Annotated in this window: 52 protein-coding genes and 2 tRNA genes (2 of these 54 cut by a window edge); 23 read left to right on the top strand and 31 right to left on the bottom strand. The window is 64.0% G+C overall.

What is annotated here, in order from left to right:
• On the top strand, positions 1 to 405 hold the end of the coding sequence (locus ACZ5KU_RS25435; protein ID WP_416770359.1) for a transporter substrate-binding domain-containing protein. 432 nt of this gene lie to the left of the window's left edge; the window shows 405 of its 837 coding nt (coding positions 433-837); its start codon lies beyond the left edge, outside the window; it ends in the stop codon at positions 403 to 405.
• Positions 406 to 537: 132 nt separating this feature from the next.
• On the opposite strand, the gene ACZ5KU_RS25430 is transcribed toward ACZ5KU_RS25435, so the two are convergent.
• From ACZ5KU_RS25430 to ACZ5KU_RS25405, 6 genes are all read right to left on the bottom strand, one after another.
• Entirely contained in the window at positions 538 to 1,302 is a 765-nt protein-coding gene (locus ACZ5KU_RS25430) for an ABC transporter ATP-binding protein (protein WP_054061655.1), read from the bottom strand.
• 7 nt (positions 1,303 to 1,309) lie between these two features.
• Complete coding sequence (locus ACZ5KU_RS25425; protein ID WP_464736431.1) at positions 1,310 to 2,428, bottom strand: succinylglutamate desuccinylase/aspartoacylase family protein; 1,119 nt, start codon at positions 2,426 to 2,428, stop codon at positions 1,310 to 1,312.
• 9 nt (positions 2,429 to 2,437) lie between these two features.
• Entirely contained in the window at positions 2,438 to 3,148 is a 711-nt protein-coding gene (locus ACZ5KU_RS25420) for an ABC transporter permease (RefSeq protein ID WP_054056617.1), read from the bottom strand.
• Positions 3,145 to 3,873: an ABC transporter permease gene (locus ACZ5KU_RS25415; protein WP_054056618.1), complete on the bottom strand. Its 729-nt coding sequence runs from the start codon at positions 3,871 to 3,873 to the stop codon at positions 3,145 to 3,147. Before ACZ5KU_RS25415 ends, ACZ5KU_RS25420 begins: the two co-directional genes overlap by 4 nt.
• Before the next feature lie 58 nt (positions 3,874 to 3,931).
• Positions 3,932 to 4,711, bottom strand: a complete 780-nt coding sequence (locus ACZ5KU_RS25410; protein WP_054056619.1) for a transporter substrate-binding domain-containing protein — start codon at positions 4,709 to 4,711, stop codon at positions 3,932 to 3,934.
• Positions 4,712 to 5,053: 342 nt separating this feature from the next.
• Positions 5,054 to 7,507, bottom strand: a complete 2,454-nt coding sequence (locus tag ACZ5KU_RS25405; RefSeq protein WP_464736430.1) for a penicillin acylase family protein — start codon at positions 7,505 to 7,507, stop codon at positions 5,054 to 5,056.
• Positions 7,508 to 7,647: 140 nt separating this feature from the next.
• Here ACZ5KU_RS25405 and ACZ5KU_RS25400 point away from each other — a divergent pair, with 140 nt between their 5' ends.
• Positions 7,648 to 8,193, top strand: coding sequence for a cysteine hydrolase family protein (locus ACZ5KU_RS25400; RefSeq protein WP_054056621.1), 546 nt, complete (start codon positions 7,648 to 7,650; stop codon positions 8,191 to 8,193).
• Between the two features lie 16 nt (positions 8,194 to 8,209).
• On the opposite strand, the gene ACZ5KU_RS25395 is transcribed toward ACZ5KU_RS25400, so the two are convergent.
• The 5 genes from ACZ5KU_RS25395 to ACZ5KU_RS25375 all read right to left on the bottom strand — a co-directional run bounded on the left by ACZ5KU_RS25395 (position 8,210) and on the right by ACZ5KU_RS25375 (position 13,899).
• The gene (locus ACZ5KU_RS25395; protein ID WP_416770352.1) at positions 8,210 to 8,992 is read right to left on the bottom strand and encodes an ABC transporter ATP-binding protein; all 783 of its coding nucleotides are present in this window, start codon (positions 8,990 to 8,992) and stop codon (positions 8,210 to 8,212) included.
• The gene (locus ACZ5KU_RS25390) at positions 8,989 to 10,059 is read right to left on the bottom strand and encodes a FecCD family ABC transporter permease (RefSeq protein WP_464736429.1); all 1,071 of its coding nucleotides are present in this window, start codon (positions 10,057 to 10,059) and stop codon (positions 8,989 to 8,991) included. The genes ACZ5KU_RS25395 and ACZ5KU_RS25390 overlap by 4 nt, the downstream gene beginning before the upstream one ends.
• 154 nt (positions 10,060 to 10,213) lie before the next feature.
• Positions 10,214 to 11,329, bottom strand: coding sequence for an ABC transporter substrate-binding protein (locus ACZ5KU_RS25385; protein WP_273820212.1), 1,116 nt, complete (start codon positions 11,327 to 11,329; stop codon positions 10,214 to 10,216).
• A 28-nt stretch (positions 11,330 to 11,357) separates the two neighbouring features.
• Positions 11,358 to 11,525 (bottom strand): hypothetical protein, encoded by a 168-nt coding sequence (locus ACZ5KU_RS25380; RefSeq protein ID WP_160319816.1) that lies wholly within the window; start codon positions 11,523 to 11,525, stop codon positions 11,358 to 11,360.
• Positions 11,515 to 13,899, bottom strand: a complete 2,385-nt coding sequence (locus ACZ5KU_RS25375) for a TonB-dependent receptor (protein WP_464736428.1) — start codon at positions 13,897 to 13,899, stop codon at positions 11,515 to 11,517. The genes ACZ5KU_RS25380 and ACZ5KU_RS25375 overlap by 11 nt, the downstream gene beginning before the upstream one ends.
• Before the next feature lie 194 nt (positions 13,900 to 14,093).
• On the opposite strand from ACZ5KU_RS25375, the gene ACZ5KU_RS25370 reads away from it, so the two are divergent.
• The gene (locus ACZ5KU_RS25370; protein ID WP_054056626.1) at positions 14,094 to 14,804 is read left to right on the top strand and encodes a response regulator; all 711 of its coding nucleotides are present in this window, start codon (positions 14,094 to 14,096) and stop codon (positions 14,802 to 14,804) included.
• Positions 14,801 to 16,189 (top strand): ATP-binding protein, encoded by a 1,389-nt coding sequence (locus ACZ5KU_RS25365; RefSeq protein ID WP_416770345.1) that lies wholly within the window; start codon positions 14,801 to 14,803, stop codon positions 16,187 to 16,189. The genes ACZ5KU_RS25370 and ACZ5KU_RS25365 overlap by 4 nt, the downstream gene beginning before the upstream one ends.
• A gap of 186 nt (positions 16,190 to 16,375) precedes the next feature.
• Here the strand turns inward: ACZ5KU_RS25365 and ACZ5KU_RS25360 are convergent, their stop codons facing one another.
• Together ACZ5KU_RS25360 and ACZ5KU_RS25355 are read right to left on the bottom strand one after the other, a co-directional pair.
• Entirely contained in the window at positions 16,376 to 16,576 is a 201-nt protein-coding gene (locus ACZ5KU_RS25360) for an SEC-C metal-binding domain-containing protein (protein ID WP_037006349.1), read from the bottom strand.
• Positions 16,577 to 16,583: 7 nt separating this feature from the next.
• Positions 16,584 to 17,063 (bottom strand): LEA/WHy family protein, encoded by a 480-nt coding sequence (locus ACZ5KU_RS25355; protein WP_054056629.1) that lies wholly within the window; start codon positions 17,061 to 17,063, stop codon positions 16,584 to 16,586.
• Positions 17,064 to 17,182: 119 nt separating this feature from the next.
• On the opposite strand from ACZ5KU_RS25355, the gene ACZ5KU_RS25350 reads away from it, so the two are divergent.
• Entirely contained in the window at positions 17,183 to 17,686 is a 504-nt protein-coding gene (locus tag ACZ5KU_RS25350; protein WP_416770342.1) for a hypothetical protein, read from the top strand.
• Positions 17,687 to 17,692: 6 nt separating this feature from the next.
• Here ACZ5KU_RS25350 and ACZ5KU_RS25345 read toward each other — a convergent pair whose 3' ends face one another.
• Positions 17,693 to 18,169 (bottom strand): YchJ family protein, encoded by a 477-nt coding sequence (locus ACZ5KU_RS25345; RefSeq protein WP_054056631.1) that lies wholly within the window; start codon positions 18,167 to 18,169, stop codon positions 17,693 to 17,695.
• Positions 18,170 to 18,174: 5 nt separating this feature from the next.
• A complete protein-coding gene (locus ACZ5KU_RS25340; RefSeq protein ID WP_054056632.1) occupies positions 18,175 to 18,672 on the bottom strand; it encodes a DUF6231 family protein in 498 nt (165 codons plus the stop codon).
• Positions 18,673 to 18,846: 174 nt separating this feature from the next.
• On the opposite strand from ACZ5KU_RS25340, the gene ACZ5KU_RS25335 reads away from it, so the two are divergent.
• Complete coding sequence (locus ACZ5KU_RS25335; protein ID WP_054056633.1) at positions 18,847 to 19,125, top strand: DUF1145 domain-containing protein; 279 nt, start codon at positions 18,847 to 18,849, stop codon at positions 19,123 to 19,125.
• Positions 19,118 to 19,876, top strand: coding sequence for a collagen-like protein (locus ACZ5KU_RS25330; protein WP_464736427.1), 759 nt, complete (start codon positions 19,118 to 19,120; stop codon positions 19,874 to 19,876). The genes ACZ5KU_RS25335 and ACZ5KU_RS25330 overlap by 8 nt, the downstream gene beginning before the upstream one ends.
• A gap of 41 nt (positions 19,877 to 19,917) precedes the next feature.
• Here the strand turns inward: ACZ5KU_RS25330 and ACZ5KU_RS25325 are convergent, their stop codons facing one another.
• Positions 19,918 to 20,382: a CopD family protein gene (locus ACZ5KU_RS25325; RefSeq protein WP_054056635.1), complete on the bottom strand. Its 465-nt coding sequence runs from the start codon at positions 20,380 to 20,382 to the stop codon at positions 19,918 to 19,920.
• A gap of 98 nt (positions 20,383 to 20,480) precedes the next feature.
• Between ACZ5KU_RS25325 and dinG the strand changes: the two genes are divergently transcribed.
• From dinG to pdxH, 5 genes are all read left to right on the top strand, one after another.
• The gene (gene dinG / locus ACZ5KU_RS25320) at positions 20,481 to 22,625 is read left to right on the top strand and encodes an ATP-dependent DNA helicase DinG (protein WP_416770335.1); all 2,145 of its coding nucleotides are present in this window, start codon (positions 20,481 to 20,483) and stop codon (positions 22,623 to 22,625) included.
• A 138-nt stretch (positions 22,626 to 22,763) separates the two neighbouring features.
• Positions 22,764 to 25,127 (top strand): beta-galactosidase, encoded by a 2,364-nt coding sequence (locus ACZ5KU_RS25315; protein WP_464736426.1) that lies wholly within the window; start codon positions 22,764 to 22,766, stop codon positions 25,125 to 25,127.
• Positions 25,128 to 25,273: 146 nt separating this feature from the next.
• Complete coding sequence (locus tag ACZ5KU_RS25310; protein WP_054061641.1) at positions 25,274 to 26,419, top strand: serine hydrolase domain-containing protein; 1,146 nt, start codon at positions 25,274 to 25,276, stop codon at positions 26,417 to 26,419.
• Between the two features lie 111 nt (positions 26,420 to 26,530).
• Positions 26,531 to 27,598, top strand: a complete 1,068-nt coding sequence (locus ACZ5KU_RS25305) for an OmpA family protein (RefSeq protein ID WP_054056639.1) — start codon at positions 26,531 to 26,533, stop codon at positions 27,596 to 27,598.
• A gap of 39 nt (positions 27,599 to 27,637) precedes the next feature.
• Entirely contained in the window at positions 27,638 to 28,285 is a 648-nt protein-coding gene (gene pdxH / locus ACZ5KU_RS25300; protein ID WP_054056640.1) for a pyridoxamine 5'-phosphate oxidase, read from the top strand.
• On the opposite strand, the gene ACZ5KU_RS25295 is transcribed toward pdxH, so the two are convergent.
• A complete protein-coding gene (locus ACZ5KU_RS25295) occupies positions 28,282 to 28,515 on the bottom strand; it encodes a hypothetical protein (protein WP_054056641.1) in 234 nt (77 codons plus the stop codon). The two genes, pdxH and ACZ5KU_RS25295, sit on opposite strands and share 4 nt — an antisense overlap.
• A 176-nt stretch (positions 28,516 to 28,691) precedes the next feature.
• Here ACZ5KU_RS25295 and ACZ5KU_RS25290 point away from each other — a divergent pair, with 176 nt between their 5' ends.
• Positions 28,692 to 29,156, top strand: a complete 465-nt coding sequence (locus ACZ5KU_RS25290; protein ID WP_010450521.1) for an outer membrane lipoprotein — start codon at positions 28,692 to 28,694, stop codon at positions 29,154 to 29,156.
• Between the two features lie 181 nt (positions 29,157 to 29,337).
• On the opposite strand, the gene nhaA is transcribed toward ACZ5KU_RS25290, so the two are convergent.
• Positions 29,338 to 30,519: a Na+/H+ antiporter NhaA gene (gene nhaA / locus ACZ5KU_RS25285; protein ID WP_273820229.1), complete on the bottom strand. Its 1,182-nt coding sequence runs from the start codon at positions 30,517 to 30,519 to the stop codon at positions 29,338 to 29,340.
• A 295-nt stretch (positions 30,520 to 30,814) separates the two neighbouring features.
• Between nhaA and ACZ5KU_RS25280 the strand changes: the two genes are divergently transcribed.
• Positions 30,815 to 31,912 (top strand): PLP-dependent cysteine synthase family protein, encoded by a 1,098-nt coding sequence (locus ACZ5KU_RS25280; protein ID WP_192842647.1) that lies wholly within the window; start codon positions 30,815 to 30,817, stop codon positions 31,910 to 31,912.
• A gap of 34 nt (positions 31,913 to 31,946) precedes the next feature.
• Here ACZ5KU_RS25280 and ACZ5KU_RS25275 read toward each other — a convergent pair whose 3' ends face one another.
• From ACZ5KU_RS25275 to rimO, 5 genes are all read right to left on the bottom strand, one after another.
• Positions 31,947 to 32,717: an SDR family oxidoreductase gene (locus tag ACZ5KU_RS25275; RefSeq protein WP_416770330.1), complete on the bottom strand. Its 771-nt coding sequence runs from the start codon at positions 32,715 to 32,717 to the stop codon at positions 31,947 to 31,949.
• 123 nt (positions 32,718 to 32,840) lie between these two features.
• Positions 32,841 to 33,302, bottom strand: a complete 462-nt coding sequence (locus ACZ5KU_RS25270; RefSeq protein ID WP_054056645.1) for a YehS family protein — start codon at positions 33,300 to 33,302, stop codon at positions 32,841 to 32,843.
• 48 nt (positions 33,303 to 33,350) lie between these two features.
• Positions 33,351 to 34,061, bottom strand: a complete 711-nt coding sequence (locus ACZ5KU_RS25265; protein ID WP_054056646.1) for an rRNA pseudouridine synthase — start codon at positions 34,059 to 34,061, stop codon at positions 33,351 to 33,353.
• 73 nt (positions 34,062 to 34,134) lie between these two features.
• On the bottom strand, positions 34,135 to 34,584 hold the full coding sequence (locus tag ACZ5KU_RS25260; protein WP_054056647.1) for a GNAT family N-acetyltransferase: 450 nt from the start codon (positions 34,582 to 34,584) through the stop codon (positions 34,135 to 34,137).
• 107 nt (positions 34,585 to 34,691) lie between these two features.
• Positions 34,692 to 36,029: a 30S ribosomal protein S12 methylthiotransferase RimO gene (rimO, locus tag ACZ5KU_RS25255; RefSeq protein WP_054056648.1), complete on the bottom strand. Its 1,338-nt coding sequence runs from the start codon at positions 36,027 to 36,029 to the stop codon at positions 34,692 to 34,694.
• A gap of 324 nt (positions 36,030 to 36,353) precedes the next feature.
• Between rimO and ACZ5KU_RS25250 the strand changes: the two genes are divergently transcribed.
• Complete coding sequence (locus tag ACZ5KU_RS25250) at positions 36,354 to 38,252, top strand: potassium transporter Kup (protein ID WP_273820236.1); 1,899 nt, start codon at positions 36,354 to 36,356, stop codon at positions 38,250 to 38,252.
• Between the two features lie 68 nt (positions 38,253 to 38,320).
• On the opposite strand, the gene ACZ5KU_RS25245 is transcribed toward ACZ5KU_RS25250, so the two are convergent.
• From ACZ5KU_RS25245 to ACZ5KU_RS25230, 4 genes are all read right to left on the bottom strand, one after another.
• Entirely contained in the window at positions 38,321 to 39,607 is a 1,287-nt protein-coding gene (locus ACZ5KU_RS25245; RefSeq protein ID WP_054056650.1) for a virulence factor family protein, read from the bottom strand.
• On the bottom strand, positions 39,607 to 42,249 hold the full coding sequence (gene mprF, locus ACZ5KU_RS25240; RefSeq protein WP_273820240.1) for a bifunctional lysylphosphatidylglycerol flippase/synthetase MprF: 2,643 nt from the start codon (positions 42,247 to 42,249) through the stop codon (positions 39,607 to 39,609). The genes ACZ5KU_RS25245 and mprF overlap by 1 nt, the downstream gene beginning before the upstream one ends.
• A gap of 270 nt (positions 42,250 to 42,519) precedes the next feature.
• A tRNA-Met gene (locus ACZ5KU_RS25235) sits at positions 42,520 to 42,596 on the bottom strand.
• A gap of 211 nt (positions 42,597 to 42,807) precedes the next feature.
• Positions 42,808 to 42,884: transfer RNA gene (locus ACZ5KU_RS25230), tRNA-Met, on the bottom strand.
• A 287-nt stretch (positions 42,885 to 43,171) separates the two neighbouring features.
• Between ACZ5KU_RS25230 and dinB the strand changes: the two genes are divergently transcribed.
• On the top strand, positions 43,172 to 44,233 hold the full coding sequence (dinB, locus tag ACZ5KU_RS25225) for a DNA polymerase IV (RefSeq protein WP_464736425.1): 1,062 nt from the start codon (positions 43,172 to 43,174) through the stop codon (positions 44,231 to 44,233).
• 36 nt (positions 44,234 to 44,269) lie between these two features.
• On the opposite strand, the gene ACZ5KU_RS25220 is transcribed toward dinB, so the two are convergent.
• From ACZ5KU_RS25220 to ACZ5KU_RS25205, 4 genes are all read right to left on the bottom strand, one after another.
• On the bottom strand, positions 44,270 to 45,223 hold the full coding sequence (locus tag ACZ5KU_RS25220) for a hypothetical protein (protein ID WP_054060935.1): 954 nt from the start codon (positions 45,221 to 45,223) through the stop codon (positions 44,270 to 44,272).
• Between the two features lie 17 nt (positions 45,224 to 45,240).
• Positions 45,241 to 46,956, bottom strand: a complete 1,716-nt coding sequence (locus tag ACZ5KU_RS25215) for a proline--tRNA ligase (RefSeq protein ID WP_054060934.1) — start codon at positions 46,954 to 46,956, stop codon at positions 45,241 to 45,243.
• 105 nt (positions 46,957 to 47,061) lie between these two features.
• Positions 47,062 to 48,612 carry an AmpG family muropeptide MFS transporter gene (locus ACZ5KU_RS25210; RefSeq protein ID WP_054060933.1) on the bottom strand — a complete coding sequence of 517 codons (1,551 nt, stop codon included), beginning with the start codon at positions 48,610 to 48,612 and terminating at the stop codon, positions 47,062 to 47,064.
• Positions 48,613 to 48,656: 44 nt separating this feature from the next.
• On the bottom strand, positions 48,657 to 48,971 hold the full coding sequence (locus ACZ5KU_RS25205) for an MGMT family protein (protein WP_054061767.1): 315 nt from the start codon (positions 48,969 to 48,971) through the stop codon (positions 48,657 to 48,659).
• 198 nt (positions 48,972 to 49,169) lie between these two features.
• On the opposite strand from ACZ5KU_RS25205, the gene ACZ5KU_RS25200 reads away from it, so the two are divergent.
• The 7 genes from ACZ5KU_RS25200 to ACZ5KU_RS25170 all read left to right on the top strand — a co-directional run.
• A complete protein-coding gene (locus ACZ5KU_RS25200; RefSeq protein ID WP_273820246.1) occupies positions 49,170 to 50,174 on the top strand; it encodes a DUF481 domain-containing protein in 1,005 nt (334 codons plus the stop codon).
• Between the two features lie 194 nt (positions 50,175 to 50,368).
• Positions 50,369 to 51,100: a HugZ family pyridoxamine 5'-phosphate oxidase gene (locus ACZ5KU_RS25195; protein ID WP_464736424.1), complete on the top strand. Its 732-nt coding sequence runs from the start codon at positions 50,369 to 50,371 to the stop codon at positions 51,098 to 51,100.
• Between the two features lie 65 nt (positions 51,101 to 51,165).
• Entirely contained in the window at positions 51,166 to 51,639 is a 474-nt protein-coding gene (locus tag ACZ5KU_RS25190) for an FxsA family protein (protein WP_054057580.1), read from the top strand.
• A gap of 258 nt (positions 51,640 to 51,897) precedes the next feature.
• Positions 51,898 to 52,191: a co-chaperone GroES gene (locus tag ACZ5KU_RS25185; protein WP_010448650.1), complete on the top strand. Its 294-nt coding sequence runs from the start codon at positions 51,898 to 51,900 to the stop codon at positions 52,189 to 52,191.
• A 50-nt stretch (positions 52,192 to 52,241) separates the two neighbouring features.
• Positions 52,242 to 53,888, top strand: coding sequence for a chaperonin GroEL (gene groL, locus ACZ5KU_RS25180; RefSeq protein WP_054057579.1), 1,647 nt, complete (start codon positions 52,242 to 52,244; stop codon positions 53,886 to 53,888).
• A 238-nt stretch (positions 53,889 to 54,126) separates the two neighbouring features.
• Positions 54,127 to 54,810, top strand: a complete 684-nt coding sequence (gene colR / locus ACZ5KU_RS25175; RefSeq protein WP_054057578.1) for a two-component system response regulator ColR — start codon at positions 54,127 to 54,129, stop codon at positions 54,808 to 54,810.
• Positions 54,800 to 55,698, top strand: partial view of a sensor histidine kinase gene (locus tag ACZ5KU_RS25170; RefSeq protein ID WP_054057577.1) — the 5' portion only. 382 nt of this gene lie beyond the right edge of the window; 899 of the gene's 1,281 nt are visible here — the first part of the coding sequence; the start codon lies at positions 54,800 to 54,802; the stop codon falls past the right edge of the window. Before colR ends, ACZ5KU_RS25170 begins: the two co-directional genes overlap by 11 nt.

The following is a 55,698-nucleotide window of genomic DNA, read 5'->3' as shown; positions in this document are numbered from 1 at the left end:
CAGCAGGCCTTCCAGACCCTGGAACAGATCGACCAGCCGCAGGTGACGGCCATCGTCAATCCGGGAGGCACCAACGAGAAATTCGCCCGGGCCAACCTGAAACAGGCGCGGATCGTCGTGCATGACGACAACGTCACCATCTTCCAGCAGATCGTCGACGGCAAGGCCGACCTGATGATGACCGACGCGGTGGAGACACGCCTGCAGGAGAAGCTGCACCCGCAGTTATGCGCGGTGCATCCGGACCAGCCGTTCGATTTTTCCGAGAAGGCGGTGCTGTTGCCGCGGGACATCGTGCTTAAACAGTACGTTGACCAGTGGCTGCACCAGGACATGGAAAGCGGGCGGTTCGCCAAGCGCATGCAGAAGTGGCTGGCCTACCCATGGCAGGCCGCCCATAACTGAGGCAGAGCGTGATGGCCTCTTCGCGGGCAAGCCACGCTCCTACAGTATTGCGCCGTACACGTATTCCGGGCATGGCAGCAACCCCTGTAGGAGCGTGGCTTGCCCGCGAACAGGCCCTCAGGCCTTGCGCAATTACTTGAGGTTACCGCTGAGGAACTGCCGCAGCCGCTCGCTCTGCGGGTTGCCCAGCACGTCCTCGGGGGCTCCCTGCTCCTCCACCAGCCCCTGGTGCAGGAACAGCACCTGGCTCGATACCTTGCGGGCAAAGCTCATTTCGTGGGTGACCATGATCATCGTCCGGCCTTCCTCGGCCAGCCCCTGGATCACCTTCAGCACTTCGCCCACCAGTTCCGGGTCGAGCGCCGAGGTCGGTTCGTCGAACAGCATCACTTCCGGTTCCATCGCCAGCGCCCGGGCGATTGCCACCCGCTGTTGCTGGCCTCCGGAGAGAAACGCCGGGTACTGCTCGGCGACCCGCGCCGGCAGGCCGACCTTGTCCAGGTAGCGGCGGGCCCGGTCCTCGGCCTCCTTGCGATCGACGCCCAGCACCCGGCGCGGCGCCATGGTGATGTTTTCCAGCACGCTCATGTGGCTCCACAGGTTGAAGTGCTGGAACACCATCGCCAGGCGGGTACGGATGCGTTGCAACTCGGCTTCGTCGGCGACGCGCATGCCGTTTCGGTCGCTGACCATGCGGATCGCCTGGCCGTCCAGGGTCATGGCACCGTCGTTGGGCGTTTCCAGGAAGTTGATGCAGCGCAGGAAGGTGCTCTTGCCCGAACCGCTGGCGCCGATCAGGCTGATCACATCGCCCGTCCTGGCCTTGAGCGAGACGCCCTTGAGCACCTCGTGGTTGCCATAGCTCTTGTGCAGGCCTTCAATGGTCAGTTTGTACATGGGTACCTCAAGGAGAAAGTAGATAGCCGCTGCGATAGGCTTCGTGGCCGGCGACATGGGCGATGACCATGCCGGCGGTCGCCATGCGGCGCAGCGAACGGGCATAGAGCAGGCCCGCGGTGGCGCTGTGAACAGGGGTGACCCGGTCGCTGATCGGGTCGATGACTTCGGCGATCAGTTGCCCGGCTGCCAGGTGCTGGCCCGGCAGGGCATGGAATACCAGCAGGCCGCCGAATGGCGTGGCTACCGGTTCGACCCCGGCCAGCGGCGTCGCCGGATAACGCAGTGCCGGCAGTGGCGCGATCTCGCCTTCGATCACCCCGAAGTGGCTCAGGTAGTCGAGGATCGCCTGGCAGTCCTGGCTCGCCAGCGGGTGGGTGACATCACCCTGGCCGCGCAATTCGACGGTCACCGAAAAGCTGCCCATGGGCATCGCGAAGCGCTCGCCGAAGCGTTGCTGCAGGTCCCACCAGAGCAGGGTGAAACACTCGTCGAAGGACTGGCCGCCGGAGTCGGTCGCCAGCAGGCTGGCCTCGGAACCGATATAGCGGGCCAGCGGCTCGACCTGCGGCCAGGCCTCGGGCGTGGTGTACAGGTGGGTGACGGCCTCGAAGTCGCAATGCAGGTCGAGCACCATGTCGGCATCGCAGGCGATCCGTTGCAGTGCCAGTCGCTGGGATTGCAGTTGGGTGGCCGGGACCTCCGCCGCCAGCGCCGTCTTCAGTTCGCGCCGGATCAGCCACAGGTTGTGTCGCGGATCATCGTTGAGCAGGGGCTCGACGCGGTTGCCGATCTCCTCGCTGAGGTCGACGAACCAGCGGTTGAAGTTCTGCCCGCTTTCCAGCTCGTAGCGTCCCAGGGGCACGTCCATCAGCACCTGTTCCAGGCCGATCGGGTTGGCCACCGGTACCAGCACGATCTCGCCCCGCAGGCGGCCGGCCTGCTCCAGCTCGGCCAGGCGCTGCTTGAGGTGCCAGGCGACCAGCATGCCGGGCAGTTCGTCGGCGTGCAGCGAAGACTGGATATAGACCTTGCGTTCGGCCTGTTCCGGGCCGAAGTGGAAACTGTGGATCTGACGTGCGGTGCCCGGTACGGGCGCCAGCAGGTCATGAGTGACATGACGCATGGGCAAGTCCTAGTGGGCCGGGCCGAGGAAGGCCAGCCAGCGGCGTTCGGCCAGCCGGAACAGGCCGACCAGGGTGAAGGTGATCGCCAGGTAGATCACCGCGGCGATGCCGAACGACTGGAAGGTCATGTAGGTCGCCGAGTTGGCGTCCCGGGCGATCTTCAGGATATCGGGAATGGTCGCGGTGAAGGCCACCGTGGTCGAGTGCAGCATCAGGATCACTTCGTTGCTGTAGTACGGCAGCGAGCGGCGCAGGGCCGACGGCATGATCACGTAGGCGTAGAGCTTCCAGCCGGTGAGGCCATAGGCCTTGGCCGCCTCGACCTCGCCATGGTTCATGCTGCGGATCGCCCCGGCGAAGATCTCCGTGGTATAGGCGCAGGTGTTCAGGGCGAAGGCGAGGATGGTGCAGTTCATCGCATCGCGGAAGAACGAGTTGAGCAACGGCTGGTTGCGTACGGCCTCCAGGCTGTAGATCCCGGTGTAGCAGATCAGCAACTGGATATACAGCGGCGTACCGCGGAACAGGTAGGTGTAGAACTCCACCGGCCAGCGGATGCGGCGCTTGGGCGAGACCCGGGCGATCGACAGCGGGATCGACAGCAGGAAACCGATGAAGATCGAGGCGCTGAGCAACCACAGGGTCATGGCCAGGCCGGTGATGTGCTGGCCGTCGCTGTAGAGGAACGGGCGCCAGTATTGTTCGAGCAGTTCGATCATCGCACGGCCTCCCGGGCACCGGCGGCATAACGCCGTTCAAGCCAGCGCAGGACATAGTTCGAGGCACTGGTGATCAGCAGGTAGATCAGGGCGGCGAGCACCAGGAAGTAGAACAGTTGATAGGTGCTCTTGCCCGCATCCTGGGCGGCCTTGACCAGATCGGCCAGGCCGATGATCGAAACCAGCGCGGTGGCCTTGAGGATCACCATCCAGTTATTGCCGATTCCCGGCAGGGCGAAGCGCATCATCTGCGGGAAGGTCACGAAGCGAAAGCGCTGGGCCCGGGTGAGACCGTAGGCGGTGGCGGCTTCGAGCTGTCCGCGCGGCACGGCGAGAATCGCGCCACGGAAGGTTTCGGTGAAATAGGCGCCGTAGATGAAACCCAGGGTAATGACCCCGGCGGCGAACGGGTCGATCTCGATGTATTCCCAGTCCATCGCATCGGTCAGGCTGGAGAGCCAGGTTTGCAGGCTGTAGAAGATCAGCAGCATCAGTACCAGGTCGGGTACCCCGCGGATCAGCGTGGTGTAGATCTGCGCCGGCAGGCGCAGCAGGCCGATGCTGGAAAGCTTGGCACTGGCGCCGAGCAGGCCGAGCAGCACGCTCACCAGCAGCGACAGTATCGATAATTTGATGGTCATCCAGGTGCCTTGCAGCAGGATCGGGCCGAAGCCCTTCAAGCTGAAGGCGGAGAGCCCCAGGGTGTGCAGGAGGTTGTCGAACATGAACGTGTGCCTTTGGCCGTCAAGAAAGCGCCCCCTTTTGCAGGGGGCGCCCAGGGGATCACTTCCCGCTATACAGATTCAGGTCGCCAAAGTGCTTCTTCTGGATTTCGGCGTATTTGCCGTCCTTGTGTAACGCTTCGATACCTTTGTCCAACAGAGCCTTGAGGTCCTTGTTACCTTTTTTGATACCGATCGCGGTTTTCGATGGCAGCAGCGGATCGTCGATCGCCTTGCTGACTTCGTAGCCGGCGCCGGCTGGCGACTTCAGGAAGCCCAGTTCGGCCTGGAGCATGTCCTGTACCGAGGCGTCGAGACGACCGGAGGTCAGGTCGGCGTAGACCTGGTCCTGGTTGGCGTAGGCCTTGGTGGTTACCCCGGCCTTGTCCAGCACGGCCTTGGCGTAGGCTTCCTGGATGGTGCCTTGCTCGTAGCCCACGGTCTTGCCCTTGAGGGATTCGGGGGTGGAGTAGTTCGCCCCTTTCTTGAACACCAGGGAGGTCGGGCCGGAGAACAGCTCGCTGGAGAAGTCGATGGCTTTCTGGCGGGTTTCGGTCACGGTCATCGACGAGATCACACCGTCGAACTTGTTGGCATTGAGGCCTGGAATCATGCCGTCGAAGTCGCTTTCGACCCATTTGCATTTGACTTTCAGCTCGGCGCAGATGGCGTTGCCCAGGTCGATGTCGAAGCCGACCAGGCTGCCGTCAGCGGCCTTGGATTCGAAGGGCGCGTAGGACGGGTCCACGCCGAAGCGCAGTTCCTTGTATTCCTTGGCCATGGCGACGCCTGCGCCCATGCAGAGAGCCAGTGCGGAAAGGGTCAGCAATGCTTTTTTCATTATTTAATCCCTGAAGACCAGAATGAGCGCTTGTGGCGCACTAAGTACTGTTACTGGAACGCGTATGACCGGATAAAAGTAGCAATTTCCGAACCATAGTCCCGAACAAGCGTTTCAAAAGGTAGGAATATGGCTACAAGCCAGCTCATCATGCCCGAAATCGGGCAGCAAAAAACTGGTGCACTCTATTGGTGCTAAAAATCCTGCAAGTGAGAACGTCCCCGGTCCTGGGGTGAGTGGCTTTGGGAGCCGGGTAGCCCGAGGGGGCCCTGCGGACGTACTCGTGGATGAGCCGGGGGGCCGGCGATCCGGCACCCCGATATCATCCGCGAAGGGCTGACGCTACTTGCCCGGTGTCAGGGTCAGGCGACTGCTGCCGTAGGCCTTGTCGAGGTTCTGCGGCTGCATCGGGAAACTGACGTACTGGGCCTTCAGCCAGGCATCGAGGCCATTGGCGTAGTACGGGCTGGCCGGGTTGCCGGACTGGCCCGGGCTCTGCTGGCCGGTCATCGGTTCGAGCTGGCCGAAGTCGACGATCATCCGCACGGCCGGCGCCAGGATGGTCTCGAAGTCGCTACCGCCCCACAGGTAGGCCGTGGTGTTCAGGGTGGTGTGATCGCCACCGACCTGAACCGGGCCACGCAGGCTCTGGCCGCTGGCGTTCTTCCATTCGAGACGGTGCAGCTTGCCCCATTGCCAGGCCTTGCGGTCGCCGCCCAACTGGCTGTCGCCGGCGCTGATCGCCGCCGCCAGGCTACGGGCGAGGATCGCCGGCTTGTCTTCCTTCTGCGGGGTGCGGCTGTCATCCCAGAACGGGCTGTCCTCGCGCCCCAGCAGGTGATCGGCCTGGGCCGAGTAGGACAGCCGGCCGTTGGCGATGAAGGCCTGCCATGCCGGGCCGTTCTCCGGGCCGAGCTTGTCGAGGAAGATCTGCTTCATGCTTTCCTGCAGGAACAGCTCGTACAGCGCGGCGTCGGCCGAAACCGGGCTGAGCCTGCCATCGAACGCCATCAGCCGGCTGAGGGCTTCCCGCGCCTTGGCGCGTTCGGCCTCGGGCAGGGCGTCGATGGCCTGCTTGAGGGGCTGGGCCATGCCCGGAGCCTCGAACATCCGCTTCAGCTTGTCGGCGAAGGTGGTGCTCTGGTCGTACTGCATGGCGATGGTGCTGCGGCTGTCCTGCTTGCCGGCGCTGGCCAGTTGCGCCAGGCGTTCGCCACGCTCCGGGTAGTACCAGGAGTTGGACAACTGCATGCCGTAGCCTTTGGCCGCCGTGCGCTGGTTGGCGGTGCCGAGCCAGCCTTGCGGCGGGGTCTGGTCGTAGGGGTGGAGCATCGCGTCGGCATAACCGTCCCAGTCGAAGCGGCTGTCCCAGCCCGGCGACGGCAACAGGCCTTCGCCTTCGCGGCGGTTCGGGTAGCGGCCGGTGACCTGCCAGCCGATGTTGCTGGCGTCGGCGAAGATCATGTTCAGGGCGATGGCGCGGATTTCCCGGCTGGCGTCGGAGGCTTTCTCGGCGTTCTGGGCGCGGGACAGGTCGAAGAACGCGTCGAGGCTCCTGTCGTCCTTGAGCGGCGCGGTCTGCAGGGCCAGGCCATAACCGCCGGCCAGCGGTGCATCGCCCAGGGCGCTGTTGAGCAGCGGGCCGTGGCGGGTTTCGTAGACGGTCTCGCGGATCGAGCGCTGGCCCTTGATGAAGTAGGTTTCGTTGCGCACGAGCGCCGGCAGCCATTTGCCGTCGGCTTCGTAGTACAGGGCGTTGCCCTGGCGCTTGAGCTTCTCGAGGAACAGGTCCTGGCTGTCGCCCGGTACCGCCGCGAGGCTCCAGGCGACCTTGCCGTTGAAACCGCTGAGGATGGCCGGCAGGCCGGCGACCGAGAGGCCGGCGGCCTGGTACTTGGGCGCGCGGATCTGCACGTAGTTCCAGGCGGCGCTGGCGTTGGTCGGTTGCTGCAGATCGGCGGCCAGCAGGCTCTTGCCGCTGCGGCTGCGCTGCGGGGCGATGGCCCAGTTGGTCGAGGTGCCGGCGCCGAAACCGTTCAGCGCGCTGACTTGCGCCGAAGCCTTGTCGACCGCAGCCAGCCCGGCGATCTGGCTCAGGGCCACGCCCTTGAGCTTGTCCGCCTCGGCCTGTGGCAGCGGTTCGTCGGGAGCGGTCGGGGTCAGCCAGGCGAGTTTGTCGATTCCGACTTTCTGGGCGATGACCAGCGAGGAGATCTCTTCCGGCAGGTTGGCCGACAGCTGGAAGCTCAGCAGGCAGAAAATCAGTGCGGAATCTTCCGGCTTCCAGTATTCGGGCAGGTAGCCGGCGCTGGCCAGATCCGGCGGCAGCTTGTCGCGGTAGCGGAACAGGTAGGCGTTGACGCCCCGCGCGTAGACCTCGAAGAAACGCTTGAGGCGTGGCGAGGCGGCGTTGTACAGCTCGCCGGCGCTTTTCTTCAGGTTGACCGCGCGCATGAACCGGTCGGTATCCAGGGCCTGGGCGCCGTTCATCTCGGCCAGGCGGCCCTGGGCCAGCAGGCGCAGGGTGACCATCTGGGTGATACGGTCGCTGGCGTGGACATAACCCAGGGTGAACAGGGCGTCATGGAAGCTGCTGCTTTCGATCAGCGGCATGCCCAGGCTGTTGCGGCGCACCGAAACGTTCTGTGCCAGGCCCTTGATCGGCTGCACGCCGGAGGTCGGCGGCAGGCTGTCCCGGGCGTTCCAGGATTGGCAGCCGGCCAGGCCGAGCAGGCCCGCCACGGCGGCGGCGACGCCACATTTTTTGAAGAAGAGAGGGTAGGCTGGCGAGGCCATGGCAAGGCTCCTGCGGGGGTAGCGTCAGTAAAGGCGCTACGTTAGTGAGCGGGACCAGGCCGCGCAAGACGGGGGCTGCGGTTATTTTGCAGTTTTGTGCGATCCTGGCGGTTCCTGGCGCAAGGGGAGTGAACAAGACGATGGACAGGGCGGCATTGATCGTGATTGACCAGCAGCAGGGTATCCTTGAGCCGCGGCTCGGGCCACGCAACAATCCCGCAGCCGAGGAGCGGATCGCCGAACTGCTGCAGCACTGGCGCGAGCGGGGCTGGCCGGTGGTGCATGTGCAGCATCTTTCCCGTTCGTCGGAATCGGTGTTCTGGCCCGGTCAGTCGGGCGTCGAGTTCCAGGAGCGGTTTCGGCCGTGGCCGGGGGAGTGGTTGATCCAGAAGGATGTACCGGATGCCTTTTGCGCCACCGGGCTGCAAGCCCGTTTGCAGGCTGCGGGAATCCGTGAGCTTGTGATCGTCGGCGTGGCGACCCACAACTCGGTGGAAGCGACGGCACGTACGGCGGGCAATCTTGGCTTCGCCACCCGGGTGGTCGAGGATGCGTGCTACACCTTCGACAAGGCGGATTTTTTCGGCCAGATGCGCACTGCCCAGGAGGTGCATGCCATGTCCCTGGGCAACCTGCATGGCGAGTACGCGACGGTGGTGTCGGCGGCCGAGGTGATGGAGCGCTAGGCCCCGGCAGGAGGGATCAGCCCATTGCCTCATCCACCAGTATCTGCAGGGTCTGTCGCGAGCAGCGCTCGATCCGTGCCTCGACGCCATAGACCTCGGCGAACAGGCGCGCATCGAGGATCGCCTGCGGCTCGCCGCTGGCGAACAGTTGCCCCTGGCGCAGGACCGCGAGGTTGTCGGCATACCGCGCGGCGAGGTTGATGTCGTGCAGCACCACCACGGCGATCAAGCGGTGTTCACGCACCAGCGACTGCACGCAGGCCATCACCTTCAACTGGTAGTTGAGGTCCAGGGCACTGGTGGGCTCGTCCAGCAGCATCACCTGCGGCCGGCGGGCGATCAGTTGCGCCAGGCTGACCAGTTGCCGCTGGCCCCCGGACAGGCTGCTCAGCCACTGGTCGGCCAGATGGGTGATACCGATGCGCCGCAAGGCGTCGAAGGCTTCATCCAGGCATTGCTGGTGCGACAGCCGGCCGACGCGCAAGGCCGCGACCACGCTTTCCATCACGCTCAGGCTCAGGCCCGGTGGCAGGTTCTGCGGCATGTAGGTGACCCGCCGGGCGCGTTCCGCCACCGACAGGCGTGCCAGGTCCTCGCCGTTCAGGCGCACCGCGCCGCTCATGCTTTCCAGGCCGGCGATGCCGCGCAGCAGGGTCGACTTGCCGGCCCCGTTGGGGCCGATCAGTGCGGTCAGCGTGCCCGGCTGCAAAGCCGGCAGGCTAAGGCCGCGGACCACCTGGCGGCGGCCGTAGCCGATCACCGCATGTTCGACCGTCAGGCCTTGTGTTTGCTCGCTCATGGTTGCCTCCCACGCTTGAATACCAGCACGACGAAGATCGGCACGCCGACCAGGGCGGTGACGATCCCCACCGGCACCACCACACCGGGCATGATCAGCTTGCTGGCGATCGACGACAGCGACAGCAGCAGGGCGCCGACCAGGGCGCTGGCCGGCAGCAGGAAACGCTGGTCCTCGCCGACCAGGATGCGGGCGATGTGCGGGCCGACCAGGCCGATGAAGCCGATGGTGCCGACAAAGGCCACCGCCGTCGCCGACAGCAGGCTGATGCGCAGCAGCGAGGCGAAGCGCAGGCGTTTCACATCGACACCGAAGCTCATCGCACGGTCCTCGCCCATGCGCAGCAGGGTCAGGCGCGGGGCGGCGGCGAAGGAGAAGGGCATGACCAGGGCGATCACCAGCGCCAGGATACCCAGCTTGTCCCAGTTGGCCCGGGTCACGCTGCCCAGGGTCCAGAAGATCAGCTGTTGCAATACGTCCTCGGTGGCGACCAGTTGCAGCAGCGCCACCACCGCGTTGCAACTGAAGACCAGGGCGATGCCGAACAGCACCAGGCTCTCCACCCCGGCGCCGCGCAGCCGCGACATGGCCTGCAGCAGGAACACCGAGGCGGCGGCGAAGACGAAGGCCGAGAGGGAGATCGCCGTGTTGTTCGACAGCCAGGCGGTGGTCACCGGAAACACGATCACCAGCGAGGCGCCCAGGGCTGCCGCCGACGACACGCCGAGGGTGAACGGACTGGCCAGCGGATTGTTGAGGATCGCCTGCATTTCCGCCCCGGCCAGCGACAGTGCGCAGCCGACCAGCACGGCCATCAGGGTGTAGGGCAGGCGCACGTTCCAGACGATCACCTGGTCGGTCAGGCTCAGGTGGTCGGGGTGCAGCAGGCCGTCGAGCAGCGCGGCCAGGCCCATGCCGGAAGGACCGCTGGCCAGGTCGACGAGCATCGTGCACAGCAGGGCGCCGCCCAGTAGCACCAATAACCACAGGCGGCGCAACAGCAGACGGCGATAACCCTGGCTGGCCGTGGCCAGGTCCAGGGGCGAAGCGTTCAGGGATGTGGTCATCACGATCAGTTGGGCCCAGGCATCGTCTCACCGCCTTGTAGGAGCGGGCTTGCTCGCGAAGCGGCCAGTGAGGCCTTCAAAAGCTTCGCGGGCAAACCCGCTCCTCCAGGGCGGTGTGGGGCCGGGAGGCCCTTTTCCTCAGGGGTCAAGGCGGTTACTTGGCTTGCGCGTCGATCCAGTACGCACCCTTGAGCGGGGTGTCGAGGAACTGTTTGTTCATCGCATCCAGGGTGTCCTGCGGGTTCAGCCGGGCGAACAGCTCCGGGTGAATCCACTTGGCCAGAGCTTCGATCGCCAGCAGGTTGTACGGCGAGTTGTAGAAGTCATGCCACAGGCCGTGGGCATTGCCAGTGCGGATCGCCCGCAGGTTCTTGAACTCGGGCCGCGCCAGCACCGTGTCGAAGGCCGCGCGGGCTTCGTTCTGGCCGACCTCGGCACCGAGGACCAGGCCCGGCTTGTGGTTGCCAGTGGCGACATACAGGTCCGGATCGGCCTTGAGCGCGTACTCGACGCTGATGTCGCCGAGCGCACCCGGCACCACGCCTTCGGCGATGTTCAGGCCGCCGACGGTACGGATTACTTCACCCATGCCGCTTTTGCCGGTGGTATGCCCCGGCGCCTGCCAGGCACCGGCCAGCAGTTCGAGGAAAACTTTAGGCCGCTGGCTGTCCGGCAGGTTGCCGACCTGGTCGGTGATGGCTTTCAGGTGCTGGTCGTAGAAGTCCAGGTAGGCCTTGGCTTGCGCCTGGCGACCGAGGGCCTGGCCGAGGGCGTCGAGGCTGGCGTGGGTGCCCTTGATCGGGTTGATCCGGAAGTCGACGAACAGCACTGCGACACCGGCCTTGGCCAGCACATCGGCGACCGGGCTGTGTTCGGTCGGGCCGTGGCCGGAGATGCTGAACACTGCCAGGTCGGGCTTGAGGCTGAGGATTTCCTCGGCGCTGACGCTCTGCTCCGAGGCCTGGCCGATCAACGGGATGTCCTTGACCTTCGGGAACCTGGCGGCATAGGCCGCATAGGTGTGCGGGTCGAGCAGGCGCAGGTCGTTCTGCCAGCCGACGATACGCTGGAACGGCGCCTCGCGGTCGAGCAGGGCGAAGGCGGAAATCAGCCGGCCCTCACCGAGCACCACGCGCTGGACGTGGTCCGGTACATCCACCTTGCGGCCCAGCACGTCGGTGACTTCATGGGCCGAGGCCGCCGTCGCGGGGCCAAGCAGCAGAACGGTGAACAGGGCACTCAGGCGCAACAGCGCACGGGGTTTGATCATCACGATTTCTCCAGGGGCAGGCGGCGCATCAGACGTCACTCCAGCGCCGCAACGGGGTGTGGTAAGCGCCGCTCGGTTGTCGCAGCGGCAGTTCATCGGCGTGTTGCGCACCCAGGCGCCGGATCGCCATATCCATGCCTGGCGGCAGGCTGTCTTCAGCGGTCGAACAACGGCGGGTAGAGACCTCAGAATTCATAGTCGACGCTCGCCGTCAACGTGCGGCCGGCACCGGGGATGCCGTACAGCTGGAAGCCGTCCAGCGAGGCACCGATCTGGCTGTAGTAGAACGTGTTGAACACGTTGTTGAGGTTCAGGTTGACCCGGGTTTGCGAGTTGATCCGGTATTGCGCCGCCAGGTTGTGCAGCCAGTAGCCCGGTGCCTTTTCGTCGTCCTTCACGTAGACCGCGTAGACCCCGGCCGGCCCGGTGGCATAGCTGCTGTTGTTGTTCAGGCCACCGACATACTTGTTGTCGCTGTAGCGCCGACGGCCGACGTAGTTGGCGCCGTAGCTCAGGCTCAGGTCCTCGGTGACCTGGTAGGTGGTCCACAGGTTGGCGGTCAGGTCCGGAACGTTCTTGGCCTCGGCGCCTTTGTTGGCACCCTTGGTCTGTACGCTCTTGAGGGCGGAGAAGCCGCTGTACACGGTCCATTGCGGGGTGATGTTGCCCTGCAGGCCGAGTTCGACGCCGTCGACGCGCTTGGCCGGCAGGGCCCGCACCGGTGCGGTTTCGCCGCTCTGGTATTCCCAGGAGTTTTCCAGCTCGGTGCGGAACAGCGCGGCCGTCAGGTTCACCTGGTCGTGGAGCAGGTCCCACTTGGTACCGATTTCGTAGGTCCTGGACTTGGCCGGCGAGTACTGGGTGGTGCTCGAGGCGCCGTAGATCTGGTTGTTGGTCGAGGCGCCGATTGCCGATGGTTCCGCCGCCTCGCTGTAGGAGGCATAGAGGCTGCCGTTGGGCAGTGGCTTGTAGACCACGCCGGCGCGTCCGCTCACGGCGCCGTCGCTGCTGTCGATATCGGCCTGGCCACGCTGTGTGGTCTGGGCGCGCCAGTGGTCGTAGCGCAGCGAGCCGAGCACCTGCCACTGATCGTTCAGGGTCACCGTGTCGCCGATGTAGAGGCCGGCGTTGTCGATGATCGAGCGTGGTTCGCCTTCGCCCTTGGTCACCCAGGTGCTGGCGAAGTCGTGCTGCGGATCGGCCATGTCGAAGAACATGTCGCCGGCGGGTACTTCGGCGTTGCGCTTCAGGCCACCGTAGGTCTCGTGGTACAGCTCAAGGCCGCTGACCACCGCGTGGGACACGCTGCCGGTGTTGAAGCCGAAGCTGAAGTCGGTCTGGTTGTCGAGAATAGTGTAGCGCTTGGACTGGCCGAAGTCGGAGCCGCGCAGGATGCCGTAGGCGGTATCGCCATTGGCGACATGGCCGGGGTAGGCATTGACCGTCGAGCCGGGTACCTGGCCGACCGTCCCGACGCCGGTGTAGCCCAGGGTCGCGCAGCGGGTACCGGTGCAGGTTTTCTGGCCGTTGGCGCTGGCGGCGAAGAAACGCGCCGGCGACAGTACCGCGAAGTTGTCGGTGCGTTCCCAGCGGATCTGGTTCTTCAGTTTGGCGTCGTTGTCGAAATCATGCTCCAGGCGCGCGGTCAGCGACAGGGTTTCGGTCTGCTGGGTATAGAGGCTGGAGTCGCCGTACCAGTTGGAGCGTTTCACTCCCGGCATGGTGTCGCCATGGGTGCCGCGCTGGATCGGCAGGCCGCCGTCCGGGGTGTTGTCGTCTTTCTGGTAGAACAGATCGACGAGCACCCGGGTCGGCGTGCCCAGGCCCATCCCCAGGGACGTGGCCAGGCCCCAGCGGTCGTAGTCGACATCGTCGCGCTCGGCCACCTGGTTGTAGTGGCGCATCAGGTTGATACGCACGGCGGTGGTGTCGTTCAACTCATGGTTGAGGTCTGCAGTGAGGCGGCGGTAGTTGTCGCTGCCGACGCCGACCGAGAGCTTGTTCCTGTCGCCCAGGTGGGCTTCCTTGCTGACCAGGTTGACGCTGCCGCCGACCGCCGCGATGCCCGACTCGATGGCGCCGGTGCCCTTGAACACTTCGGCCTGCTGCAGGTTGAAGGTGTCGGTACGGGTCGACATGCCGGCATCGCGTACACCGTCGACGGTCAAGCTCTGTTCCGAAGAGAAGCCGCGGATCGAGAACAGGTCGCCCCAGCCGAGGTTGCCTTCGCCGGACATGAAGGTGATGCCGGGTACGTTGCGCAGCACTTCCTGCAGGGTCTGGGCGTTCTGCTCCTTGAGCACCTGCTGCGGCACCACGGTGACGCTTTGCGGGGTGTCGAGCAGCGGCTGGCTGAGCTTGGCCGAGCTGGCGCGGTCAACCTTGAACGGCGAATTGTACTCGCCCTCGACCTTCAGGTCCGGCAGGGTCAGGACGCCAGGGGTTTCCGTCTCCCGGGCCATGGCGGGGTGCAGCGCGCCCATGGCCACCAGACCGAACACCGGTGCCAGGGTGCCGGGCAGGGACAGGGGTTGCAGACGGGAGGCGGAGGGTTGGGGCGACGATGGCATGCGGGACAACCTGTGCTAAATTAAAATCAATCTTATTTAGATTCGGTAGTCTAAAGAGCCCGCCTCGGCGGACGGGGCGCTCTTTGTATTGGAACCGCATACAAACGCTTCTCAACACATTCCATTACATTTCATTTCTACAGGCCGAGAACTTTCGGCTATCTCGTAGCTTTTTTCGGATACTACCTTTCCTCATGAGCAAGCCAGATCACCTGTTGATCGTCGATGACGATCCGGAAATCCGTCAGTTGCTGTCCGAGTACCTGACCAACGCCGGCTATCAGACCTCTACCGCCTGCGATGGCAAGGAGATGCGCCGGCGCCTGGAGTTGAATGTCATCGACCTGATCGTCCTCGACCTGATGCTGCCGGGGGAGGATGGGCTGAGCCTGTGCCGCGAACTGCGGGTGACCTCCAACATCCCGGTGATCATGCTGACCGCCCGTGGCACTCTGGTGGACCGGATCCTCGGCCTTGAACTGGGTGCCGACGATTACCTGCCCAAGCCGTTCGACCCCCGGGAGCTGCTGGTGCGGATAAAGGTGGTGTTGCGCAGGGCCCAGAGCTTTCCCGAGCGGGCGCGGATCGACGATGTGCCGACCATTCGCTTCGCCGGCTGGCAACTGGATACCCGGGCCCGCCAACTGCTGTCTCCGCAGGGACTGGTGATCAGCCTGGGCAATACCGATTTCCGTGTGCTGCGCCTGCTGTTGCAGCATCCCAACCGGCCGTTGAGCCGGGATTTTCTGCTCAACCACGTGTTTGAAAAAGACAGCACGCCGTTCGACCGTTCGATCGACGTGTGCATCAGCCGCCTGCGTCAGCAACTGGAGCCGAGCCTGATCAAGACGGTGCGCAACGAGGGTTACATGCTGACCGCCACCGATGTGGAACCCCAGTCGTGAGATGGTGGCCGGGTTCGCTGTTCGGTCGACTGGTGCTGATCCTGGTGACCGGCATGCTGGCGGCGCAGATCCTCACCAGCAGCATCTGGTACGACGTGCGCCACAGCCAGGTGCTGGAGATTCCCACCCGCCTGATCGCCACCCGGCTGGCCAATATCGTCCGTCTATCGCATCTTGATCCGCAGCGTGCGGACAGCCTGATCGAGCTGATCGACTCGCCGAACTTCCACCTGACCTTGAGCGAGCAGGCCAGTGGTATCCCCAGCCGCCTGAGCGAAAAGGACCTGGATACCGAGCGGCTGCTGAACAAGGTGCTGTCGGAGAAGACCGGTTACTCGCAGACCCTGCGTCTGCTGCAACTGTCGGTGGTGGATCAGCAGGGGCAGATCGCCGGCCTGTCCACGCTGTTCGGTGCCCGTCCGGCGATCGGCCGCTTCCTGATCGACCTGCGCCTGCCGGATGGCCGCTGGCTGCTGGTGGAAGCCAGGGAGGAACAGGGCTGGACCAGCACTTCGCCGCTGGACCTGCTGTTCGACTACGTGATGCGCATCTATCTGCTGCGGATCGTCGTGGTGGTGATCATTGCGCTGCTGGCGGTGCGCCTGGCGATCCGTCCGCTGAACGCCCTGGCCAAGGCCGCCGAGGCGCTGGGCCGGGACATCCGCCGACCGCCGCTGCCACTGGACGGGCCGACCGAGGTGCGACGCGCGGCCCAGGCCTTCAACGTCATGCAACAGCAACTGATCGCCAGCATCGCCGAGCGCACCCGCTTCCTCGCGGCGATTTCCCATGACCTGCGCTCGCCGATCACCCGGCTGCGCCTGCGCACCGAACTGCTTGAGGACAACCAGGTCAAGGAGCGCTTTCGCACGGACCTGGAGGACATGGAACACATGGTTTCCAGCACCCTGGACTTCGTCAGCAGCGGGGAAGTGAACGAGGAACGCCAGAACATCGATATCAATGCTCTGCTGCGCAGCCTGCAGGCCGACCTGGAAGATATCGGCGAGCCGATTCGTGTCGAGGGCTGGGCGCAACGGCCCTTGCCCGGCTATGCCCGCAGCCTCAAGCGCTGCGTGCAGAACCTGCTGGAGAATGCGGTGCGGTATGGTCGCGAGGTGGTGGTGCGGATCGAGGACGAGTCGCAACAACTGCGGATCGTCATCAGTGATCGCGGCCCGGGTGTTCCCGAGGCGCTGCTGGAGCAGGTGGTGGAGCCTTTCTATCGGGTCGAGGGCTCGCGCAATGCGAAAACTGGCGGCTATGGCCTGGGGCTGAGTATCGCCCATACCATCGCGGCGGCCCATGGTGGCCGGATGATCTTGCGCAATCGCGAGGGCGGCGGGCTGGAGGTCACGCTGGCGTTCGAGCGGCGCGATGACTAGGTGCAAACCGCTTGGCCGTGGCACTGATCCGTGCCTGAGGGGCGAGCTGCATCACCTGTGGGGCCGGCCTGCTGGCTATCCGCCAAAGGCGGCCATTGCGCGCCTTGATGCAGCGTTCGCGAGGATGCTATCGCCAGCCAGCGGTATGCCGCCCGGCCGCCACCCACAACAGCGATGCCCGGGGTCTCAGGCGCCGTGGCACTTCTTGAATTTCTTGCCGTTACCGCATGGGCACGGGTCATTGCGGCCCACGTCCTTCAGGGCGTTGCGGACCGGCTCCTGGTGCGCGTGGTTGCAGTGCGGGCCGTGAACGTGGCCGTGATCGTGGTGCGCGTGATCATGATCGTGGTTGCAATCAGGGCCATGGACGTGAGGTTGCTGGGTCATGCTGGAATTACTCCGAAATAAGATCGCCGGGAATTATCTCGCCTTTGTGCTCCAGGTGCACGTCATAGCCGATGAATAATCCGGTTTCCAGGGTGCCTTCCAATCGATAGGGGATTGGCGTGCCGAGTTTTTCCAGGCGCTTGGCCAGCGGTTTCATGTACTGCCAGAGGTTGGTTCGCACCGGCACCACGAAAAACGCCCGGCTGTTGGGCTCCACGGTCATCCAGCGGTCGTAGTCGCCTTCGGCCAGCAGCCACTGGTCCAGATAGATCCGATAATGCAGGGCACGCACGGTCAGGGTGTTGTCATTGGGGTTGTCGAGGCGAAAGTGCAGCTTGAACTTCTGTTGCAGCAGCGTGGCCTTGACCAGTTCCACCCGGACCACGCTCAGCTCGGGGTCCCGCGGCCCGGCATCGAGCCAGGAGGTGCAGCCGGACAGCGCCAGGGCGGCCAGCAGGGCGAACGCAGCGAGTGTCCTTGGGTGCATGGCTTCCTCCTCTCGAAGCCCAGTCTAGCCGGCTACCCGCCGGTTGTGGCGGTAAAACTTCCTGGTCCATACTCAAGACCGGCCGGCAACGGATCGAGCCGGTGGACAGGAGCAGGGTCATGAGCCTTTACGAGATTGTCTTCAGTGGCGAGCTGCTTCCCGGTGCCCCCGCCGAGCAGGTGCGCAGCAACCTGGCGCGCTTGTTCCAGGCCGATGCCCAGCGCATCGAACGGCTGTTCTCCGGGCGCCGGCTGGTATTGAAGAACAACCTCGATGCGGCGGCTGCCGAAAAGTACCGTTCGACCATCGAGCGGGCCGGGGCGCGGGTCGAGGTACAGGCGATGCAGGTGGATGCGGTCGAGCCGGGCGCTGTGCCCGAGCCGGCCGGCCGTGCCCGGGTGGTGCCACGTGATGCCTACATGGCTGCGTTCAGTGAGGTCGATGCACCGGACTATGCGCTGGCCGAGGTCGGCAGCGATATGCAGGACCCGAGGCCCGTGCCGGCTGCGCCGGTGTTCGACCTGTCGGCGTTCAGCGTGGCGCCGGTGGGCAGCGACATGGGCCAGATCCCGGCACCCGCCGCACCTGCGGTGCCGGACACCTCCCGCCTGAAACTGTGTTGAGCGGCCTCAGCCGGCCAGGTAGCTCGAACAGCACTTCTTGTATTTCTGCCCGCTGCCGCAGGGGCAGGCGTCGTTGCGCCCGGCCTTGAGCGCCACGGTCGGGTCGATGAAGTACCAGCGTCCGGCATTCTGTACGAAGGCGGAGCGCTCGCGATGGCTGTGTTCGCCGCCGTTGTCATGCCAGCGGGCGGTAAAGGTCACGAAGGCGTGCTCGGGCTGGCCGCCGAACACCTCCGAACCTTCCACCTCCAGGCCCAGCCAGGTGCTTTGCGCGCTCCACTCGGCGATGGACTGGCGGTCCAGGCCGCCCTGCTGGATCGGCAGGGTGGTCGCCACCAGGTAATCGACCAGTCCCAGCACGTAGGCGCTGTAGCGCGAGCGCATCAGCGCTTCGGCGCAGGGCGCCGGATGACCGGCGTGATAATGGCCGCAGCAGGTGTCCAGCAGGTTGCCGCTGCCGCAGGGGCAAATGGATACGCTCACGGGAGTCACCACCAGTATTTGCCGAAGTTTTCCGGGTTGGCCCAGAACTTGGCGTTGAGCCAGTCCGGGACCTGTTTGTATTCGCGCAGGTCGTAGGTGAACAGGGTCAGTACCTGCTGGTCGCGCTGGAAGCGCTCGCTGCTCTGCAGGGCCAGGGCGAAGAAGTCGCTGTCCTGCCAGTCGGCGGCCGGCATGTCCACCAGCACCGCCATGCGGCTGGCATTGAGGTTGCGGATACCGCCGAGCAGTTCCCGGCCGGCACGTTTGGGCAGGTGTTCGAGGCAGTCGAGCACCAGGGCCAGGTCGAAGCGTCGTGCCGCCAGTTCCGCCGGCAGGGCACCCGGCCCGGCGAAGGCGACCTGGGTCTGCGGGTGCGCCGCCTGGAAGGCCTCGAGCGCCGGAAAGCTGCTCGCGCCTACCAGCAGCAGGGTCTGCGGGGCATAGCGGTCCAGGAGTGCGGCCAGGGCTTGCTGGGGCGTGCGGGAAGAAATGCTCTCGGTCATCGAAAATCCTCAATCAGGACTGTAAAGACTAGTGGATAGGCCGCTCTGAATCGATGAATTTCGTCGAACCGGCGGGCAAAGCTACCGTTGGAGAATAATTTCTCCAGGCCACTGGCAAATTGCCTGTGCAAGCCGTTACTGTGCGCCCAAAGAATAAATTCACGAGAGGGGCGTATGAAGGTGCTTTGGGGGTTGGGGAAAGTCCTGACGCTGCTGTTCTGGCTGGTGGTGCTGGTCAACCTGGTGAACCCGCTGATCAGTCCGTTCCGCCTGTTGGTGAATCTGGCCGGGAGCCTGCTGTTGTTGACTCATTTGCTGGAAGTGGCGCTGTTCGACGGCAGCCTGCGCGAGCGTGCCCATCCCTGGCGTGATCGGGCGCAGATCCTGATATTCGGCATGTTCCACGTGCAGGTTCTGCCACTGCCATCCCGTGAGGAGGCAAGCCATGCGTAGTCTGTGTCTGCTGGCAGCGCTGTGCAGTCCCCTGGCGTTCGCCCAGGTCGTCAGCGTCGAGTCCCATTCCGTGTTGCGTCTGCCGGGCAATACCAGTTCCCTGCACTTGGAACGCCTGGAGGTGGCCGACAACGGCACCCTGCTGGTTCCTGCGGGCATCACCCGTCTGGAAGTGGGTGAGTTGCACCTCGGACGCGAGGCGCGTATCGCCATCGTGCCCAGTGAGCAGGCTTTCGAGCTCAAGGCCGTACGCGCCGAACTCGACAGTGGCAGCCAGATTACCGCTCGCGGTGCTCCGGGTACCTATCAGAAGGCGCCCTTGCCTGGGCGGAACCTGAATGTACGGATCGACGCGCTGAAAGGGCCGCTGTTGTCGGTGGATGCCCGTGGCGGGACCGGCGTTCCGGGTTATGTCGGGCTCGATGGGGCCAACGGCGCGGAGCCGGGCTGCACCTGGGGCAGTGCCGGACGCGGCTCGGACGGTGACAATGGCGGAGATGGCCGCCAGGGTGCGCCGGGGGCGCAGGTCCACCTGCAGTTGCCGCGAGACTACCCGGCCGAACAGATCAAGGTTCAGGTCGATGGCGGAGCCGGTGGCCCGGCGGGAGCGGCGGGACGCCCGGGGGTGGGTGGCAAGTCCAAGGGCTGCTTCATTTATGACACGGCGGCTGGCAAGCCTGGCCGACCTGGCCTGGCTGGGCAGCCAGGGCCCCAGGGCGAGGCGGGCAGTGTCACCATCCAGCGGCTTTAGGACGCCTGAGGGGCGCCGGTCGGGCGCCCCTGCAAGCCCGTCTAGAACATCGGCCGCGCCGCGACGATCGCCACCAGCGCCAGGCCGATCAGCAGATTGACGCCCACCAGCCGCCGAATCCTTCCCAGTACCGCCGCTCCCTCGGCCCATTGCCCGGCTTCGACCGCCTTGCGCAGTTCCGGCAACTGCAACGACTGGATACGAAGAAACAGTGCCAACATCACGATGTATAGCCCCATCATGATCTGCACGTAACGTGGCGCCGTCTCGAACCCGCTGAAGCGCAGTTGCAGCAGGCCCACCCCGCTGATCGGCAGAACCGCCACCGCGATCCAGACCCAGACGAAGAACCGCTGAAACACCTGGACCCACAATTTCAGGCGGGCCGGCCCCTCCAGTGCGGCCATGGCCGCCGGGCGCAGGACCATCCAGGCGAAGAACATGCCGCCGACCCAGATCAGGGCCGCCAGCAGATGCAAGGTGTAGGCGAGAGCAAAAACGGTCATTCGGGCACTCCGTTCGGCGCGGGATGAATTAGCGGGGTATGATAGCGGCCATTCGAACCACTGAAAATTTATCCAGCGTTTTTCGCGCCCGAAGAATCATGATCAGCACCGAACTCAAAACCACGATCCAGGGCGCCTACTCGCGTTTCCTCGAAGCCAAGAGCCTCAAGCCGCGTTATGGCCAGCGGCTGATGATCGCCGAAGTGGCGAAGGTTCTCGGCGATATCGACACCGACGCCGAAGGCCGTCGCGACGGCGAGCCGGCGGTGGTGGCGGTCGAGGCCGGCACCGGTACCGGCAAGACCGTCGCCTACAGCCTGGCCGCGATCCCCACCGCCAAGGCCGCCGGCAAGCGCCTGGTGATCGCCACCGCGACCGTCGCGCTGCAGGAACAGATCGTCTACAAGGACCTGCCGGACCTGATGCGCAGCAGCGGGCTGAATTTCAGCTTCGCCCTGGCCAAGGGCCGTGGGCGCTACATGTGCCTGTCCAAGCTCGACATGCTGCTGCAGGAGGGCCATGCGCAAACCGCCACGGCCCAGTTGTTCGAGGAGGAAGGCTTCAAGATCGAGGTCGATGAGGCCAGTCAGAAGCTGTTCACCAGCATGATCGAGAAACTGGCCGGCAACAAATGGGACGGCGACCGCGACAGCTGGCCCACCGCCCTGGAGGACGCCGACTGGGCGCGGCTGACCACCGACCACAGCCAGTGCACCACCCGCCACTGCCCGAACTTCGGCCAGTGCGCCTTCTACAAGGCCCGCGAGGGCATGGGCAAGGTCGACGTGATCGTCACCAACCACGACATGGTGCTGGCCGACCTTGCCCTTGGCGGCGGCGCGGTGCTGCCGGACCCGCGTGACACCCTGTACGTGTTCGACGAAGGCCATCACCTGCCGGACAAGGCCATCGGCCATTTCGCCCACTACACCCGCCTGCGTTCGACCGCCGACTGGCTGGAACAGACTGCCAAGAACCTGACCAAGCTGCTGGCCCAGCACCCGCTGCCGGGTGACCTGGGCAAGTGGATCGAACAGGTCCCGGAGCTGGCGCGGGAGATCAAGACCCAGCAGCAGTTCATGTTCAGCGCCTGCGAGCAGTTGGCCGACTTCCGCAGCGGCGAGGACATGGAGGGCCGCGAACGGCCGCGCCATCGCTTTGTCGGTGGGGTGATCCCCGAGCACCTTCGGGAAATCGGCATCGAGCTGAAGAAGGGCTTCGCCCGTCTCAACGACCTGTTCACCCGCCTGACCGACCTGCTCAAGGAAGGCATGGACGGCGAGGTCAGCATCGGCATCACCAGCAGCCAGGCCGAGGAATGGTATCCGCTGTTCGGCAGCCTGCTGTCCCGCGCCCAGGGCAACTGGGAACTGTGGACCGCGTTCACCACCGAGGACCCCGAGGACAATCCGCCGATGGCGCGTTGGCTGACCCTGGCCGAAAGCGGTGCGCTGTTCGACATCGAGGTCAATGCCAGCCCGATCCTGGCTGCGGACATGCTGCGCCGTAACCTGTGGAACGTGGCCTACGGCGCCCTGGTGACCTCGGCGACCCTGACCGCCCTGGGCACCTTCGATCGTTTCCGCATGCGTGCAGGCCTGCCGAAGACCGCGGTGACGGCAGTGGTACCGAGCCCGTTCCATCATGCCGATGCCGGCGTGCTGCGGGTGCCGGATCTCAAGGCCGACCCCCGTGATGCCGCCGCCCATACCGCGGCGATCATCCGCGACCTGCCGGAACTGGTCGAAGGCTCCCGCGGTTCGCTGGTGCTGTTTTCCTCGCGCAAGCAGATGCAGGACGTGTTCGACGGCCTGGATCGCGACTGGCGCCGCCAGGTGTTCATCCAGGGCAACCTGTCCAAGCAGGAAACCCTCAACAAGCACAAGGCGCGGGTCGACGCTGGCGATTCCAGCGTGCTGTTCGGCCTGGCGAGCTTCGCCGAGGGGGTCGACCTGCCCGGTGCCTATTGCGAACACGTGGTGATCGCCAAGATTCCGTTCGCCGTACCGGACGATCCGGTCGAGGCGGCGCTGGCCGAGTGGATCGAGGCCCGTGGCGGCAATCCGTTCATGGAGATCGCCGTGCCGGACGCCTCGCTCAAGCTGGTGCAGGCCTGTGGCCGGCTGCTGCGCACCGAGGCGGACCGGGGGACCATCACCTTGCTCGACCGGCGCCTGGTCACTCAGCGCTACGGGAAGGCTATCCTCAATGCCTTGCCACCATTCCGGCGTGAAATATCTTGATGTGACGTAGGTTAAATCGCCTATTTCGTTGTCTATGGAGGGCGCTTTCGAGGGCCGCACGAAACTGCCCAGCCGCTTTCGTGCAGAGCCCGGCGCCACGCAGGCCGTTGACTGGCCGATAGGGAGAACTGGATTCAAATGATTCGCCGTACGCTGCCCACCGTTTTTGCTCTGCTGTTCGCCGCGCCATTGCTGGCCGCGCCTGCGGGCCAGCAGACCCTGTTCAACTTCGTTCGCCCCGCCGATGTGGTGCAGGTGGTGACCAATGGTACGGATCTGCCGCAATCCAACGCCGAACAGACAGCTGAGGGCGAGGTGCTGCGTCGCGTCACCTTCACCCCGACGGCGCAACCGAGTCTGCGTCTGACGCCCCAGAGCGGTGCGTGGGACTGGTCGCAGTCCGGGGTGATGAGCCTGCGCATCCAGAGTGCGATGGACTGGGCGCTGACGCTCAACGTGACGATCCAGAGCAACGACGGCAAGACCCTCACCAGTCGCGTCGACCTGCCGGCCGGCCCGGCACAGACCCTGCTGGTGCCGTTGCAGGCCTTTTCGCCGCTGAGCCAGGGCATGCGCGCCGGCCCACCGATGCCCCTGAGCGTGGATGGCCAGCGGGTGTTGCTGGCCAGCAGCGTGGGTGAGCTGGACCGCAAGCAGGTGGTGTCGGTGACCTTGTCGATGGACAAGCCGAAAGTGGCGCAGAACATCCTGCTGGAGCGCTTTGGCGTGCAGAACGGCGATGATGTGATCAAGGCCGCCTACAGCTCGCTGGTCGATGGCTACGGCCAGTCGAACCGCGCCAGGTGGCCGGAGAAGGTCACGTCCGATGAGCAACTCAGGAGTGCGGCCAACCGCGAGGGTCAACAGCTCAAGGGCTGGCTGGCCGAGCGTGAACGCAACGGCCTGGACAAGTTCGGTGGCTGGACCAAGGGCCCGGGCTTCGACGCCACGGGCTTTTTCCGTACCGAGAAGCATGACGGGCGCTGGTATCTGGTGACGCCGGAAGGCCATCCGTTCTATTCCCTCGGGGTCAATACGGTCAGCGCCAGCGACCAGCAGACCTATGTCGAGGGGCGTGAATGGATGTTCGGTGACCTGCCCAGGGACGGCGAGCCCCTGGCCGCCTACTACGGCCAGGGCGATAACAGCGTCGCCCTGGCCTCCAACGCCGGACGTGGATTCAACCGTGGACGCTGGTTCGACTTCTATGGTGCCAACCTGCAACGTACCTATGGCAAGCCTTGCGTCCAGCCCAAGGAGGGTGAGCCGGAGCCGCCGTGCGCCGAAGGTTTCGATGCCAAACGCTGGCAGACGCACACTCTGGACCGACTGCAGGCCTGGGGTTTCAACACCATCGGCAACTGGAGCGATCCGGCCCTGGGCCTGAACGATCGCGTGCCTTACACCCTGCCGCTATCGATCGTCGGTGACTACGCCAGCATCAGCACCGGCAACGACTGGTGGGGCGGTATGCCCGACCCGTTCGACCCGCGCTTTGCCATGGCGACCGAGCGTGCAGTCGCCATCGCTGCCCGCGATCATCGCGACGACCCGTGGCTGGTGGGCTATTTCGCCGACAACGAGCTGGCCTGGGCCGGTCCCGGCGACGATCCGAAATCCCGCTATGCGCTGGCCTATGGCACCTTGCGCCTGACCACCGACGTGGCCGCCAAACGTGCGTTCCTCAAGCAGTTGCGCGACAAGTATCGCAACCAGCAGGGGCTGTCGAAGGCCTGGGGTGTGGATATCCCGACCTGGGAGCAGATGGAGGACCCGGGCTTCGAGGCGCCGCTGCCGAACCCGGAGCACCCGGAAATCGAGGCTGACCTCAAGTATTTCCAGAAGGTCTTTGCCGATACCTACTTCAAGACCATCTCCGATTCGCTGAAGTGGCACGCCCCCAATCACCTGCTGCTGGGCGGACGCTTTGCCGTCAGTACACCGGAGGCGGTGGCCTCCTGTGCCCAGTACTGCGATGTGCTGAGCTTCAACTTCTATACCCTGCAACCCCGCGACGGCTACGACTTCGACCAGTTGAAGGCGCTGGACAAGCCGGTGCTGATCACCGAATTCAACTTCGGCTCGCGTGATCGTGGCCCGTTCTGGGGCGGCGTGACCGAGGTGGCGAAGGAAGAGGATCGTGGTCCGGCCTACGCCAACTTCATCAGGCAGGCGGTGAGCGAGCCGTCGATCGTCGGTGTGCACTGGTTCCAGTATCTCGATCAGCCGGTGACCGGTCGCCTGCTCGATGGTGAAAACGGTCACTTCGGGTTGGTGGGTATCACCGACGTGCCGTTCCAGGGCTTCGTCGAGAGCGTGCGCAAGAGCAACCTGCAGGCCATCGAGCTGCTGGGCAAGGCCGCGGAGAAAGCCAAGGTCGACGCCCAGCAGAAGGCGGCCAAGGGCATCGACCACGACGACAGTGGCGGCAAGGGTCGCTCCGGCAGCGCCGGCTCGGGTGCCGCCGGGCATGCCGGCGGACACTCGGGCAACGGCCACTGATCGATAAGACGCCCTGGGCCGACTCAGTGGCGTCTTTTCCTACAGGGCGGGTGTGAGAACCGTTCGACCCCTGTCTGTTCCCAAACCCGACAATCGCTGGAACAATGCACGCACTTTGTCAGGCGTTTGCCCGGGGGAATTCAAGGGTGCAGATTCAGGGTCATTTCGAGCTTCAATTCGAGGCGGTTCGCGAGGCGTTCGCGGCCCTCTTCGACGATCCCCAGGAGCGCGGTGCCGCGCTCTGCATCCAGATCGGCGGGGAAACCGTGGTCGATCTCTGGGCCGGCACTGCCGACAAGGACGGTGCCGAGGCTTGGCACAGTGACACCATTGCCAACCTGTTCTCCTGCACCAAGACCTTTACCGCCGTCGCTGCGTTGCAACTGGTGGCCGAGGGCAAGTTGCAGCTGGACGTGCCGGTTGCCCGTTACTGGCCCGAGTTCGCCGCCGCCGGGAAAGAGCACATCACCTTGCGCCAGCTGCTTTGCCATCAGGCCGGCCTGCCGGCCCTGCGCGAGCTGCTGGCACCGGAAGCCCTCTACGACTGGCAGGTGATGGTCGATGCGCTGGCCGCCGAGGCGCCCTGGTGGACGCCCGGTGACGGCCACGGCTATGCGGCGATCACCTATGGCTGGCTGATCGGCGAGCTGTTGCGCCGGGCTGACGGCCGCGGGCCGGGCGAGTCCATCGCCGCGCGGATCGCGCGTCCGTTGGGGCTGGATTTCCATGTCGGCCTGCCGGATGAGGAATTCCACCGGGTGGCGCACATCGCCCGGGGCAAGGGCAATGTCGGTGATGCGGCGGCCCAGCGGCTGCTGCAGGTGACCATGCGCGAGCCGACGGCGATGACCACTCGTGCATTCACCAATCCGCCGTCTATCATGACCAGCACCAACAAACCGGAATGGCGGCGCATGCAGCAGCCGGCAGCCAATGGACACGGCAATGCGCGCAGCCTGGCCGGCTTCTACAGCGGCCTGCTCGATGGCAGCCTGCTGGAAGGCGAAATGCTCGACGAATTGACGCGCGAACACAGCCTGGGCATGGACCGGACCCTGCTGACCCAGACCCGTTTCGGCCTGGGCTGCATGCTGGACCAGCCGGATGTCGCCAACGCCACGTTCGGCCTCGGTGCCAGGGCTTTCGGACATCCGGGGGCAGGAGGCTCGGTCGGCTTTGCCGATCCGGAGCATGATGTCGCCTTCGGTTTCGTCACCAACACCCTGGGCCCGTACGTTCTGATGGACCCGCGGGCCCAGAAGCTGGTACGGATTCTGGCCGGCTGTCTGTAGAATGCGTGCGCAAAGCCCCAGGTCGGAACCCTGTGGCTTTTCTGCTTTCGAAACGTCTGTTTATACGGCCCTAGGGCCCTTGTAACTACTACTTCATTTTGTGGATCTCCAATGTCATCTAACAAGTCCCTCGCCCTGGCCCTTTGCCTGACCATCACCGGTTGCGCACAAACTCCACAAGATGCAGATGGCGGCCACTGGTGGTCGTTCGGTTCTTCGGACAAGGTGGCCGAGAAGGACGCTGCCCAGGCTTCGACCGGCGCGCCCGCTCCCGCGGCGGCCAAGGACGCCAAGGCCGCAGCACCTGCCGCTGCCAAGGCTGACGAGAAGCCGGTGCCCCTGGCGACTGCCGTCGCTGCCGCGACCAACCCGACGCCTCCTGCGGAAACCCACTGGTGGTGGCCGTTTGGCGGCTCGAACAAGGCCAAGGATGCCGACCAGCCGCCGGTCAAGGCCGTGCCGATGCCTGATCCGAAAATCACCCAGGCCTGGCTCGACGACCATGAGCCGCGTCTGCGCGCCGCTATCCAGGACACTTCGCTGAAGCTGGAACGCCGCGAGAACGTGCTGGTGGTGGTGGCCCCGATCGACGGTTTCTACAATCCCAAGCGTCCGGAAATGCTGCTGCCCATCACCCTTGGCCCGTTCTCCAAGGTTGCCAAGGCAGTCGAGTCCGACCCGCAAACCGCAGTACTGGTGTTGGGCCATGGTGACAACGTCCTGGGTACCGAAGCTGCCCAGTCCCTGAGCCAGCAACGTGCCCAGTCCATCGCGGCGATCTTCCGCCTCAGCGGCCTGCAGCGTGATCGCCTGATCCTGCGCGGCATGGGTTCGGTGATGCCACGTGCGGCCAACGACAGCAATGAAGGGCGTGCGCTGAACCGTCGCATGGAAATCATCCTGACTCCGCAGAACACTATGGTGGCCTTGCTGAGCAAGTACAGCATCCCGGCTCCGGCTCCAGTGCCGGCGACCATGGTCGCCGCCCAGGACGTCAAGCCTGCGGCAGCGGCTCCGGCAGCCAAGAAACCGGCTTCAGCCGCCAAGGGCAAGGCCGCCGCGGCCAAGAAAGCTCCGGCCAAGGCTCCGGCGAAAAAGGCTCCGGCCAAGAAAGCTGCGCCAGCCAAGGCGACTGTGGCGAAGAAAGACGCGGCAGCCGACAGCTCGGCCAAGAACTGATTCGCGACCGACCGATCCTGGATTGAAAAGGAAAGCGCCATGACCCAAGCCCTGGCCGATATGCGCCGCGACTACACCCGCGATGGCCTCACCGAGGCCCAGGCCCCGGCCGAGCCGTTCGCGCTGTTCCACCAGTGGTTCGCCGAGGCGGTGAAGACCGAACAGGCACCGGTGGAGGCCAACGCCATGACCCTGGCGACCGTCGACGAGGACGGTCGGCCACATTGCCGCATCCTGTTGCTCAAGGGCCTGGACGAACAAGGTTTTACCTTCTTCACCAACTACGAGAGCGACAAGGGCCGGCACCTGGCGGCGCGGCCGTTCGCGGCCATGACGTTCTTCTGGCCGACCCTGGAGCGCCAGGTGCGGATCGAGGGGCGGGTGGTCAAGGTCTCGCCAGAGGAATCGGATGCCTACTTCCAGGTGCGCCCGCTGGGTAGCCGCCTGGGGGCCTGGGCGTCACCGCAAAGCCGGGTGATCGCCGACCGTGCGGAACTGGAAGGCCTGCTTCAGGCCACCCAGGCCCGGTTCAGCGATACCCAGCCGCATTGTCCGGAGCACTGGGGCGGTTATCGCCTGCTGCCGGAACGCATCGAGTTCTGGCAGGGCCGTGCCAGCCGCCTGCATGACCGCCTCGACTATCGCCTGGCGGGCAATGGCTGGACGCGTTCGCGCCTGGCTCCCTAACCCGGAAACTCTGCAGCGGCGGCTTCCAGCCAACGCTGCAGATCCCGCCGCTTGACCTTCTGCTTCCTGGCATCCTCGAGACGCTGCAGCATGAACTTTTTTCGTGCCTCGTTGTCTCCCGCAAGAGATAATGCGAGGTCACGATCCATCCAACGTCTGGTTTTCACATACAGCCACCCGTGGAAATACAAACCGGCGGCAGTGGTGATGGCGATGATGAAGTAATCCATGACGGTCCTTGTGGCAGGCGGGGCGGGCGTTTTGAAAGCGCGCTACCCTGTGCCCGTTTCTGATGTGCGCCGAGTCTGTACTGGCGCTGAATGAAAGCCATTTTATCCGCAGGCTGTCGTGACAGAGGTCAAGCCGCGGAGTTTAATTGAACAATGTCCTTTTGGAGCTGCCTCCCATGCGTAAGTCTGTTCTGCTGATTGCTTCCTTCTCCACAATGGCCATGCTGCTCGGTGGCTGCACCAACAGCCTGACCGGCGATACCTATTCCCGTGATGAGGCCCGTCGCGTACAGACCATCCGCCTGGGTACCATCGAATCCCTGCGTCCGGTCCAGATCGAAGGCACCAACTCGCCAATCGGTGCCGGTGCCGGTGCGATCGTCGGTGGTGTTGGCGGCAGCGCCATCGGTGGCGGCCGCGGCAGTATCGTCACCGCGGTGATCGGTGCGGTGGCCGGTGGCGTTCTGGGCAACATGGCTGAAAAGGGCCTGACCAAGACCCAGGGCGTGGAAATCACCGTACGTGAAGATGACGGCAGCCTGCGTGCCTACGTGCAGGAAGTTGCGCCGAACGAGATCTTCCGTGTCGGCGAGCGCGTGCGTATCTCCACCGTCGGTGGTACCAGCCGCGTTTCCCACTGATCCCTGCGATCAGGCTGTAACAGAAAACCCCGGCCAGTTTCCTGGCCGGGGTTTTCTTTTGTCCGGAGCGTACCGGTCCGCTCCCTCACGGCGCCTCCCGCTGTAGGAGCAAATCTGCTCCTGCGATGGCAAGTCAGCTTCCCACAGGGTAAGTCTGCTCCTGCAATGGCAAGCCATGTTCCTATGGAAGGGCGCTGCGCCGGCTGGCCATGGCCGTGACCACGTAGCCGATCACTGCCGCGAGAATCGAACCGGTGAGGATACCCATGCGATCCATACCGGCGTAGTCGCTGCTGCCCGGGATGAAAGCCAGGGAACCGACGAACAGGCTCATGGTGAAGCCGATCCCGCAGAGGACCGCCACACCGAGCAGTTGGCCCCAGTTGGCGCCCTGGGGCAGTGCCGCCATGCCGGCCTTGATCGCCAGCCAGGTCAGGCCGAATACCCCGATGGTCTTGCCGACCAGCAGGCCGGCGGCAATCCCCATCGGTACGTGATGGGTGAAGCTCTCCAGGCTGATGCCCACCAGCGATACACCGGCGTTGGCGAAGGCGAACAGTGGCAGGATGCCGAAGGCTACCCAGGGATGCAGGGCATGTTCCAGGTTCAGCAGGGGTGACGGCTCGGCGTTCTTCGTACGCAGCGGGATGCAGAACGCCAGGGTCACGCCCGCCAGGGTCGCATGGACGCCGCTCTTGAGCACGCAGACCCAGAGAATCAGGCCGATGATCAGGTAGGGGCCGAGATTGATCACCCTCAGGCGATTCATCGCGATCAGGGCCAGCAGGCAGGTACCCGCCAGCAGCAGCGAAAGCTCCGACAACTGGCCGGAGTAGAACATCGCGATGACAATGATCGCCCCGAGGTCATCGATGATCGCCAGGGTCATCAGGAACAGCTTCAGCGACACCGGCACACGCTTGCCCAGCAGGGCCAGTACACCGAGGGCGAAGGCAATATCGGTGGCCATGGGAATCGCCCAGCCATCGAGTGCCGCCGGGTTCTCCCGGTTCATCAGCCAGTAGATCAGCGCTGGCACCACCATGCCGCCAATCGCCGCCGCGCCCGGCAGGACCACCTGCGAAGGCTTGGACAGATGGCCTTCCAGCACCTCACGCTTGACCTCCAGGCCGATCAGCAGAAAGAACAGCGCCATCAGGCCATCGTTGATCCACAGCAGCAGCGGCTTGGCGATCTTCAGGGCGCCAACCTGGGCGACCACCGGAACCTCCAGGAAGCCGTTGTACAGGTGCGACAGCGGTGAGTTGTTGATAATCAGGGCCAGGACTGCAGCGGCAATCAATAACAGACCGCTGGCGGCTTCCAACTGAAAGAACCGTGTGAAAGTGCTACGCAGGGGCAAGGTTCGCCCTCCATCGATGAAGTCAAAAGGTGGGACACCCAAACCCGTACCCTGAGTTGTTGAAGCAGAACCTGTATTTCTATTTGCGATAACCACAAAGCTGGGGGATCAACTCATGGCAGCCTAGCAGTTACCTGTGCAAATGCGTCCTCACTGTATCTGTGCCGATTGTAGGAAAATTCCTATAGTTGCTGCCGGGTGAATCTCTCACCTTGTTCTTTTCGTGGTTTGGCCTTCAGCTATGCGACGCCAGCCCGTCAGCGCCTTCGGGCGTGTCCGTGACAACGAGTAATCCATCATGAGCGATAACCGACAGTGGTCCCGGGAAGCGATCCGGATCATCGAGGCCGATTTCCAGCGCAGTGCCGATACCCACCTGATTCCCCTGCCATTGCCCGGGCTGCCGGGTATCGAATTGTATTTCAAGGATGAGTCCAGCCATCCCACCGGCAGCCTGAAGCATCGTCTGGCGCGCTCGCTGTTCCTCTATGCGCTGTGTAACGGCTGGCTGAAACCGGGAGCGCCGGTGATCGAGGCGTCCAGCGGTTCGACGGCGATCTCCGAGGCCTACTTCGCCCGGCTGCTGGGGCTGCCGTTCATTGCGGTGATGCCGGCAACCACGTCCCAGGAAAAAATCGCGCAGATCGCCTTCTACGGGGGCAAGAGCCATCTGGTACAGGACCCGACGCAGATCTACGCCGAGTCCGAACGCCTGGCCCGGGAGAGTGGCGGTCATTTCATGGACCAGTTCACCTATGCCGAGCGGGCCACCGATTGGCGGGCGAACAACAACATTGCCGAATCGATCTTCCAGCAGTTGCGCTTCGAGCGGCATCCTGAGCCGAGCTGGCTGATCTCCAGCCCTGGCACCGGCGGCACCACCGCGACCCTGGGCCGTTACGTGCGCTACCGCCAGCACTGCACCCGGGTACTGTGTGCCGATGCCGAGCGTTCGGTGTTCTTCGAGTATTACCAGAGCGGCGATGCCAGCCTGCGTCTGGACTGCGGTTCGCGGATCGAGGGTATTGGCCGGCCACGGGTCGAGGCGTCGTTCCTGCCCAAGGTCATCGATGCGATGGTCAAGGTGCCGGATGCCCTGTCGCTGGCGGCCATGCACTACCTGGCACGGCGCCTGGGGCGGCGGGTCGGCGGTTCCAGCGGGACCAACCTGATCGGTGCGCTGATGGCGGCACGGCAGATGGTCGAGGCCGGGGAGAGCGGTTCGATCGTGGCGATTCTCTGCGATGGTGGCGAGCGTTATGCCACGACCTATTACGACGAGGCCTGGCTCAAGGCCCAGGGGTATGCCCTGGGTGAGCTGATCGAGCAGGTGGCGGCCACGGTCGAGCGGGGCGAGGCGTTGCCCGGGAGCGTTCTGCGCGCGGGGATCTGAGGGTGGCTGGCGGTTGCCAGCCGCGAACCATCAGCTACAGGCTGAACCCGCCATCCAACGGGATGATATTGCCGGTCATATAGGCTCCGGCGGTGCTCGCCAGGCTGATGGCCAGCGCCGCCATCTCTTCCTCGCGGCCCCAGCGTTTCATCGGGATCAGCGCGCAATCCTGCGCCAGGGCCTGTTCGTCCTCGACGATATGCCGGGTCATCCTGCTCGGGAAGCGCCCGGGGGCGATCACGTTGACGTTGATATGCTGGCTCACCAGTTCCCGCGCCAGTATCCGCGACATCTGGTGCAGCGCCGCCTTGCTCGGGCCATAGGCGTAGGCCTGTTCCCCAAAGGAGGCGATCCCCGCCACCGAGCCGATGTTGATGATGCGTGCCGGATTCTCTGCCGACCCGGCCCGGCGCAGCAGTGGCAGCAACTGCTGGATGCAGCCGAACACCGCCGTGACGTTCAGTTGCATGACCTTCTCCCAGCCCTTGGCCGGGTAGCTGTCCAGCGGCGCTCCCCAGGTGGTGCCGGCGTTGTTCACCAGAATGTCCAGGTGGTCGACGAGCCCCGCCAACTGCGTGGCCAGTTCCATGACGCCCGCCTCGCTGGCCAGGTTGGCAGCCAGGGCATGGCAGCGGCCGAGGGCGCCAAGCTCCGCGGCGGTCTGCCGGCAGGCCTCGGCATCGCGAGCGCAGACATAGACCGTGGCACCGGCCTCGACATAGGCCTTGGCGATCATCCTGCCGATACCACGGGTGCCGCCGGTCACCAGAGCGGTGCGGCCTTGCAGGGAAAAGTAGGGGTGCATGGCGAGTCCTGAGCGGGAAAGGGTCGTCATACCCTAGCCGCCGGACTCGGCCAGTGGAGCCATTATTGCCCCGGGGAATGTCGCGTCATGCCCGTGGAACCGGCCGGCCCGCGCCGGCCTGGGTCACTGGCGTACACGCAGGGTCAGGCCCTTGAGGAAGTTGCGCAGCAACTGGTCGCCACAAGGACGGTAGTTGTTGTGGCCGACCTTGCGGAACAGCGCACTCAGTTCCGGCTTGGAAATCGGGAAGTCGACCGACTTGAGGATCGCGTGCAGGTCGTCTTCCTTGAGTTCGAACGCCACCCGCAGTTTCTTCAGGATGATGTTGTTGGTCACCGGTAGTTCGATCGGCAGCGGCGGGCGGCTGTCGTCCTTGCCGCGCTTGAAGATCACCAGACCGTCGAGGAAGTGGGCCATGACTTCGTCGGGGCAGTGCACGAAGCCTTCTTCGTCATCCTTTTTCAGGTAGCTGACGATATCGGTCCGGGAGGTTTCGAAACCGGTCAGCCTGATGATATCGGCGAGCTTGGCGTCGCTGATATCGAGCATGTAGCGCACGCTGCGCAGCACATCGTTGTGAATCATGGGGACAGTCCTGGGGGTAGACGCCGCGTATCCGCAGCGGCGTGGAATTTAAAACTTTTCCTTGGGCGACAGGTAGCGCCACTGGCCGACCGGCACCTTGCCGATGGAGACACCGCCGAGACGAATCCGGCGGATGGCCACGACCTGGAGGCCGACGGCTTCGCAAAGCTGGGCGATCAGGCCCGGCTGCGGGTTCTTCAGGGCGAAGCGCAGGCGGTTTTCGTTCTGCCAACTGGCCTTGGCCGCCGGCAGTTCGCGACCCTTGACGGTGATACCGCGGCCAATTCGTTCCAGTCCGTTCTCGCTCATCTGGCCGCTGACTTCGACCACGTACTCCTGCTCGACCTTGGCGATATCCTCGGTCAGCTTGCGCAGGACCTTCCAGTCCTGGGTGAACACCAGCAGGCCGCTGGCATTGGCCTGCAGTTCGGCTGCACTGCTCAGGCGCAGGAAGTGCCCGCGCAACGGGCGCTTGCCGTAGCGGTGCTCCTCGGACAGGCTGGCGGCGCCCAGCAATTGGCGGGCGCTGTCGGTATCGAGGCCGGCGGGCTGGTTCAGCAGCAGGGTCACCGGCTCTGGCGCGGTGGCCTTGGCATTCGGGTCCAGCTCGACCTTCTGGCTGTCGACCTTGAACTGTGGCTCGTCGATGACGTCGCCGTCGACCGTGACCCAGCCACCCTCGATGAACAGCTCGGCCTCCCGGCGGGAGCAGCCGACCAGCTCGATGAGGCGTTTGGAAAGGCGAATGGGTTCAGACATGACAGCGGCCGTAACGAAAAAGGGCTGTCATTGTACCTGCCCGGCCCTCACAGCAGGCGAGTTTGTTTCCCGCTCAGCGTTTCAGTTGCAGGTGCAGCAGTGGATACGGCTGCCCCATACCGTCGTGCTCCGAACGCCCGACCACCTCGAAACCCTGTTTGAAGTAGAAGCCGATGGCCTGTGGATTCTGTTCGTTGACGTCCAGCCGGTCGGCGTTCAGATGGTCGATCGCATACCACAGCAGCAGCTTGCCCAGGCCCTGCCCGCGGTGTGGCGGGGCGATGAAGAGCATCTCCACCTTGCCTGCCGCGACGCCGGCGAAGCCGCTGATCCGCTGGCGTGAATCGCGGGTGCAGATCAGCATCACCGCGTCCAGGTAGCGGGTCAGCACCAGGTTCTTCAGCAGCTCGATGTAGCTGTCCGGGAGAAAATCGTGGGTGGCACGTACGGAGGCTTCCCAGACCTCGGTCAATTCCAGGTAGTCGTTCGGCCTGGGGGTGTAGATGGCTGAGTGCTGGCGCATGTCGCCGTTTCCTTGTCTGACGCGAGGCGGGTCGTTCAGCCAAACGATAGTCGTAAAAAAGCCCCGCATCTCGTGGAAAGAGCGGGGCTTTTCGACTTTTTTACGGCTTACAGGCGCTCGGCCCAGAGATCGTACTCGTCGGCGTCGGTCACCCGGCACCAGATCTTGTCGCCCGGCTTGAGGTCGCCGGCACCGTCGATGAACACGTTGCCGTCGATTTCCGGTGCGTCGAAGAAGCAGCGGCCAACGGCGCCGTTTTCGTCGACTTCGTCGATCAGCACTTCGATTTCCTTGCCGATGCGCTGTTGCAGGCGAGCCGAGCTGATGGCCTGCTGGTGCGCCATGAAACGCTCCCAACGGTCCTGCTTGACCTCGTCCGGGACCACGTCCAGGCCCAGGTCATTGGCCGGGGCGCCTTCGACCGGCGAGTACTGGAAGCAGCCGACGCGATCGAGCTGGGCCTCGGTCAGCCAGTCGAGCAGATACTGGAAGTCTTCCTCGGTTTCGCCGGGAAAGCCCACGATAAAGGTTGAACGGATGATCAGTTCCGGGCAGATCTCGCGCCAGTTCTTGATCCGCGCCAGGGTCTTGTCCTCGAACGCCGGGCGTTTCATGGCCTTGAGCACTTTGGGGCTGGCGTGCTGGAACGGGATGTCCAGGTACGGCAGGATCTTGCCGGCGGCCATCAGCGGGATCAGTTCGTCGACGTGCGGGTACGGGTAGACGTAGTGCAGGCGCACCCAGACGCCCAGGCTGCTCAGGGCTTCGCACAGCTCGGTCATGCGGGTCTTGACCGGGGCGCCGTTCCAGAAGCCGGTGCGGTACTTCACGTCGACGCCGTAGGCACTGGTGTCCTGGGAGATCACCAGCAGTTCCTTGACGCCGGCCTTGACCAGGCGCTGGGCTTCGTCGAGGACGTCACCGACCGGGCGGCTGACCAGCTTGCCGCGCATCGACGGGATGATGCAGAAGCTGCAGCTGTGGTTGCAGCCTTCGGAAATCTTCAGGTAGGCGTAATGGCGTGGGGTCAGCTTGACGCCCTGTGGCGGCACCAGGTCGATCAGCGGGTTGTGGTCCTGGCGTGGCGGCACCACCTCGTGCACCGCGCCGACCACCTGCTCGTACTGCTGCGGGCCGGTCACCGCCAGCACGCTGGGGTGTACCTCGCGGATGTTGCCTTCTTCCACGCCCATGCAGCCGGTGACGATGACCTTGCCGTTTTCCTTGATCGCTTCACCGATCACTTCCAGGGACTCGGCCTTGGCACTGTCGATGAAACCGCAGGTGTTGACCACCACGACATCGGCGTCCTGGTAGGTGGAGACGACGTCATAGCCTTCCATGCGCAGTTGCGTGAGGATGCGCTCGGAGTCCACGAGGGCCTTCGGGCAACCAAGACTTACGAATCCGACCTTGGGATTGGCCGGCGCGGTGGGGGTGGACATGTCTAACCTCGGTTGGGGTGTCAGGTCGTTCGGCGACGCGCAGGGTCGGCGACGACGGGCGCTTGCCGCGCCTCTGATCAAAAAGTGCGCAATTCTAGCGGCGGACGCGGCACTTGAACAGCTTTATGGAGGGAAATGCGACGAGTGCTGCGCTATGCTTCGCCGCGTTGCGCTTCGCTGTTATTTTTTGTTTCAAATTACCGGCAAAAGATTGAGCATCGGCAACGGTAGCAAAAGCAGCGCATGCTGCACTGACATGCTGAACTGAAAAAAGAATAGTGCTTCTTTGAAGAAGCCCCGGTCCGGGTTGTGGGGGAGTAGTTGATGGGTCAGGCAGTGAGTCAGGCGCAAGCCGGGCACCCGGCGGCGAAGCCGCTGGGCATGCTGGTTGCCGCGGTGGGGGTGGTGTACGGCGATATCGGCACCAGCCCGTTGTATACCCTCAAGGAGGTGTTCTCCGGCGGCTATGGGGTTCAGGTCAATCACGATGGCGTCTTCGGGATTCTGGCACTGATTTTCTGGTCGTTGATCTGGGTGGTCTCGATCAAGTACGTGTTGTTCATCCTGCGCGCGGACAACCAGGGTGAGGGCGGGATCATGGCCCTGACCGCGCTGGCGCGAAGCGCGTCGGCGTCCTACCCGCGGTTGCGGGCGATACTGATCATTCTCGGTCTGATCGGCGCGGCGCTGTTTTACGGTGACAGCATGATCACGCCGGCGATCTCGGTGCTGTCGGCGGTGGAGGGCCTGGAGCTGGCTTTCGATGGCCTGGAGCACTGGGTGGTGCCCCTGGCGCTGATTGTGCTGGTGGGGTTGTTCCTGATCCAGAAACACGGCACGGCGAGCATCGGCAAGCTGTTCGGTCCGGTGATGGTCGCCTGGTTCCTGGTGCTGGCGTTCCTGGGTGTGCATGGTATCGCCCAGCATCCGGAGGTGCTCAGCGCGCTGAACCCGATGTGGGGTGTGCGCTTCTTCATCGTGCATCCCGGCATGGGCGTGGCGATCCTTGGCGCCGTGGTGCTGGCGCTGACCGGTGCCGAGGCGCTGTATGCCGACATGGGGCACTTCGGTCGCAAGCCCATCGCCCGTGCCTGGTTCGCCCTGGTGCTGCCGGCGCTGGTGCTGAACTATTTCGGCCAGGGTGCCCTGCTGCTGGAGAACCCGGAGGCGGCGCGCAACCCGTTCTACCTGCTGGCACCGTCCTGGGCACTGATCCCGCTGGTGGGACTGTCGACCCTGGCCACGGTGATCGCCTCCCAGGCGGTGATTTCCGGAGCCTTCTCGCTGACCCGCCAGGCGATCCAGCTCGGCTATATCCCGCGCATGTACATCCAGCACACCTCGAGCGCCGAGCAGGGGCAGATCTACATCGGAGCGGTGAACTGGACCCTGATGGTTGGCGTGATCCTGCTGGTGCTCGGTTTCGAATCGTCCAACGCACTGGCTTCGGCCTACGGCGTGGCGGTGACCGGCACCATGCTGATCACCAGTATCCTGGTGTCGGCGGTGATGCTGCTGTTGTGGAAATGGCCACCGATTCTCACCGTGCCGATCCTGGTCGGGTTCCTGCTGGTGGATGGCTTGTTCTTCGCCGCCAACGTGCCGAAGATCGTCCAGGGCGGGGCTTTCCCGGTGCTGGCGGGGATCGTGCTGTTCCTGTTGATGACCACCTGGAAGCGCGGCAAGGAGCTGCTGGTCGATCGCCTCGACGAAGGCGGCCTGCCACTGCCGATCTTCATCGGCAGTATCCGCGTGCAGCCGCCGCACCGTGTGCAGGGTACGGCAGTGTTCCTCACCGCGCGCCCGGATGCGGTGCCCCATGCCTTGCTGCATAACCTGTTGCACAACCAGGTGCTGCACGAGCAGGTGGTGCTGCTGACGGTGGTCTACGAGGATATTCCGAGGGTGCCGGCCCAGCGTCGCTTCGAGGTCGACGCCTATGGCGAGGGCTTCTTCCGGGTCATTCTGCACTTCGGTTTCACCGACGAGCCCGACGTGCCGGAAGCGTTGAAGCTGTGCCATCTCGACGAGCTGGATTTCAGCCCGATGCGTACCACCTACTTCCTCAGCCGCGAGACCGTGATTGCCTCGAAACTGGTCGGCATGGCCCGCTGGCGCGAGTCGCTGTTCGCCTTCATGCTGAAGAATGCCAACGGCAACCTGCGGTTCTTCAAGCTGCCGGTCAACCGGGTGATCGAGCTGGGGACCCAGGTCGAGATGTAATCCCGGAGCATGAAAAAGCCCCCGTTACTTGGCGGTAGCGGGGGCTTTTTTATCGGTCTGGCTTGAGCCTACTCAGCCTTGTCCTTGTTCTGGCGCTTGTCGATCGCCGCGATCAGGCGCTTGGCCAGTGCCGGATAGTTCTCGTCGAAGTGGTGCCCGCCTGGCAGTTCCATCGGCTCGCCCACGGCGGTCTTGGTGGTGCAGCCGCTTTCGTCGACCTCTTCCTTGCCGTAGATGCACAGCACCTTGGCTGCTGGCAGCCTGGCCATGTCGGGGCCGGTGTCCAGCTCCATGCCGGCCTTGCCCAGCCAGCCGTCGACGTGGATCTCGAAGCTGCCGCTGCGGGCGAAGGCCAGCAGGATAATCGCGTCCACCCGCTGTTGTTCGGCTTCCGGCAGGTGGTTGTAGATCGCCGGCAGTACGTCCGCGCCAAACGAGTAACCGGTCAGCACGAAGCGCTTGGTGCCCCATTTCTGCCGGTAGTGCTGCATCAGTTCGGTCAGGTCGACGGCGCTCTGTTCCGGGCTCTTGTGTTGCCAGTAGTAGCGCAGGGTGTCGATGCCGACCACCGGGTAGCCCATCTTCGCCATTTCGCCGGCGACGTCACGGTCCAGGTCGCGCCAGCCACCGTCGCCGGAAAGGAACAGGGTCACGGTGTCGGTGGTCTGGCCGGCCGGCACCTCGACCACCGGGATCGCCAGGCCGCCGTTCTCGTTGCCCACCAGCATCTTGCGCAGTTCGTTGTTCAGGACCTGCGGCAGATGGATGTCGTAGTCGCTGATGCTGGTCTCGGCGTTGGGTTGATCGCGCACGAAGGCCGCGCTCGGATCGTCCGGACCGTCGTTCCAGGCCACCAGCCAGTGGCCATGGGCCGCGGTCTTCGGTACTGGCGTGCTGCAGCCCGGCTGCTCGAGGGTGAAACCGACCGAGATGGCCTGGGCCTTGTCGTTGCTCTGGCTGGCCAGCCAGTTCCAGGCCAGGGAGGCGCCGGGGCCGATGCCGGTGACCACGGTGGCCGGACCGTTCAACTGCTTCATCGCCGCGTCGAGCGCAGCCTGCTGCAGCTTGCAGTCGTCCTTGGGCAGGATCACCTGGACAATCTGCGCCGAGCCACCGCGGCTCAAGGCCGCCAGTTGCTTGTCGCTCAGGGCGTCTTCGGCGAGCGTGGCAACGATGACCTGGGCCTTGGGCTTGGTGCCGGGAATCAGGCGGGTCAGGGGCGAGCCATCGGGCTGGGCCAGGTGTTCGATGGCCGGTTCCGGCGCGGGACGCTTCGAGAACCAGTAGCCGACGCCGAGAAGCGCGGCCAGGACTACCACTATTACCAGTACAAACCGCCAGGAGCGTCGAATCATCAGCGTTTCACCAATCCAGTCAAGCCACCCGCGATCAGGGCAGCGGTATCGGCCAGGGCGACCAGCGGATCGAGTCCGGCTGGTACGGCCATGTAACGGGGTTCCCAGTCAGGCTGGAACTTGTCCTTGAAGCGGCGCAGCCCCTGGAAGTTGTAGAGCTGCTCGCCGCGCTGGAACACCATCGAGCCCAGGCGCTGGGTCAGTGGCGCACCCCGCCGCGGTTGCAGGCCGGAGAGCGGCACCATGCCAAGGCTGAAGCGGGCATAGCCCTGCTGCTTGTAGTGCTGGATCAGGCCGACCATCAGGAACTCCATGGTCAGCTTCGGTGCATCGGGGTGCGAGCGCATCAGGTCGAGGCTGGCCAGCTCGTGGCTGTGGGTCTCGAGCAGGTTGGCGAACGCCACCGGGCGACCTTCGAAGTGGATGATCGCCACCCGGAAGTGATTGATGTAGTCCGTGCTGAAGCGGCCCAGGGAGAAGCCTTTCTCGCGGACGTTCTTGCCGGTCAGCCAGGCGTCGGAGATCACCTTGAGCTCGTCCATCGGCGCCTGTCCCGGCTCGTAGATCTCCAGGGACAGGCCGTCGCGGCTGCCACGGTTCCAGGTGTAGCGCAGGTCCTTCATCTCCTTGCCCTTGGACTCGAGGTCGAAGCGCTTGAGATCGACCCGGGCCTCTTCGCCGAGCTTGATGGCAGTCAGGCCGATGTCCATGTAGTACGGCAGGTTTTCGGCGCGAACCTGATAGAACACCGGACGGGCGTGATGGGTGTCGCACAGGTCGCGGAACTGCCAGATCAGTTCGGCACGCTGGCGCGCCGGGCCGATCGGGTCGTATAGCGCCACCAGGCTGCGGCCGCGGCGGGCATACATGAGGAAGGCGGTATCGCTGGGGTGGAACAGGAACGCCTTGTCGCCGGTCAGCGCCAGGCCGCCGTCGGGCTGGTCGGAGGCCAGCAGGATCTTGTGGGCGCGCTCCAGTTCTTCGGCGTTGGGCTGGTGGATCACCGGGCGTTCGGTGCGCAGCAACCACGTCAGCGAGACCACCACCAGCAGCACGGCGGCGCCCAGCAACGAGCGCAGGCCACGGGGGGCGTCACCATCCAGTGCGAACTGCCACCACAGTTCATGGCTGTAGGGCACGTCCTGGTAGGCGAACAGCAGCAGCCATACCGACGCGCCGAGTACACACAGGCTGGCCACCAGGTACAGCGGCGAGAACGGCAGTTCGGTCAGGCGGCTGGGGCGGTAGAAGGAGCGGCGGAACATGCCCAGCAGGCAGGCGGTGGCCGTCAGCATGCTGGCTTCTTCCCAGTCGAAGCCCTTGAGCAGCGAAAGCAGGGCGCCGACCAGCAGCAGGATCATGGTCAGCATCCAGGCGGCCGACAGGCGCCGGCGCAGGCCCTGGGCCAGCAGCAGGCAGAGTACGCCGACCAGGCTGGCACCGAAGTGCGAGGCGTCGATCAGGCGGTCCGGCACCAGGAAGTCGATACCTTCCAGGCGGGTGTCGATTTCCGGGGTGGCGCCGGAGAACAGCAGGGCCACACCGGAGAGGAAGACCAGTACCGCGAGGATCGGCGCGGCCAGGCCGGAGGCCACGCGCATGCTCTGGCGCGAGGCGATCAGGCGCTGGGCTTCGGTGCTCAGCAGCGCCAGGCAGGCCAGCAGCAGCGGCAGCAGTACATAGATCAGACGATACAGCAGCAGCGCCGCAGCCAGTGGTGCCGCGCCCAGTTCATTGGTGAAGGCGGCCAGCAGGATCGCTTCGAACACCCCGACACCGCCGGGCACGTGGCTCAGTACCCCGGCCGCCAGCGCCAGCAGGTAGACCAGCAGGAAGGCACCGAACGGCGGCGCCTCCGGCAGCAGCAGATAGAGCACGGTGGCCGCTGCAGCCACGTCCAGGGCGGTGATGACCAGTTGCAGCAGGGTCAGGCGTGCACTGGGCAGGCGCAGGGTCCGGCGGCCGACCTTGACCAGCAGATTGTTCGGAATCGGTTGTTCCGGCAGGCGACGGCGATAGATGCCCAGCGCCAGCAGTGCGGACAGACCGAGGATGGCAACGGCGATGCCGCCCAGCAGATAGGGCGGCAGGTGCAGGGCCTGGGAGGCCGCCGGCAGGTTGCTCAGGGTCGCCAGGGCAGCCAGCGGTGGCAGGGCGCAGCCCAGCGACAGGCTGGCGAACAGGGTCATCCGTGCGACTTCGGCGGCGCCCAGGCCATTGCGGGCGTAGAGACGGTAGCGGACCGAACCGCCGGAGAGCAGCGACAGGCCGATGGCATTGCCGATGGCGAAGGCAGTGAAGCCGCCGAGCATCAGTGTCTTGCCGGGCAGTTGGACATCCGCGTAGCGGCTGGCGGACCACTCATAGCCGAGCAGGATGAGGAAGCCGATGGCGGTGGCCGCCACCGCTCCGCCCAGGGCCGGCTTGGGCACGCTCATGATCGAGTCGTGCAGTGCATCCAGGTCCAGCTCCATCAGCAGATGGCGACAGGCGACCAGGGCAATGGCGAACAGCAGCAGGGTGACGGCCAGGCCGACGGATTGGCGATATTTGCTCAACAGATCCAGCCAGCGCAAACGGGTGGCTGCAATCGGGTGTGTCGCTGTGACGGAGTCTTGTGGTTCAGACGAGTTGGCGCGCATCAATCACCTCTAGGATTGTGCGCGACAGGATGGAGGTATCCAGCCAAGTTACCAATCCCTATGGACAAAATAATTACAAATATTAACGCGTCTCGCCGCTTTGCGGCGACCCACGCCCCGGGGCTTTTGTAGAGGAAGTTTGTTGCGAATTCAGCATAGCCTGTGCAGCGATTGACTCCGATTTCCGTCGAGGGTTCGTGCGGTTGGCTGGAAGGACTTTTTCGACGGATACAAAAAAGGCCACTCTTTCGAGTAGCCTTTTCTGATATTTGGTTGCGGGAGCCGGATTTGAACCGACGACCTTCGGGTTATGAGCCCGACGAGCTACCAGGCTGCTCCATCCCGCGTCAGTGAGGCGGCATTCTACAGTCGAACGGCGCGCTGTCAACCATTAATGGTCCGAAAGGTCAAAAAAATGCAGAAATGTCGGGAATGACTCCATGGCTTCCATAAGCCTCAGGCAGCCAAGGCTTTTTTGAATCGAAGGGGAGTGGTGCTGGGTAGAAATAGCCAGAAACAAAAAAGGCCATATCTTTCGATATGGCCTTTCCTGATGTTTGGTTGCGGGAGCCGGATTTGAACCGACGACCTTCGGGTTATGAGCCCGACGAGCTACCAGGCTGCTCCATCCCGCGTCTGATGTGGCGGCATTCTACAGATCTGTGCGGGTCTGTCAAACCCTAATTTCAAAAAAACCTCTTTATTGTTCAACTGCTTAGCCTCTCCCGACAGGCTTTGAGGTAGCTCGGGGCCATGCCAGGCAAGGGTTTCAGCTCTATTGTGGTCGAAGCGTCGATTGAAAAAATAAATTCATTGGGGCTGATCCGCCCAATCTGCGAAGGAGGTGCAAACTACTGGTGCTATATACAGTTACTGGTGCGATACTGGCGCTCTATGGCATCCGTTTCCAGAACTGTCCTACATGACGCAACGCAAAATCATTCACGTCGACTGTGATTGCTTCTACGCCGCCATCGAGATGCGTGACGATCCGAGCCTGGCAGGCAGGCCAATGGCGGTGGGCGGTTCAGCGGAACGCCGGGGGGTGATCGCCACCTGCAATTACGAGGCACGGGCATTCGGTGTGCGTTCGGCGATGTCCTCGCGGCACGCCCTGGGGCTGTGCCCGGACCTGCTGATCGTGAAGCCGCGGATGGAGGTGTACAGGGAGGTTTCCAAGGAAATCCAGGGGATCTTCCGCGACTATACCGACCTGATCGAGCCGTTGTCGCTCGACGAGGCCTATCTCGATGTTTCCGACAGCCCGCACTTTTCCGGCAGTGCGACGCGCATCGCCCAGGATATCCGGCGACGGGTCTCCCGGCAGTTGCACATCACGGTCTCGGCAGGTGTTGCACCGAACAAGTTCCTGGCGAAAATCGCCAGCGACTGGAGAAAACCCGATGGGCTGTTCGTGATCACGCCCGACCAGGTGGAGGACTTTGTCGCCCAGCTGCCGGTGAGCAAGCTGCATGGCGTCGGCAAGGTCACGGCACAGAAGCTGGAGCGGCTGGGGATCGTCGACTGCCTGCAGTTACGCGAATGGGGCAAGTTGGCCCTGGTGCGCGAGTTCGGCAGTTTTGGCGAGCGTCTCTGGGGGCTGGCGCGGGGCATCGACGAGCGTCTGGTGCATAACGACAGTCGGCGGCAGTCGATCAGCGTGGAAAACACCTATGACACCGATCTGCCCGATCTTGAGCATTGCCTGGAAAAACTGCCGGAATTGATGGAGACCCTGGCCGGACGCATGGCGCGGCTGGACAGCAGCTATCGACCGGGCAAGCCGTTCGTCAAGGTGAAGTTCCACGACTTCACCCAGACCACCCTGGAGCAGGCCGGGGCCGCTCGGGATCTGGAGAGTTACCGGCAGTTGCTCAGCCAGGCGTTCGCCCGGGGTGGCAAGCCTGTTCGCCTGTTGGGAATTGGCGTGCGCCTGCAGGATCTGCGCAGCGGGCATGAGCAACTGGAGCTGTTCAGTCGTTGAAGGGCCCGCCTCGCAGAAGCTGGGCCCCCGATCGACTCAAATAGCCCCGGGATCGGCCACCAGGCGTCCGGCGTTCCTGGTCAGCGACTTGAGGAACTCCCGCTGCAACTCGGGATCGTTGCGGGTCAGTTCGATCAGGCTCTGTTCCAGCTCGCTGGCTTCCTCTTCCAGGCCCAACTCCGACAGGCGCTTGACCCGATGCACCCACTGGCTGACATCGTCGCCCTCGAGGTCGTCGTAGATCAGAGCGTGTGCCTCGACCAGCTTGCCGCGCAGCTTGCTACTGATAGACAGGCTGGAGTCGGAATGGATCTGGTCCTGGGTGTCCTCGACCCGAATCGTCAGGCTGCCGATTCGGTTCAGGTCCTGCTCGGCAAACGGACTGTCGAGCAGGTTCAGGCGCAGGACGCCGTGGCGGTCGGTGGTCAGTTCGTAGGTCTGGCGACCGGCTATCACCTCGACCGGACGCTCGGCCCAGGGCAGGCTCGAGTATTCCATGCGCTTGTCGCGCTGGACTTCCTCGATGGCGGCCAGGTTCTGCTGCGCCCGGCCATGGGACTGCATGTTCATGAACGGGTTGAGGCCGTCGACACCGTAGCTCAGCCAGTCGTGGGTCACGCTGGTGGGCAGGGAGCCGAGGGCGAACACGTTGACCACGTTGGCACCGATGCCACCGACCAGCGCCACGGCGCCCAGCGGTATCTCGTAGGCCTTGCGCCAGGGCTGGTAGGGTGTATAGCGGTCGTAGCGACGGGTGACATCGAACTCGGTGACCTCGAAGGTCTTCTGTTCGTGGATCCGTACGCGACGCTGTGGCAATTCGAGGATCTTCGGCTCGCCGACATCGATCTGCAGGCTGTGTTCGAGCAGTTTGCGCTCGACGCGTTCCTCGTGCTCGCTGCGCTGTGACATCGGGTTGGCACAGCCGGCCAGCAGCAGGGCGCCGCACAAGGCGGCGCCCCCTAGGGTCAAGGTACTTCGACTGGACATGAGGGCTCTATCCGGGTTCAGCGACGGATACGGGCCTGGAGGAACGACAGGACGTCGGCAACCGGCAGCACCTGCGCCTCGCTCTCGGTACGGCTCTTGTATTCCAGGTTGCCTTCGGCCAGGCCACGGTCGCTGACCACGATCCGGTGAGGGATACCGATCAGCTCCATGTCGGCGAACTTGATGCCCGGGCTGGTCTTCTTGTCGCGGTCGTCCAGCAGCACCTCGAAACCGGCAGCAGTCAGCTCGGCGTAGAGCTTGTCGGTGGCTTCGCGAACCTGCTCGGTCTCGTAGCGCAGCGGTACCAGGGCGATCTGGAAGGGCGCGAGGCTGTCGCTCCAGATGATGCCGTTGTCATCGTTGTTCTGCTCGATGGCCGCTGCCACCACGCGGGATACGCCGATGCCGTAGCAGCCCATGGTCAGGGTGACCGGCTTGCCGTTCTCGCCCAGCACCTGGCACTTCATCGCTTCGCTGTACTTGGTGCCCAACTGGAAGATGTGCCCGACTTCGATGCCGCGCTTGATTTCCAGGGTGCCCTTGCCGTCGGGGCTCGGATCGCCGGCGACGACGTTACGCAGGTCGGCGACAGTCGGTACGGGCAGGTCACGCTCCCAGTTCACGCCGAAGTAGTGCTTGTCGTCGATGTTCGCGCCGATCCCGAAGTCGCTCATCAGGGCGACCGAACGGTCGATGATGATCGGCAGTGGCAGGTTCAGCGGACCGAGGGAGCCGGCGCCGGCGCCGATGGCGTCACGCAGTTCGGCGTCGGAGGCCATGACCAGCGGGCTGGCGACGCCAGGCTGGTTGGCGGCCTTGATTTCGTTCAGTTCGTGGTCGCCACGGACGATCAGGGCAATCAGCTTGCCTTCTTCCTCGGCGTGGACGATCAGGGTCTTGACGGTCTTTTCGATCGGCAGGTTGTAGCCTTCCACCAGTTGCGCGATGGTTTTCGCGTCCGGGGTGTCGACCAGGCGCAGCTCCTCGGTCGGTGCGGGGCGCGAGGTTTCGCGAGGTACTGCCTCGGCCTTCTCGATGTTCGCCGCGTAGTCGGAGCCGTTGCTGAAGACAATATCGTCTTCGCCGGACTCGGCCAGTACGTGGAACTCGTGGGAACCGGCACCGCCGATCGAGCCGTTGTCGGCTTCCACCGGACGGAAGCGCAGGCCCAGGCGGGTGAAGATGTTGCAGTACGCCTGGTGCATGCGGTCGTAGGTGACCTGTAACGACGCCTGGTCGGCGTGGAAGGAGTACGCGTCCTTCATGATGAATTCACGGCCGCGCATCAGGCCGAAGCGTGGACGGATTTCGTCCCGGAACTTGGTCTGGATCTGGTACAGGTTGATCGGCAACTGCTTGTAGCTGCTCAACTCGTTGCGGCACAGATCGGTGATCACTTCCTCATGGGTCGGGCCGGCGCAGAAATCGCGGTCATGGCGGTCCTTCAGGCGCAGCAGCTCGGGGCCGTACTGTTCCCAGCGGCCGGATTCCTGCCACAGTTCGGCTGGCTGGATACCCGGCATCAACACTTCCAGGGCGCCGGCCGCGTCCATTTCCTCGCGCACGATGGCCTCGACCTTGCGCATCACGCGCAGGCCCATGGGCAGCCAGGTGTACAGGCCGGAGGCGAGTTTACGGATCATCCCGGCGCGCAGCATCAGCTGGTGGCTGATCACGACCGCATCGGAAGGCGTTTCTTTCAGTGTGGCGAGCAAATATTGACTGGTGCGCATGAATTGGCCGTTGTCGGTGCTTATGACTGGAAATGACGGAGCATTGTACGGGCGGGATACGGCGGCGTACAGGCATGAGGCGGGGGAGCCTGGCTCCCCCTGTATTTATGGGGTTTCCTGGCTTTCTTCCTGGGGAGATGGCGCGGGGCCGCCATGGCGAATCTCCTGATACCAGTGCAAGGCGATCAGGATCAGGGTCGGAATGCCCATTATCGCGGTCACGATGAAGAACTTGTGGTAGCCGAGTTTTTCCACCATCACTCCCGAGTAGCCACCGATCAGGCGCGGCAACAGCAGCATGATCGAGCTGAGCAGGGCGTACTGGGTGGCGGAGAACTTCAGGTTGGTCAGGCTCGACAGGTAGGCGACGAAGGCCGAGGTGGCCATGCCCGAGCTGAAGTTGTCGAGGGAGATGGTGACGATCAGCATGTTCAGGTTCGGCCCCATGTCGGCCAGCAGCATGAACAGCAGGTTGGTCGCGGCCGAGGCGGCGCCGCCGATGAACAGGATCGGCAGTATGCCGAAGCGCACGATCAGCAGGCCGCCCATGCCGGCGCCCACCAGGGTCATGATCAGGCCGAAAATCTTGCTGACCCCGGCGATCTGGTCCTTGGTGAAGCCCTGGTCGATGTAGAAGACGTTGGCCATCACCCCCATCACCGTGTCCGACATCCGGTAGGTGGCGATCAGCCCGAGCAGCAGCAGGGCCTGCCAGCGGTAGCGCACGATGAAGTCGTTGACCGGCGTCAGTACCGGCGCCAGGCCGCGGCGCCCCAGGCGCGACAGGCAGAGGGCAGTCAGGGTGGTGTAAAGGATCGCGCGCAGGAAGGCGCGGTCCTCGAGCAGCAGGTCGAGCAGGGTGACACCGTGGAACAGCACGCTGGCGAAGTCGGTGTTGTAGAGCTGGGTGAACATCGCCGGTACCGAGACCAGCAGGATGATCAACACGAATACCGAGGCCAACTGATGGATGAAGCTGTAGCGTCCGGCCGACAGCTGCGTGCGCAATGGCACCGGCGGCTCGCGCATCAGCAGGGTGGTAAGCAGCGCCGGGATCATCAACACGCCGAACAGCACGTAGGTGCCGGTCCAGGCCGAATGCTTGTAGCTGAAGCCGGTGGAGCCGAAACCTTCGGCGAAGAACAGTGCACCGGCCGTCGCCAGCAGTGCAGCGACCCGATAACCGGACATGTAGCTGGCGGCGAGAGCGGCCTGCTGGCTGTCGTTGGCGATTTCCAGGCGATAGGCGTCGACCGCGATATCCTGGGTGGCGGAGGCGAAGGCGACGAGCACGGCGATCGCGATCAGCCAGGACAGGTGCTTCTGCGGGTCGCAGAAACCCATGCCGATCAGGCCCAGGACAATCAGTGTCTGGGCCAGCACCAGCCAGGAGCGGCGGCGTCCCAGTTTGCCCAGCAGCGGCAGGCGCCATTGGTCGAGCAGGGGCGACCAGACCCATTTGAACGCGTACGCCAGGCCGATCAGGCTGGCATAACCGATGGTTTCACGGGCGACGCCAGCCTCGCGCAGCCAGACCGAAAGCGTCGAAAACACCAACATGTAAGGCAGACCGGCAGCGAAACCGAGCAGCAGCAACACTAATGTCGAGGGGCTGGCATAGGCAGCAAGCGCGGCGCGCCAGGTTTTACGGGGCATGGGCTGGAATCTGCCTCAGGGTTGACGGAAACAAAGCGCGCACTCTAACCGCTGTGCTCTATCGGGCGCCAGCCATGGCGCCTGATATCGACACGATTGTTCAGGACGCTGATGCCCTCGGTGCGCAGCCGGGCGCGCTGCTCGTCGCCGGACGGGCTGCCGGCCGGCAGGCTGATCCGACCGCCGGCACCGAGGACCCGGTGCCAGGGCAGGCGGGTATCGGCCGGCAGTTGGCTCAGGGTGCGTCCGACCCAGCGGGCGGCGCGGCCGAGTCCCGCCAACTCGGCGAGCTGGCCGTAGGTGACCACCTTGCCCTCCGGCACCTGGTCCAGGGTCAGGTAAAGGGCGGTACGGCGCATCTGCGCGGGGCTTTCGCTGGCGGCTTCTTCGCTCACGCGTTCATTCCTGTAGCAATTCTTACCTTTTATGTAGGTATTTTCTGAATTATTGAGAGTGATTACTGAACTCGCTAGTTGATGCCCGGTCAGTCCTTGTTCAGACGGCATCCAACGCGATAATGCCGGTTTTTTCTTGCAAACCCGAGTCCAGTGTTACCCATGTTGTCCAGAACCCTGTTGTGCCTTGCTGTTTTCAGCGCCTCCACGCCCTTGCTGGCCGATACCGTCTGGTTGAAGAACGGTGATCGCCTGAGCGGCAAGATCAAGCTGTTCGACGGCGGCAAGCTGGTGGTCCAGACCACCTATGCCGGCACCGTGTCGCTGGACTGGTCCCAGGTCAAGACCCTGGAAAGCGACCAGGAACTGCTGGTCAAGCAGGATGCCTACAGCGGCGAGAAGGCCAAGTCACTGCAGGCGGCCGATGCCGGCAAGGTGACCCTGGCCAATGGCGAGGCGCCGAAAACCGTCGAGCTGGCGAGCATCCAGCAGATCGTCAAGCCCAAGCCGCTGATCGAGGACATGGTCTGGAAAGGCAATGTCGACGTGGCCATGGACTACAAGCGTGCGGAAAAGGACACCGACGACTACGACATCGACTTCAAGACCACCGCCCGCCATGGGGCCTGGCGCCATCATGCCGAAGGCGAGTACAACCGCGAGTTCCAGGACCGTGTGGTGACCACCGACAACTGGGGCGTCGAGTACGCACTCGACCGCTTCCTCACCGATAAGTGGTTCTGGCAGGGGCGGCTGACCTATAAGCGCGACCGGGTCGAGGACCTGTCGCGCCAGCGCACCATCGGTACCGGTCCCGGCTATCAGTTCTGGGATGACGAACTGGGGGCCTTTTCCCTCGGTTCGCTGCTCAACAACACCAACTATGAATACTCCGATGGCGAAAAGAACTTCTATTCGTTGGGTGTGAAGTGGGATTACAACCGCTACCTGGTTGGCAAGACCATCGAACTGTTCACCAATGGCGAGTTCGGCCGGCCGCTGAGTGGCCCCGCAAAGTATTCCCTCGATGCCCAGCTTGGCCTGCGCTACAAGGTCACCGAGTGGGCTTCGCTGAACCTCAAGGCCGAACGCGACATTATTGATGGTAACGAAGAAACCAGCCTGAACAAGACCCGCTACACCGTCGGTTTCGGCGTGGCCTGGTAGGTTCGTCGCTCGCACCGGCGGTCGGTCGACCGCCCCTGGCAACCGCCGCGGATAATGATTACCTTGTCATTGAGTTGCATTTGCGTGCGTCGGCAGGCGCGCGGTGTTTGCAGTTCGTCAGTCAGCCAGAGCAGGCCCCGGGTGAGTCGGGATGCTCGTCCGTCGGTGACGGATTTTCGATGAGGAGTCATCAGGTGAGCGTTGAAGCAGCCAAGAGTGCGCGCGAATTGTTGCTCAAGGAGTACCGGGGCGTGCTGTCGACGCATTCCAAGGCCATGCCCGGCTTCCCGTTCGGCTCCGTGGTGCCCTATTGCCTGGATGACCAGGGGCGCCCACTGATTCTCATCAGCCGTATCGCCCAGCACACCCACAATTTGCAGAAGGACCCGAAGTGTTCGCTGCTGGTGGGCGAGCGTGAGGCCGAGGATGTCCAGGCGGTCGGTCGCCTGACCTGCCTGGCCCAGGCGCAGAAGCTGACCGAGGCGGATGCCATCGACGCCGCCGCCGAGCGCTACTACCGCTACTTCCCGGACTCGCGGAACTACCACAAGGCCCATGATTTCGATTTCTGGGTGCTCGAGCCGGTCCGTCATCGCTATATCGGCGGTTTCGGCGCGATCCACTGGCTGGATCAGGTGACCCTGGCCAACCCGTTCGCCGGCAAGGCCGAAGCGAGCATGGTCGAACACATGAACAGCGATCACGCCAAGGCCATCGCCCATTATGTGGCATTGACCGGGCTGCCCAGTCACGAGCCGGCGCAACTGGCGGGAATCGACACCGAGGGCATGCACCTGCGCATTGGCCAGGGGCTGTACTGGCTGGGCTTTGAAACACCTTGCAATACGCCCACCGAGGTCCGCGAAGCCCTGGTTTCCCTGGCCCGCGCCGAGCACTGGCCGAAAAAGCAGGCCGTCGAGGGTTGAATTCACGGGTTATCGACGGCATCTGAGAGTAACTGGAAGGACTTCTTCCGAAGAGGACTTATTCGATGCGCGCTTTTCTTTTGCTCTTTCTACTGTTTCCAGTGTTGGAGCTGTACGTATTTTTCCAGGTCAGCACGGCGATCGGGTTCTTCCCGGCGCTGGCGCTGATTATCCTCGGCTCGGCGATCGGCGTGCTGGTATTGCGGGTGGCTGGCCTGACCACCGCCTTGCGCGCCCGTGAGAGCCTGAACCGTGGCGAGTTGCCGGCGCAGACCATGCTCGAGGGGTTGATGCTGGCCCTGGGCGGCGGCCTGCTGCTTTTGCCAGGTTTCATCAGTGACGTGTTCGGCCTGCTGTTGCTGCTGCCGATGACCCGCCGCCTGGCGGCCGAGCGGATGCGTCGGCGGGCCGAGGAGCAGGCCCAGCGCCAGCGCGCCTTCGCCGATGACCTGTATGCCCGTGGCCAGCCGGGTGGTGCGCCGGCCAACGGTCGCCAGCCGCAGGTGATCGAGGGCGAGTTCGAGCACCGTGACTCCTGAATGCTGCGCTGTACCCGCACACGGCACCTTCGGGTGCCGTGTGCATTTTGGTCGTTCAGCGACCGTGTAAAAAAAATCGTCAGTCACCCTTGTAATCGATTTTGGTGCCCCTATGTAACGGTCACCGCAAGGTTTTGGCGAAAATCGCCAGACAGTCTTCCACGGTTCGCTCGTCGAGCCGTAACCGGCAACGCCGGATTCGTTAACCGGCCGGTACAGATTCCGGTCGCTGAAAATCATAATTAGGAGAGATCGACAATGAAGCTTCGTCCTCTGCATGACCGCGTCGTCATTCGTCGCAGCGAAGAAGAAAAGAAAACCGCCGGCGGTATCGTGCTGCCAGGTTCGGCTGCCGAGAAAGCCAACCACGGTGAAGTTCTCGCTGTAGGTGCTGGCCGTGTGCTGGACAACGGTGAAGTGCGTGCGCTGTCTGTGAAGGTGGGTGACAAGGTCGTATTCGGCCCGTACTCCGGTAGCAACACTGTGAAAGTAGACGGCGAAGACCTGCTGGTAATGAGCGAGAACGAAATCCTCGCCGTTATCGAAGGCTGATTCCCCGCTCATTCTTCCCGTTACTACAAAGTATTTAAGGAAAAACGATCATGGCTGCTAAAGAAGTTAAATTCGGCGACTCCGCCCGCAAGAAAATGCTGACTGGCGTTAACGTTCTGGCTGACGCGGTAAAAGCGACCCTGGGCCCGAAAGGCCGTAACGTGATCATCGAGAAGAGCTTCGGCGCTCCGACCATCACCAAGGACGGCGTTTCCGTCGCCAAGGAAATCGAGCTGGAAGACCGCTTCGAGAACATGGGCGCGCAACTGGTCAAGGACGTTGCTTCCCGTGCCAACGATGACGCTGGCGACGGTACCACCACCGCCACCGTTCTGGCTCAGTCGATCGTCAACGAAGGCCTGAAGGCCGTTGCCGCCGGCATGAACCCGATGGACCTCAAGCGCGGTATCGACAAGGCCACCGTGGCCATCGTCAAGGAACTGAAGGCGATGTCCAAGCCATGCGCCGACACCAAGGCGATCGCCCAGGTCGGTACCATCTCCGCCAACTCCGACAGCTCCATCGGTGACATCATCGCCGAAGCCATGGAAAAAGTCGGCAAGGAAGGCGTGATCACCGTTGAAGAAGGCTCGGGCCTGGAAAACGAACTGTCGGTCGTAGAAGGCATGCAGTTCGATCGTGGCTACCTGTCCCCTTACTTCGTCAACAAGCCGGACACCATGACTGCCGAGCTGGACAGCCCGCTGATCCTGCTGGTCGACAAGAAGATCTCCAACATCCGCGAAATGCTGCCCGTGCTGGAAGCCGTTGCCAAAGCCGGCCGCCCACTGCTGATCGTGGCTGAGGACGTCGAAGGCGAAGCCCTGGCGACCCTGGTCGTGAACAACATGCGCGGTATCGTCAAGGTGGCGGCCGTCAAGGCGCCTGGCTTCGGCGACCGTCGCAAGGCCATGCTGCAGGACATCGCCGTTCTGACCGGCGGTACCGTCATCTCCGAAGAGATCGGCCTGAGCCTGGAAAGCACCACCCTGGAGCACCTGGGCAGCGCCAAGCGCGTGACCCTGTCCAAGGAAAACACCATCATCGTCGACGGTGTCGGCGGGCAGGGCGATATCGAAGCGCGCATCGCCCAGATCCGTGCCCAGGTTGCCGAAACTTCCTCCGACTACGATCGTGAAAAACTGCAGGAGCGTCTGGCCAAGCTGTCCGGCGGCGTTGCAGTGATCAAGGTTGGCGCCGGCTCCGAAGTCGAAATGAAAGAGAAGAAGGCCCGCGTTGAAGATGCCCTGCACGCTACCCGTGCAGCCGTCGAGGAAGGCGTGGTTCCTGGCGGTGGCGTGGCACTGATCCGTGCCCTGCAGGCCATCAGCGAGCTGAAGGGCGACAACGCCGATCAGGACGTGGGTATCGCTGTACTGCGTCGTGCCGTTGAAGCACCGCTGCGTCAGATCTCCGCCAACAGCGGTGACGAGCCAAGCGTCGTGGTCAACGAAGTCAAGAACGGCAAGGGTAACTTCGGTTACAACGCTGCCAGCGGCCAATACGGCGACATGATCGAAATGGGTATCCTGGACCCAACCAAGGTCACCCGTTCGGCTCTGCAGGCTGCATCCTCCATCGGCGGTCTGATCCTGACCACCGAAGCTGCGATCGCCGAAGCACCGAAGAAAGACGCTCCAGCCGCTGGCGGCATGCCAGACATGGGCGGCATGGGCGGTATGGGCGGCATGATGTAAGCCACCCGGCTCCCGTATGAGAAAGCCCCGCCTGGTGCGGGGCTTTTTCATGCCTGCGATTTGCCTGCCGAACCGACGGCAAGGCATCGGCGGTGATCGATTTTGCCCGTGGTGTCGTGCCTGTCTCGTGAACCACGGGTGAAAAAACCATTAAATCTTCCTGCCCTAGCCGTGGGCGGAGCTACACCGTAAGCTGCGCGAGCCAAGACGCTCGTTACCGCGCACGGAGAGAGTACCCATGCGAATTCTACTGGTTGAAGACAACCGCGATATCCTCGCCAACCTGGCCGACTACCTGGGGCTTAAAGGCTACACCGTCGACTGCGCGCAGGACGGCTTGTCGGGCCTGCACCTGGCCGCCACCGAGCACTATGACCTGATCGTGCTCGACATCATGCTGCCGGGGATCGACGGCTTTACCCTCTGCAAGCGACTGCGCGAGGATGCCCGGCGCGACACGCCGGTGATCATGCTGACCGCCCGTGACCAGCTCGATGACCGCCTGCAGGGTTTCAAATCCGGTGCCGACGACTACCTGCTCAAGCCTTTCGCGCTGTCCGAACTGGCCGCGCGGATCGAGGCCGTCCTGCGCCGTGCCCAGGGTGGTGGGCGGCGGGCCCTGCAGGTCAGCGACCTGAGCTATGACCTCGATACCCTCGAGGTGACGCGCCAGGGCCGTCTGCTCAAGCTCAACCCGGTAGGGTTGAAGCTGCTGGCGGTATTGATGCAGAAGAGCCCGCATGTATTGCGCCGGGAGGTGCTGGAGGAGGCGCTGTGGGGCGATGACTGCCCGGACAGCGACAGCCTGCGCAGCCATGTCCACCAGTTGCGCCAGGTGATCGACAAGCCATTCGACAAGCCGCTGCTGCACACCGTGCACGGTGTCGGCTACCGCCTGGCCGAGGGCCGCGATGGAGTTTAAGCAGAGTCTGGCTCAGCGCATCATCATCGCCTTCGCCCTGATGAGTGCGCTGGTGGCAGGCACTTTCGCCATGGGGATCGTGGCCACGGTCCACCTGGTCGAGGAGAAACTGATCTCCGCCGGATTGGGCGGCGATCTGCAGCGCCTGCTGCTGATGGACAACGTCAGCGACTGGAGCCACCGGCCCGAACCCGACCAGTTGTTCTATTACAGCGGTGGCAAGGGCGATTTCGAACTGCCCAAGGATCTGCGACACCTCGAACCGGGCTTCCATGAAGTGTTTCGCGAACAACTGTCCTATCACGCGATGGTCGAGGTGGTCGACGGTCGCCGCTACGTGCTCCTGCAGGACCAGAGTGATTTCGAGGAGCGCGAGCGGGTGCTGTTCGCCGTGGTACTGGTGGGCTTTGTCCTGGCGCTGGTGCTGGCGGTCTTCCTCGGCTGGATCCTGGCGCGGCGGGTAATGGCGCCGGTGGTACGGCTGGCCCGCCAGGTACGCCATCGCGACCAGTTGCTCGGTTTTGCACCGCCTCTGGCGCCGGACTACGCGGCCGACGAAGTCGGCGAGCTGGCGGTGGCCTTCGATGCGACCCTGGGCCGCCTGCGCGATGCGCTGACTCGCGAGCGCCTGTTCACCAGTGATGTCAGTCATGAGCTGCGTACGCCGCTGATGGTGCTGGCCACCTCCTGCGAGCTGCTCCTGGAAAATCCGGCGCTCGACCCGCGTGGACGCAACCAGGTCGAGCGGATCGCCCGCGCCAGCGAGGAGATGCGCGAGCTGGTCCAGACCTTCCTGATGCTCGCCCGGGCGCAGCGGGAAGATGCCAGCATGTCTCCGCAGGTTTCACTGAGTCTGGTGGCCGAGGACCTGATCGGCCTGTGGCGCAC

This window comes from Pseudomonas sp. Tof1 (assembly GCF_055390395.1).
Note: the sequence above shows the minus strand (reverse complement) of the source record. Positions and strands in the feature narration are given on the sequence as shown.

Excerpts from the sequence above, each read along its gene's own strand:
- ACZ5KU_RS25430 (WP_054061655.1), bottom strand. The coding sequence starts at position 1,302 with ATGTACAAACTGACCATTGAAGGCCTGCACAAGAGCTATGGCAACCAC.
- ACZ5KU_RS25425 (WP_464736431.1), bottom strand. The coding sequence starts at position 2,428 with ATGCGTCATGTCACTCATGACCTGCTGGCGCCCGTACCGGGCACCGCA.
- ACZ5KU_RS25420 (WP_054056617.1), bottom strand. The coding sequence starts at position 3,148 with ATGATCGAACTGCTCGAACAATACTGGCGCCCGTTCCTCTACAGCGAC.
- ACZ5KU_RS25415 (WP_054056618.1), bottom strand. The coding sequence starts at position 3,873 with ATGTTCGACAACCTCCTGCACACCCTGGGGCTCTCCGCCTTCAGCTTG.
- ACZ5KU_RS25410 (WP_054056619.1), bottom strand. The coding sequence starts at position 4,711 with ATGAAAAAAGCATTGCTGACCCTTTCCGCACTGGCTCTCTGCATGGGC.
- ACZ5KU_RS25405 (WP_464736430.1), bottom strand. The coding sequence starts at position 7,507 with ATGGCCTCGCCAGCCTACCCTCTCTTCTTCAAAAAATGTGGCGTCGCC.
- ACZ5KU_RS25400 (WP_054056621.1), top strand. The coding sequence starts at position 7,648 with ATGGACAGGGCGGCATTGATCGTGATTGACCAGCAGCAGGGTATCCTT.
- ACZ5KU_RS25395 (WP_416770352.1), bottom strand. The coding sequence starts at position 8,992 with ATGAGCGAGCAAACACAAGGCCTGACGGTCGAACATGCGGTGATCGGC.
- ACZ5KU_RS25390 (WP_464736429.1), bottom strand. The coding sequence starts at position 10,059 with ATGACCACATCCCTGAACGCTTCGCCCCTGGACCTGGCCACGGCCAGC.
- ACZ5KU_RS25385 (WP_273820212.1), bottom strand. The coding sequence starts at position 11,329 with ATGATCAAACCCCGTGCGCTGTTGCGCCTGAGTGCCCTGTTCACCGTT.
- ACZ5KU_RS25380 (WP_160319816.1), bottom strand. The coding sequence starts at position 11,525 with ATGAATTCTGAGGTCTCTACCCGCCGTTGTTCGACCGCTGAAGACAGC.
- ACZ5KU_RS25375 (WP_464736428.1), bottom strand. The coding sequence starts at position 13,899 with ATGCCATCGTCGCCCCAACCCTCCGCCTCCCGTCTGCAACCCCTGTCC.
- ACZ5KU_RS25370 (WP_054056626.1), top strand. The coding sequence starts at position 14,094 with ATGAGCAAGCCAGATCACCTGTTGATCGTCGATGACGATCCGGAAATC.
- ACZ5KU_RS25360 (WP_037006349.1), bottom strand. The coding sequence starts at position 16,576 with ATGACCCAGCAACCTCACGTCCATGGCCCTGATTGCAACCACGATCAT.
- ACZ5KU_RS25355 (WP_054056629.1), bottom strand. The coding sequence starts at position 17,063 with ATGCACCCAAGGACACTCGCTGCGTTCGCCCTGCTGGCCGCCCTGGCG.
- ACZ5KU_RS25350 (WP_416770342.1), top strand. The coding sequence starts at position 17,183 with ATGAGCCTTTACGAGATTGTCTTCAGTGGCGAGCTGCTTCCCGGTGCC.
- ACZ5KU_RS25340 (WP_054056632.1), bottom strand. The coding sequence starts at position 18,672 with ATGACCGAGAGCATTTCTTCCCGCACGCCCCAGCAAGCCCTGGCCGCA.
- ACZ5KU_RS25335 (WP_054056633.1), top strand. The coding sequence starts at position 18,847 with ATGAAGGTGCTTTGGGGGTTGGGGAAAGTCCTGACGCTGCTGTTCTGG.
- ACZ5KU_RS25330 (WP_464736427.1), top strand. The coding sequence starts at position 19,118 with ATGCGTAGTCTGTGTCTGCTGGCAGCGCTGTGCAGTCCCCTGGCGTTC.
- ACZ5KU_RS25325 (WP_054056635.1), bottom strand. The coding sequence starts at position 20,382 with ATGACCGTTTTTGCTCTCGCCTACACCTTGCATCTGCTGGCGGCCCTG.
- dinG (WP_416770335.1), top strand. The coding sequence starts at position 20,481 with ATGATCAGCACCGAACTCAAAACCACGATCCAGGGCGCCTACTCGCGT.
- ACZ5KU_RS25315 (WP_464736426.1), top strand. The coding sequence starts at position 22,764 with ATGATTCGCCGTACGCTGCCCACCGTTTTTGCTCTGCTGTTCGCCGCG.
- ACZ5KU_RS25305 (WP_054056639.1), top strand. The coding sequence starts at position 26,531 with ATGTCATCTAACAAGTCCCTCGCCCTGGCCCTTTGCCTGACCATCACC.
- pdxH (WP_054056640.1), top strand. The coding sequence starts at position 27,638 with ATGACCCAAGCCCTGGCCGATATGCGCCGCGACTACACCCGCGATGGC.
- ACZ5KU_RS25295 (WP_054056641.1), bottom strand. The coding sequence starts at position 28,515 with ATGGATTACTTCATCATCGCCATCACCACTGCCGCCGGTTTGTATTTC.
- ACZ5KU_RS25290 (WP_010450521.1), top strand. The coding sequence starts at position 28,692 with ATGCGTAAGTCTGTTCTGCTGATTGCTTCCTTCTCCACAATGGCCATG.
- ACZ5KU_RS25275 (WP_416770330.1), bottom strand. The coding sequence starts at position 32,717 with ATGCACCCCTACTTTTCCCTGCAAGGCCGCACCGCTCTGGTGACCGGC.
- ACZ5KU_RS25270 (WP_054056645.1), bottom strand. The coding sequence starts at position 33,302 with ATGATTCACAACGATGTGCTGCGCAGCGTGCGCTACATGCTCGATATC.
- ACZ5KU_RS25265 (WP_054056646.1), bottom strand. The coding sequence starts at position 34,061 with ATGTCTGAACCCATTCGCCTTTCCAAACGCCTCATCGAGCTGGTCGGC.
- ACZ5KU_RS25260 (WP_054056647.1), bottom strand. The coding sequence starts at position 34,584 with ATGCGCCAGCACTCAGCCATCTACACCCCCAGGCCGAACGACTACCTG.
- rimO (WP_054056648.1), bottom strand. The coding sequence starts at position 36,029 with ATGTCCACCCCCACCGCGCCGGCCAATCCCAAGGTCGGATTCGTAAGT.
- ACZ5KU_RS25250 (WP_273820236.1), top strand. The coding sequence starts at position 36,354 with ATGGGTCAGGCAGTGAGTCAGGCGCAAGCCGGGCACCCGGCGGCGAAG.
- ACZ5KU_RS25245 (WP_054056650.1), bottom strand. The coding sequence starts at position 39,607 with ATGATTCGACGCTCCTGGCGGTTTGTACTGGTAATAGTGGTAGTCCTG.
- mprF (WP_273820240.1), bottom strand. The coding sequence starts at position 42,249 with ATGCGCGCCAACTCGTCTGAACCACAAGACTCCGTCACAGCGACACAC.
- dinB (WP_464736425.1), top strand. The coding sequence starts at position 43,172 with ATGACGCAACGCAAAATCATTCACGTCGACTGTGATTGCTTCTACGCC.
- ACZ5KU_RS25220 (WP_054060935.1), bottom strand. The coding sequence starts at position 45,223 with ATGTCCAGTCGAAGTACCTTGACCCTAGGGGGCGCCGCCTTGTGCGGC.
- ACZ5KU_RS25215 (WP_054060934.1), bottom strand. The coding sequence starts at position 46,956 with ATGCGCACCAGTCAATATTTGCTCGCCACACTGAAAGAAACGCCTTCC.
- ACZ5KU_RS25210 (WP_054060933.1), bottom strand. The coding sequence starts at position 48,612 with ATGCCCCGTAAAACCTGGCGCGCCGCGCTTGCTGCCTATGCCAGCCCC.
- ACZ5KU_RS25205 (WP_054061767.1), bottom strand. The coding sequence starts at position 48,971 with ATGCGCCGTACCGCCCTTTACCTGACCCTGGACCAGGTGCCGGAGGGC.
- ACZ5KU_RS25200 (WP_273820246.1), top strand. The coding sequence starts at position 49,170 with ATGTTGTCCAGAACCCTGTTGTGCCTTGCTGTTTTCAGCGCCTCCACG.
- ACZ5KU_RS25190 (WP_054057580.1), top strand. The coding sequence starts at position 51,166 with ATGCGCGCTTTTCTTTTGCTCTTTCTACTGTTTCCAGTGTTGGAGCTG.
- ACZ5KU_RS25185 (WP_010448650.1), top strand. The coding sequence starts at position 51,898 with ATGAAGCTTCGTCCTCTGCATGACCGCGTCGTCATTCGTCGCAGCGAA.
- groL (WP_054057579.1), top strand. The coding sequence starts at position 52,242 with ATGGCTGCTAAAGAAGTTAAATTCGGCGACTCCGCCCGCAAGAAAATG.
- colR (WP_054057578.1), top strand. The coding sequence starts at position 54,127 with ATGCGAATTCTACTGGTTGAAGACAACCGCGATATCCTCGCCAACCTG.